At 62.9% G+C, this 56,460-nt stretch carries 54 protein-coding genes and 1 pseudogene (1 of these 55 only partly in view); 29 read left to right on the top strand and 26 right to left on the bottom strand.

Going from position 1 to position 56,460, the window contains the following annotated elements; genetic code table 11:
- Positions 1–132, top strand: the final stretch of a protein-coding gene (locus tag NKI29_RS14860; protein ID WP_352796599.1) for a hypothetical protein. Its footprint begins 249 nt before the window's first position; 132 of the gene's 381 nt are visible here — the last part of the coding sequence; its start codon lies beyond the left edge, outside the window; the stop codon is at positions 130–132.
- On the top strand, positions 129–833 hold the full coding sequence (locus NKI29_RS14855; protein WP_352577438.1) for a DUF4760 domain-containing protein: 705 nt from the start codon (positions 129–131) through the stop codon (positions 831–833). Before NKI29_RS14860 ends, NKI29_RS14855 begins: the two co-directional genes overlap by 4 nt.
- A gap of 84 nt (positions 834–917) precedes the next feature.
- Here the strand turns inward: NKI29_RS14855 and NKI29_RS14850 are convergent, their stop codons facing one another.
- Positions 918–2,000 carry a trypsin-like serine peptidase gene (locus NKI29_RS14850; protein ID WP_352568254.1) on the bottom strand — a complete coding sequence of 361 codons (1,083 nt, stop codon included), beginning with the start codon at positions 1,998–2,000 and terminating at the stop codon, positions 918–920.
- Between the two features lie 391 nt (positions 2,001–2,391).
- On the opposite strand from NKI29_RS14850, the gene NKI29_RS14845 reads away from it, so the two are divergent.
- Positions 2,392–3,480: a S1 family serine peptidase gene (locus NKI29_RS14845; protein WP_352568255.1), complete on the top strand. Its 1,089-nt coding sequence runs from the start codon at positions 2,392–2,394 to the stop codon at positions 3,478–3,480.
- Between the two features lie 67 nt (positions 3,481–3,547).
- On the opposite strand, the gene NKI29_RS14840 is transcribed toward NKI29_RS14845, so the two are convergent.
- Complete coding sequence (locus tag NKI29_RS14840; protein WP_023675228.1) at positions 3,548–3,898, bottom strand: hypothetical protein; 351 nt, start codon at positions 3,896–3,898, stop codon at positions 3,548–3,550.
- A 190-nt stretch (positions 3,899–4,088) separates the two neighbouring features.
- On the opposite strand from NKI29_RS14840, the gene NKI29_RS14835 reads away from it, so the two are divergent.
- Positions 4,089–4,418: a DUF2934 domain-containing protein gene (locus NKI29_RS14835; protein ID WP_352577436.1), complete on the top strand. Its 330-nt coding sequence runs from the start codon at positions 4,089–4,091 to the stop codon at positions 4,416–4,418.
- A 47-nt stretch (positions 4,419–4,465) separates the two neighbouring features.
- Here the strand turns inward: NKI29_RS14835 and NKI29_RS14830 are convergent, their stop codons facing one another.
- The 8 genes from NKI29_RS14830 to NKI29_RS14795 all read right to left on the bottom strand — a co-directional run bounded on the left by NKI29_RS14830 (position 4,466) and on the right by NKI29_RS14795 (position 12,723).
- Positions 4,466–5,158, bottom strand: coding sequence for a molybdate ABC transporter substrate-binding protein (locus tag NKI29_RS14830; protein ID WP_352568257.1), 693 nt, complete (start codon positions 5,156–5,158; stop codon positions 4,466–4,468).
- Positions 5,159–5,240: 82 nt separating this feature from the next.
- The gene (gene mgrA, locus NKI29_RS14825; protein ID WP_352644086.1) at positions 5,241–6,287 is read right to left on the bottom strand and encodes an L-glyceraldehyde 3-phosphate reductase; all 1,047 of its coding nucleotides are present in this window, start codon (positions 6,285–6,287) and stop codon (positions 5,241–5,243) included.
- Between the two features lie 138 nt (positions 6,288–6,425).
- Positions 6,426–7,574, bottom strand: coding sequence for a Gfo/Idh/MocA family protein (locus NKI29_RS14820; RefSeq protein ID WP_352633787.1), 1,149 nt, complete (start codon positions 7,572–7,574; stop codon positions 6,426–6,428).
- 12 nt (positions 7,575–7,586) lie between these two features.
- On the bottom strand, positions 7,587–8,333 hold the full coding sequence (locus NKI29_RS14815; RefSeq protein WP_352644085.1) for a sugar phosphate isomerase/epimerase family protein: 747 nt from the start codon (positions 8,331–8,333) through the stop codon (positions 7,587–7,589).
- A 104-nt stretch (positions 8,334–8,437) separates the two neighbouring features.
- Positions 8,438–9,550: an ABC transporter ATP-binding protein gene (locus tag NKI29_RS14810; RefSeq protein WP_352448362.1), complete on the bottom strand. Its 1,113-nt coding sequence runs from the start codon at positions 9,548–9,550 to the stop codon at positions 8,438–8,440.
- Positions 9,551–9,555: 5 nt separating this feature from the next.
- Positions 9,556–10,491, bottom strand: a complete 936-nt coding sequence (locus NKI29_RS14805; RefSeq protein WP_352588397.1) for a carbohydrate ABC transporter permease — start codon at positions 10,489–10,491, stop codon at positions 9,556–9,558.
- The gene (locus NKI29_RS14800; protein WP_352698469.1) at positions 10,484–11,377 is read right to left on the bottom strand and encodes a carbohydrate ABC transporter permease; all 894 of its coding nucleotides are present in this window, start codon (positions 11,375–11,377) and stop codon (positions 10,484–10,486) included. Before NKI29_RS14800 ends, NKI29_RS14805 begins: the two co-directional genes overlap by 8 nt.
- A gap of 107 nt (positions 11,378–11,484) precedes the next feature.
- The gene (locus NKI29_RS14795; protein ID WP_352456792.1) at positions 11,485–12,723 is read right to left on the bottom strand and encodes an ABC transporter substrate-binding protein; all 1,239 of its coding nucleotides are present in this window, start codon (positions 12,721–12,723) and stop codon (positions 11,485–11,487) included.
- Between the two features lie 393 nt (positions 12,724–13,116).
- Here NKI29_RS14795 and NKI29_RS14790 point away from each other — a divergent pair, with 393 nt between their 5' ends.
- Positions 13,117–14,166: a LacI family transcriptional regulator gene (locus NKI29_RS14790; protein WP_352644082.1), complete on the top strand. Its 1,050-nt coding sequence runs from the start codon at positions 13,117–13,119 to the stop codon at positions 14,164–14,166.
- A gap of 418 nt (positions 14,167–14,584) precedes the next feature.
- On the opposite strand, the gene NKI29_RS14785 is transcribed toward NKI29_RS14790, so the two are convergent.
- Both NKI29_RS14785 and NKI29_RS14780 read right to left on the bottom strand, forming a co-directional pair.
- Positions 14,585–16,363, bottom strand: coding sequence for an ATP-dependent helicase (locus NKI29_RS14785; protein WP_352796597.1), 1,779 nt, complete (start codon positions 16,361–16,363; stop codon positions 14,585–14,587).
- Entirely contained in the window at positions 16,360–18,162 is a 1,803-nt protein-coding gene (locus tag NKI29_RS14780) for an ATP-dependent nuclease (RefSeq protein ID WP_352796594.1), read from the bottom strand. Before NKI29_RS14780 ends, NKI29_RS14785 begins: the two co-directional genes overlap by 4 nt.
- 477 nt (positions 18,163–18,639) lie before the next feature.
- Between NKI29_RS14780 and NKI29_RS14770 the strand changes: the two genes are divergently transcribed.
- On the top strand, positions 18,640–19,305 hold the full coding sequence (locus NKI29_RS14770) for a hypothetical protein (RefSeq protein ID WP_352796591.1): 666 nt from the start codon (positions 18,640–18,642) through the stop codon (positions 19,303–19,305).
- Between the two features lie 228 nt (positions 19,306–19,533).
- Here the strand turns inward: NKI29_RS14770 and gnd are convergent, their stop codons facing one another.
- The 6 genes from gnd to NKI29_RS14740 form a co-directional block, all read right to left on the bottom strand.
- Positions 19,534–20,958 (bottom strand): NADP-dependent phosphogluconate dehydrogenase, encoded by a 1,425-nt coding sequence (gene gnd / locus NKI29_RS14765; protein WP_023675215.1) that lies wholly within the window; start codon positions 20,956–20,958, stop codon positions 19,534–19,536.
- 139 nt (positions 20,959–21,097) lie between these two features.
- Complete coding sequence (locus NKI29_RS14760) at positions 21,098–22,723, bottom strand: copper resistance CopC/CopD family protein (protein ID WP_352796589.1); 1,626 nt, start codon at positions 22,721–22,723, stop codon at positions 21,098–21,100.
- A 56-nt stretch (positions 22,724–22,779) separates the two neighbouring features.
- Positions 22,780–23,298: a YcnI family copper-binding membrane protein gene (locus NKI29_RS14755; protein WP_352746410.1), complete on the bottom strand. Its 519-nt coding sequence runs from the start codon at positions 23,296–23,298 to the stop codon at positions 22,780–22,782.
- A 25-nt stretch (positions 23,299–23,323) separates the two neighbouring features.
- On the bottom strand, positions 23,324–23,860 hold the full coding sequence (locus NKI29_RS14750) for a copper chaperone PCu(A)C (RefSeq protein WP_352456801.1): 537 nt from the start codon (positions 23,858–23,860) through the stop codon (positions 23,324–23,326).
- A 101-nt stretch (positions 23,861–23,961) separates the two neighbouring features.
- On the bottom strand, positions 23,962–24,318 hold the full coding sequence (locus NKI29_RS14745) for a DUF2946 family protein (protein WP_352588434.1): 357 nt from the start codon (positions 24,316–24,318) through the stop codon (positions 23,962–23,964).
- 119 nt (positions 24,319–24,437) lie between these two features.
- Positions 24,438–25,340 carry a GntR family transcriptional regulator gene (locus tag NKI29_RS14740; RefSeq protein ID WP_352448373.1) on the bottom strand — a complete coding sequence of 301 codons (903 nt, stop codon included), beginning with the start codon at positions 25,338–25,340 and terminating at the stop codon, positions 24,438–24,440.
- 256 nt (positions 25,341–25,596) lie between these two features.
- On the opposite strand from NKI29_RS14740, the gene NKI29_RS14735 reads away from it, so the two are divergent.
- The 5 genes from NKI29_RS14735 (at position 25,597) to NKI29_RS14715 (ending at position 32,133) form a co-directional block, all read left to right on the top strand.
- Positions 25,597–27,102, top strand: coding sequence for a UxaA family hydrolase (locus NKI29_RS14735; RefSeq protein WP_352568273.1), 1,506 nt, complete (start codon positions 25,597–25,599; stop codon positions 27,100–27,102).
- 329 nt (positions 27,103–27,431) lie between these two features.
- Positions 27,432–28,427: an ABC transporter substrate-binding protein gene (locus tag NKI29_RS14730; protein WP_352796585.1), complete on the top strand. Its 996-nt coding sequence runs from the start codon at positions 27,432–27,434 to the stop codon at positions 28,425–28,427.
- 103 nt (positions 28,428–28,530) lie between these two features.
- Positions 28,531–30,084, top strand: a complete 1,554-nt coding sequence (locus tag NKI29_RS14725; protein WP_023675207.1) for a sugar ABC transporter ATP-binding protein — start codon at positions 28,531–28,533, stop codon at positions 30,082–30,084.
- Positions 30,081–31,046, top strand: coding sequence for an ABC transporter permease (locus NKI29_RS14720; protein ID WP_352448376.1), 966 nt, complete (start codon positions 30,081–30,083; stop codon positions 31,044–31,046). Before NKI29_RS14725 ends, NKI29_RS14720 begins: the two co-directional genes overlap by 4 nt.
- 70 nt (positions 31,047–31,116) lie before the next feature.
- Positions 31,117–32,133, top strand: coding sequence for a zinc-binding alcohol dehydrogenase family protein (locus NKI29_RS14715; protein WP_352568274.1), 1,017 nt, complete (start codon positions 31,117–31,119; stop codon positions 32,131–32,133).
- Between the two features lie 18 nt (positions 32,134–32,151).
- Here NKI29_RS14715 and phnF read toward each other — a convergent pair whose 3' ends face one another.
- Complete coding sequence (gene phnF, locus NKI29_RS14710) at positions 32,152–32,895, bottom strand: phosphonate metabolism transcriptional regulator PhnF (RefSeq protein WP_023675205.1); 744 nt, start codon at positions 32,893–32,895, stop codon at positions 32,152–32,154.
- Positions 32,896–33,030: 135 nt separating this feature from the next.
- Between phnF and phnG the strand changes: the two genes are divergently transcribed.
- The 11 genes from phnG to phnE (NKI29_RS14655) all read left to right on the top strand — a co-directional run bounded on the left by phnG (position 33,031) and on the right by phnE (NKI29_RS14655) (position 43,407).
- Complete coding sequence (gene phnG, locus NKI29_RS14705; RefSeq protein ID WP_023675204.1) at positions 33,031–33,492, top strand: phosphonate C-P lyase system protein PhnG; 462 nt, start codon at positions 33,031–33,033, stop codon at positions 33,490–33,492.
- The gene (gene phnH, locus NKI29_RS14700) at positions 33,492–34,100 is read left to right on the top strand and encodes a phosphonate C-P lyase system protein PhnH (RefSeq protein ID WP_023675203.1); all 609 of its coding nucleotides are present in this window, start codon (positions 33,492–33,494) and stop codon (positions 34,098–34,100) included. Before phnG ends, phnH begins: the two co-directional genes overlap by 1 nt.
- Position 34,101: 1 nt before the next feature.
- Positions 34,102–35,214, top strand: a complete 1,113-nt coding sequence (locus tag NKI29_RS14695) for a carbon-phosphorus lyase complex subunit (RefSeq protein ID WP_352796582.1) — start codon at positions 34,102–34,104, stop codon at positions 35,212–35,214.
- A 265-nt stretch (positions 35,215–35,479) separates the two neighbouring features.
- The gene (locus NKI29_RS14690; RefSeq protein ID WP_502896699.1) at positions 35,480–36,439 is read left to right on the top strand and encodes an alpha-D-ribose 1-methylphosphonate 5-phosphate C-P-lyase PhnJ; all 960 of its coding nucleotides are present in this window, start codon (positions 35,480–35,482) and stop codon (positions 36,437–36,439) included.
- Positions 36,436–37,212, top strand: coding sequence for a phosphonate C-P lyase system protein PhnK (phnK, locus tag NKI29_RS14685; protein WP_023675200.1), 777 nt, complete (start codon positions 36,436–36,438; stop codon positions 37,210–37,212). Before NKI29_RS14690 ends, phnK begins: the two co-directional genes overlap by 4 nt.
- Before the next feature lie 211 nt (positions 37,213–37,423).
- Positions 37,424–38,131, top strand: coding sequence for a phosphonate C-P lyase system protein PhnL (gene phnL / locus NKI29_RS14680; RefSeq protein WP_023675199.1), 708 nt, complete (start codon positions 37,424–37,426; stop codon positions 38,129–38,131).
- Entirely contained in the window at positions 38,128–38,745 is a 618-nt protein-coding gene (locus tag NKI29_RS14675; RefSeq protein WP_352796579.1) for a DapH/DapD/GlmU-related protein, read from the top strand. The genes phnL and NKI29_RS14675 overlap by 4 nt, the downstream gene beginning before the upstream one ends.
- 263 nt (positions 38,746–39,008) lie before the next feature.
- Positions 39,009–39,857 carry a phosphonate ABC transporter ATP-binding protein gene (phnC, locus tag NKI29_RS14670; protein ID WP_023675197.1) on the top strand — a complete coding sequence of 283 codons (849 nt, stop codon included), beginning with the start codon at positions 39,009–39,011 and terminating at the stop codon, positions 39,855–39,857.
- 90 nt (positions 39,858–39,947) lie between these two features.
- Complete coding sequence (gene phnD / locus NKI29_RS14665) at positions 39,948–40,856, top strand: phosphonate ABC transporter substrate-binding protein (protein ID WP_023675196.1); 909 nt, start codon at positions 39,948–39,950, stop codon at positions 40,854–40,856.
- A gap of 159 nt (positions 40,857–41,015) precedes the next feature.
- Entirely contained in the window at positions 41,016–41,972 is a 957-nt protein-coding gene (phnE, locus tag NKI29_RS14660; RefSeq protein WP_023675195.1) for a phosphonate ABC transporter, permease protein PhnE, read from the top strand.
- A 67-nt stretch (positions 41,973–42,039) separates the two neighbouring features.
- Complete coding sequence (phnE, locus tag NKI29_RS14655; protein ID WP_352568279.1) at positions 42,040–43,407, top strand: phosphonate ABC transporter, permease protein PhnE; 1,368 nt, start codon at positions 42,040–42,042, stop codon at positions 43,405–43,407.
- 24 nt (positions 43,408–43,431) lie between these two features.
- On the opposite strand, the gene NKI29_RS14650 is transcribed toward phnE (NKI29_RS14655), so the two are convergent.
- From NKI29_RS14650 to NKI29_RS14640, 3 genes are all read right to left on the bottom strand, one after another.
- Positions 43,432–44,283, bottom strand: a complete 852-nt coding sequence (locus NKI29_RS14650; protein ID WP_352568281.1) for a sugar phosphate isomerase/epimerase family protein — start codon at positions 44,281–44,283, stop codon at positions 43,432–43,434.
- 176 nt (positions 44,284–44,459) lie between these two features.
- A complete protein-coding gene (locus tag NKI29_RS14645) occupies positions 44,460–45,647 on the bottom strand; it encodes a Gfo/Idh/MocA family protein (protein ID WP_352796575.1) in 1,188 nt (395 codons plus the stop codon).
- Between the two features lie 150 nt (positions 45,648–45,797).
- Entirely contained in the window at positions 45,798–46,853 is a 1,056-nt protein-coding gene (locus NKI29_RS14640) for a sugar phosphate isomerase/epimerase family protein (protein ID WP_023675191.1), read from the bottom strand.
- Positions 46,854–47,245: 392 nt separating this feature from the next.
- Here NKI29_RS14640 and NKI29_RS14635 point away from each other — a divergent pair, with 392 nt between their 5' ends.
- From NKI29_RS14635 to NKI29_RS14615, 5 genes are read left to right on the top strand one after another with little or no spacing between them, the layout of a single operon-like run.
- Positions 47,246–48,133: a sugar phosphate isomerase/epimerase family protein gene (locus tag NKI29_RS14635; RefSeq protein WP_352796572.1), complete on the top strand. Its 888-nt coding sequence runs from the start codon at positions 47,246–47,248 to the stop codon at positions 48,131–48,133.
- Between the two features lie 54 nt (positions 48,134–48,187).
- Positions 48,188–49,357, top strand: a complete 1,170-nt coding sequence (locus tag NKI29_RS14630) for a mandelate racemase/muconate lactonizing enzyme family protein (RefSeq protein ID WP_023675189.1) — start codon at positions 48,188–48,190, stop codon at positions 49,355–49,357.
- A 1-nt stretch (position 49,358) separates the two neighbouring features.
- Positions 49,359–50,075, top strand: coding sequence for a FadR/GntR family transcriptional regulator (locus NKI29_RS14625; protein ID WP_023675188.1), 717 nt, complete (start codon positions 49,359–49,361; stop codon positions 50,073–50,075).
- A gap of 1 nt (position 50,076) precedes the next feature.
- Positions 50,077–51,057 (top strand): hydroxyacid dehydrogenase, encoded by a 981-nt coding sequence (locus tag NKI29_RS14620; protein ID WP_352644064.1) that lies wholly within the window; start codon positions 50,077–50,079, stop codon positions 51,055–51,057.
- A gap of 42 nt (positions 51,058–51,099) precedes the next feature.
- Complete coding sequence (locus tag NKI29_RS14615; RefSeq protein WP_023675186.1) at positions 51,100–51,483, top strand: DUF6748 domain-containing protein; 384 nt, start codon at positions 51,100–51,102, stop codon at positions 51,481–51,483.
- Between the two features lie 14 nt (positions 51,484–51,497).
- On the opposite strand, the gene NKI29_RS14610 is transcribed toward NKI29_RS14615, so the two are convergent.
- Complete coding sequence (locus NKI29_RS14610; RefSeq protein ID WP_352448397.1) at positions 51,498–52,793, bottom strand: amidase; 1,296 nt, start codon at positions 52,791–52,793, stop codon at positions 51,498–51,500.
- A gap of 120 nt (positions 52,794–52,913) precedes the next feature.
- Between NKI29_RS14610 and NKI29_RS14605 the strand changes: the two genes are divergently transcribed.
- Positions 52,914–53,261, top strand: a complete 348-nt coding sequence (locus tag NKI29_RS14605) for a GFA family protein (protein WP_352568286.1) — start codon at positions 52,914–52,916, stop codon at positions 53,259–53,261.
- Here NKI29_RS14605 and NKI29_RS14600 read toward each other — a convergent pair.
- Positions 53,258–54,481 (bottom strand): MFS transporter, encoded by a 1,224-nt coding sequence (locus NKI29_RS14600; RefSeq protein ID WP_352568287.1) that lies wholly within the window; start codon positions 54,479–54,481, stop codon positions 53,258–53,260. The genes NKI29_RS14605 and NKI29_RS14600 overlap by 4 nt on opposite strands.
- A 94-nt stretch (positions 54,482–54,575) precedes the next feature.
- Here NKI29_RS14600 and NKI29_RS14595 point away from each other — a divergent pair, with 94 nt between their 5' ends.
- A complete protein-coding gene (locus NKI29_RS14595; protein WP_023675183.1) occupies positions 54,576–55,556 on the top strand; it encodes an AraC family transcriptional regulator in 981 nt (326 codons plus the stop codon).
- A gap of 12 nt (positions 55,557–55,568) precedes the next feature.
- Here NKI29_RS14595 and NKI29_RS14590 read toward each other — a convergent pair whose 3' ends face one another.
- Both NKI29_RS14590 and NKI29_RS14585 read right to left on the bottom strand, forming a co-directional pair.
- On the bottom strand, positions 55,569–55,850 hold the full coding sequence (locus NKI29_RS14590; RefSeq protein WP_352448400.1) for a hypothetical protein: 282 nt from the start codon (positions 55,848–55,850) through the stop codon (positions 55,569–55,571).
- 246 nt (positions 55,851–56,096) lie between these two features.
- Positions 56,097–56,372, bottom strand: a pseudogene (locus NKI29_RS14585) (TOBE domain-containing protein); the annotation flags it as partial.
- Positions 56,373–56,460: the final 88 nt, after the last annotated feature.

Below are 56,460 nucleotides of genomic sequence, written 5' to 3'. Positions count from 1 at the left end.
AAGGCGCAGGTGGCGCCTGACGTGCAGTTCATCGTTTCGCGGGCGCAGCTGGATTGCCTGAAGAAGAAGCTGGAGGCGCCGGGCATCGTGCTCGACCCGTCCGCCACCATAGAACTGGACAGCTGCGGATGACGAAAGCGGGGGGCAACGCAACGCAGCAGGTAGTGACGGCGCCGGTACCGCAAAAGAAGCCGGTGTCGCTGCCGGAAACCGTCGAAGGCCTGCCGTGGGTGAGCAATCACGAGGTCAAGAAGGAGGCGAACCCGTTCACCGATCGCGACTGGCGCATGCTCGTCTATGCCTGGTCCGGATTGCTGGTGCGCCTGGCGATCATCTTCACCTTGATCTTTTCGGTCTACCAGTTCCTAGCGAACCAGGAGCAGAAGCGCGTCGAGCAGACGATGTCGCTGGTCGAGCTCTGGGAAAGCAAGGACTACCAGCAGGCGCAACGGGCCCTCAAGCAACGCCTGGCGGCGCTCAACGCCAAATACGGCAATCTGCTCAGTGCCAATCCGACGCCGACCGAGGAACAGGTGTTCAGGCAGCGCATCGGCATCGAAGCGATGAGCGCAACCGGCGGCGACATGCCGCTTGCCGAGTTCAGCGACAATTTCGACCGCATCGTCTATTTCCTCAACCGCCTTTCCTTCTGCGTCGAAGGCAGGCTGTGCTCGCGTGAGGTCGCCGACTCCTATTTCCGCGACTATGCCGCTTCGTTCTGGAGCTATTTTGCCGGCTATATCGACAAGGAACGCAAGGCCGGTTCACCGACTTTCGCCCAGCCGATCGAGAACTATGTCCGCCAGGCGCCACCCTCGGCCCAGTCCAGATAATTCCCGAAAATGCGAAAGCCGGCGACGGAAATGCTCCGCCGCCGGCCGGTTTTCCGCGACGATCGCGGCGGAAACTCTGCAGGCCTATTTGTACAGGCTGTTGATCCACTGGACGTTGATGGCGTTCAGACGCACGGCTGTGTTGGCATCCGGGCTCTCGGCCACGTTCACGCCGGTGATGACGCGCTGCTTGGAGCCATTGTCGTAGGCATAGACCGAGCTGCCGCTCGATCCTGGATACGTGTCGCAGTCGTACTGGAAATACTCGGTGGCGATGTGTTCGGCGAGCACTTCGCAGGTCGCCTTCCACATCGTGCCCATCGGCTTGTCGCCGGGATAGCCGACGATGTTGGCGGTGAAATCGCCGAGATCCACATAATTGGCATAGCCCAGCCAGCCGAGGTTGGTGCCGACATCCTGCTTCAAGGTGACGATGCCGAGATCCCATGGCACGACCGAGCCGTAAAAGCCCTGGTAATTGTCGATGAAGCCCTGGATGATATAGGCGCTTTCATAGGTGAAGGCGCCGAACGGTGCGTCGTCGGCAGTCTTGCCGTTGAGAGCCGGCACGAACAGGATGTCGTCGAGCCAGGCCTTGTCCTCGTGGCTGTAGAGGCAGTGCGCCGCGGTGAGCACCGTGCGCGGGCCGATCAGTGTTGCCGAACAGCTGCCATAGCTGCCGCTTTTCGATTTGCCTTCGAGGTAGCCGATCGCGGTGAACGGGTAGGTTTTGGTATTCTTGATCTGCTCCCGGTCGTCCGTCCCGAACACCTGGCGGCCGGCCTCTTCGCCTCCGCTCAGCCCGGAATTCTCGGACTTCTGTCCCTCGGCGGGCGCGTTCATTTCCTTGATGACAAGGTCCTTCAGCGTCTCGTTCGGATCGATCTTGATGTCCTTGCCATCGGCGGAGCGGCCGACGATGCCATAGGATTTGACGGCCGTTGCTTCGTCGGTGAGCGGCGCGGCGCGGTTGGCCTCGTCCTCGGTCAGTTTCGGCGGGGCGATCGGTTTCGCCCGGCCGGGCTTGTAATCGCCCGATGTCACATCCCGCATGCTTTCGCCGTTGCCGGCATTGGCGGAACCTGGATCGGCTGCCAAGGCAGGAACCGCCCACATTGCGGTGGAAAGCAACGCGGACGCAATAATGCTATATGTCAGTTTTGTCATGGTGAGACTCTCCCAAAAGTCAGCAAGGACTGGATCAAGATACAGAAATATTGTCGAGATCGTGGTGGCGCAGAAAAATGAAATTGGTTACCGGTGCCTTTACCGGGCCATTATTCAGTGCAGCCAGTTTAGGTCCCCGCCAAAAATGCCTGCAACGGTATACTGCCTAAAATAATCCAACATTGGCAACGACAAATTGCTTCCACATAGCCCGTGGGGGGCTATAGGATTTTGGGCGGGTTTGGCTCGACAGCACGACTAGCAGAAATGGTGCTCGGCTTTGTGACGGATCATGCTTCGCCGTGGAGCATGATCTCACCGGCCGGTTCCATTTCAGTGGATCATGCGTCGGCGACTGACCTGTCGGGAACATCGTCTCAGGGGGTTCGAGGTGAAGATCATCCATAGGTTCAGACCGATTGCCGCCGCCGCACTGCTCGGCATCGCGGCGGCCTTGCCGGCCGTCAATTCCGTTCATGCCACGGACGCGGCCGCGCGGCCGGAGGCGGCGATCTCGCCGATGAAACGCGTGGCCGAGGCCAGGGCCAAGGCCAAGGCGGAGAACCCCGACGGCGCCGATCGCGTCTACGGCGGCAAAGAGGCCGAGAAGGGCGCTTACCCGTTCCAGGTGGCATTGTTGACCACCAACAGACTGGACAAAAGCCCGGCCTCGCAGGCGAATGCGCAGTTCTGCGGCGGCAGCCTGATCGCGCCGCAATGGGTGCTGACGGCGGCGCACTGCCTCAATGACGACGGCGAGCCGATTTCGCCTGATATGGTCACCGTGCTCACCGGCGCCACCGATCTCAGCGAGGGCAAGCGCTACAAGGCGGCGGAGATCATCGTCAACGAGGGCTATAGCGAGCAGACGCTGGACAACGATCTCGGCTTGATCCGGCTGGCCGAGCCGGCCGATGCTCCGACCATCAAAATTGCCCGTGAGCCGACACCGGACACCGGTAAGACGACGGTCACCGGTTGGGGCAAGATGCAGGACGGAGCGTTTCCCACCGCGCTGATGGTCGCCGACCTGGACCTCCAGCCGAACGCAACCTGCAACAGCGGCATCAAGGCGATTTATGCGCATGATTTGAAGGCAGCGCTCGGCGAGCTCGCCCGCCGCATGCGTTACTCGGAAAGGGGCATCGAGGCGGCCGCCAACGCGATTGCAGCTGACATGGCCGATCCGCTGACCGGCAACATGATCTGCGCCGGCACCGCAAGCGGCGAGCGCGACGCCTGCAACGGCGACAGCGGCGGACCGCTATTCATGACCGGCGCCGATGGCCCGGTGCAGGTCGGCGTCGTCAGCTGGGGCGAAGGTCCGGCCGACGGCAGCACCGCCTGCGGCCACAAGAACGCCTACGGCATCTACACGCGGCTGGCCAATTACACCGGCTGGATCGAAGAGAAGATGAAGACGGCAGCGCCGGCAGCGCCCAAAGCCCTCGGCACGGCGCAGAAGCCCGCCACGCCCTGACCGGTGTCATTTGCTGAATGACGGCGGGAGCAATCCCGCCGTTTCTGCCCGGAACCTTAGGTTGGGACTAGAACCAGCGATCGCGGCGCTGGTCTGTGGCGGCCAAGGCGAGGCCCAGTAGCGCCCCTACGGCCGCTCCGAGTATGAAGGCGGACGATATTGTGCCGGGATTCTCCTGGACAACCCCGGACACTGTCTGCGCCCTGTTGCGCAGGGCTTGTGCCGTCCGCGAGGCGCGCTCAGCAGCGTTGCCATACCAATCGCCGGCGTCCTCAATCGCCTCTTCCGCGCGTTCGGCCAAGGTTCGGTTGATCTTGTTGATCTCGCGCCTCAGCTGCGCGACCTGCTTCTCCAGGGCTTCCTGAGCTTCACGTTGAGTCATCTTCGGTGCTGCGGATTCGTTCGGTTCGTCGGCCATTGTAATCTCCTTTGCTCAGGCTCGGCTCAACGGCCGGCCCACTGTGCAGGTTCCTCCGCAAAACGCGTATGTCCGGTGTTTGTTCGGTGAGAAACCGGCTTTTGTCCGGCATGTCTGCGAATTCGGCATCAACATCGGATCGTTCCGGCGCTCCCCGCGTTGGTGAAAACGCCACAAGGGAGGAACCGCCATGGACGACGATCGGCATGAAAAAATTCGGCAGCGAGCCTATGAAATCTGGGTGCGCGAGGGCCGCCCGCACGGCGCACATGAGCGTCATTGGCAGCAGGCGAAACATGAGCTTGACCTCGACGACGCGACAACGGTGCCGGCAGATGATGGCGCGGCCGAGCACGGTCCCACTGGAACGATCGCCAGTTCCGACGTTCTGACGGTCGAGGCACTGGCGATGCGCACCGGGATAACCGGTGATCAGGCGCAAGAGCTGATCGACAGGCTTGGCAACGACAGAGCGACGCTCGAGGAAGCCGCGCGGAACCTCAAGGCAGCCGAAGGTTAGAGCGTGTTTGAGAAGGGGATTCCCAGCGCTGCTTATCAAGCACGCTTTTAGCGGCGCTCGACACCCTTTGCCGCCAGGATGTCATCAACGGCTGCCGACATCAGAAATTCCGACAGCTGCTTGGCAGCTTCTGCGTCCGTTGAATCGGCGCTGATGCCAATGGCGAAGTCAACGTAACTCTGGAGTTCTTCCGGAAACCGACCGACAAGCATGACCTCGGGAGCGGCCGCGAGAATCGAAGTCACGGGAACGACCCCCAACTCGGCTTCCCCACGTCCCACGGCCGGCGCTGTCTGCCCTCCTGGTATGGCCACCAGCTTGGGCTTCACCTCATCCGCTATCCCCAAACGTTCCAGCAAACCGGAGAAGTAGCCACCGCTGGTTCCTTCACTGGCGTAGGCGATCGATCTGGCGCTCTTCAACGCCTGTTCGAATGCTTCCACGGACCCGATGTCGAGCGGTCGACTGCCAGCCTTGGCCGCCACCCCCATTGCTATCCGGCCGAACGCTACCTGGCTCCCCGCCTTGACCTTTCCCAAGGCGGCCAGATCCTGAACCAGGTTCGGATTGGTGATGACGAGGTCAAAAGCTTCCCCAGCCTCAATCTGCTTCTTTACTGTCGGATTGAGCTCCCACTTGACCGCAACTGTGAATCCCGTGGCCGCTTCGAACCGAGGTATGAGCGCAACGACGGCGGGGCGGACCGCAATGGCGCCAAAAAGCCGGATTTCCTGATTCATGGCCTAACCCCGAATCGATCGTAACGACCTTCCTTGGAATGCGTATCTAAGCCTTCATTCGGCGACCAGATGCCGAAGTCGCCTACTTCCTTGACGGACCCTTGCGCTCGGCCGATGCCGCCCAGAGATTGATGTCCGACTCGCGGGCAAAGCTGTCGATCTCGGCGAGCTCTGCATCGCTGAAGTCGAGCGCCTCAAGCGCGCCGACGCAATCCTCGACCTGTTCCGGCCGGCTGGCGCCGATCAGCGCCGACGTCACCCTGCCCCTGCGCAGCACCCAGGCCAGCGCCATCTGCGCCAGCGTCTGGCCGCGGCGACGGGCGATGGCGTTCAGCGCCTCGATATTGGCGACGGACTTGTCGTTGATGAATGCCGGGCGCAGCGACTTGCCCTGGCTGGCGCGGCTGCCATCGGGGATGCCGCCGAGATATTTGTCGGTCAGCATGCCCTGCGCCAGCGGCGAGAACACGATGCAACCGACGCCAAGCCCCTCCAGCGTATCGAGCAGGCCGTCATCCTCGACCCAGCGGTTGAGCATCGAATAGCTCGGCTGATGGATCACGCAAGGCGTGCCGAGCTGCTTCAATATATCGGCGGCCTCGCGGGTGCGCTGCGAATTATAGGAGGAAATGCCGGCATAGAGCGCCTTGCCCGAGCGCACCGCGTGATCGAGCGCGCCCATCGTTTCCTCCAGCGGGGTGTCGGGGTCGAAGCGGTGCGAATAGAAGATGTCGACATAGTCGAGCCCCATCCGCTTCAGGCTCTGGTCGAGGCTGGCCAGCACATATTTGCGGCCGCCCCATTCGCCATAAGGCCCTGCCCACATTTCGTAGCCGGCCTTGGTCGAGATGATCAGCTCGTCGCGATAGCCGGCAAAGTCCTTCCGCAGGATCTCGCCGAACGCCCGCTCCGCCGAGCCGGGCTGCGGGCCGTAATTGTTGGCGAGGTCGAAATGCGTGATGCCGAGGTCGAAGGCCTTGCGCGTAATCGCCTGCTTGGTTCTATGCGGCGTGTCGTCGCCGAAATTGTGCCACAGCCCAAGCGAGATCGCCGGCAGCTTCAAGCCGGAGCGCCCGCAGCGATTGTAGATCATCTTTTTGTAGCGGTTCTCGGCGGGGACATAGGGCATGGGAAATCCTCATATCTCATATCGAAACGCGCCCGACGGCTGCCGACGCGATGACGGGCAAGTCGGCTCCAGCCTCACCCTTAGCCTCTCCCCGCGCAAACGGGGAGAGGCTGTTGCGGTCCTTGGGAGGTGCGCCGCCTACTTCGTTTTCTTCTTCGCCAGCAGCTCCTTCGCCGCCTTGACGCCGAGTGCCGCGGGCCGCTCGCAGCTGGTCTGCATGGCAACGAACTTTCCGGTCTCGCCCGAGCGCAACAGGCCGGTCATGACGTCGACGGCATGCAGCGCCAGTTCCATCGAGCAGCGGTGCGGCCTGCCTTCGGTAATCGCTATCGCCATATCGGCAAGGCCGGCGGTGCGGTAGTTGGCCATCATGCCTTGCGAATGCATCTCGTTGGGCACGCCGAACGGATGCGGCCATTTCGGCAGCTTCTTGACCGGCTTGGCGGCCTCGGTGAAACGCACGTCGCCGCCGAAGAAGTTCGGATCCGGCACGAACACCGTGCCGGCCTCGCCATAGAGTTCCATCGGCGCGTGGCCGTGGCTCCAGACATCCCAGCTGGTGTTGAGCGTCACCACGGCGCCGTTCTCGAACTCCAGCACGCCGTGGATCGTCGTCGGCGTGGAGACCGGGATCTTTTCGCCGGCGCGCGGCTTCGAGCTGATGATGCGTTCCGTCATCGGGATCGAAGCGAAGGCCGCGACCCGCTTCACCGGCCCGATCAGCTGGATCAGGTTGGTGATGTAATAGGGTCCGATATCGAGCACCGGCCCGGCGCCCGGCTGAAAGAAGAAGTCCGGATTGGGGTGCCAATGCTCCATGCCATGGCTCATCACATGACATGTGCCGCTGGTGACCTTGCCGAGCCTGCCGGTGTCGATGAGGTCGCGGACAAGCTGGTGCGCGCCGCCGAGGAAGGTGTCGGGGGCCGAACCGATGCGCAGCCCCTTGCTTTCCGCCCGTTTTTTCAGGTCGAGCCCTTCCTTGACCGACAGCACGAAGGGCTTCTCCGAATAGACGTGCTTGCCGGCATCGAGGATCTGCTTCGACACCTCGTAATGCACCGCCGGAATGGTCAGGTTGACGATGATGTCGATATCGTCGGCCTTGAGCAGCCCCTCGACGGTCTCGGCGCGCAGCTTGAACTCTTTTGCCCGCGCTTTCGCCGCTTCCATGTTGATGTCGGCGCAGGCGCGCATCTCGATGCCGCGAAACAGCGGCGCCAGCGAGAAATACGCCTTCGAGATGTTGCCGCAGCCGATGACGCCGATGCCAAGTTTTGTTGCCATGCTGGTGTGCTCCTAATAGGTCTTGGCGGCTGCGATCGAGCGGCGGGCGAAGCGCTCGATATCGTTGGGATTGTCCTGTTCCATGACGTAGTATTTTGCGGCGCTTTTGGCGTGTAGCGCCTTGATCAGGCCGGGCCAGTCGATGGTGCCGTGGCCGACGTCGGACCAGCCGTCCTCGTCGAGGCCCTCGCCCGGCTTGGCCAAGTCCTTGACATGGACGGCGACGATGCGCTTGCCGTGCTTCTCGATCCAGGGCAGCGGATCGACGCCGCCGCGCACCACCCAGGCGACGTCCATCTCCCAGCCGATGTCGGGCGCGGAGGACAGGATATGGTCCTGCGGCACCGAGCCGTCGGCAAGCGCCTTGAACTCGAAATCATGGTTGTGCCAGGCAAAGCCATAGCCGGCTTTCCTGGCCGTCTCGCCGACCTTGGCCAGGCGTTCGCCGAAGCCGCGCCAGCCGGCTGTATCGGCCGGCCTGAACTCGGCGTTCAGGAACGGGCAGATGAGCAGCGTGATGCCGAGCGCGTCGGCCGTCCTGCGCACGCCGTCGAAATCCTTCTCGAGCGCGTCGATCGAGAAATGCCCGGTCGGCATGGCGAGCCCGTTCTTGTCGAGCTCGGCACGGAACGCCTTGGGACCGTCATAGACGCCGCCGAACCCTTCGACTTGGCTGTAACCAAGCTCCCCCAGCATCTTGAGCACGCCCTCCCAGGGCTGGAAATTGCGGGCGCTGTAAAGTTGGAATGACCAGTTCATCGTCTCTGTCCGTTTTCTTGTGGATGGTTAGTTTTGGGGGGATGAGTCTTGGGGGAGTGGAAGAGTCTTGGGAGTGGAAGAGTCTTGGGAGGCTAAATCATGCTCTAGAGGCGGTTACCTGTGGCGGCGTCGAAAAGCGAGGCGCGCATCGGGTCGAAACCGATGCCGACCGCCTCGGCGTTGTTTGGCGTGCGCTCGGCTGTCACCCGCACCGTGAAATTCTGGCCGGCGAGCTTCAGCCAGACCAGCGTGTCGGAACCCATGGGCTCGACGACCTCGACATTTGCCGTGGCTGCGAACGGCCATCCCGTGCCGCTGTTGAACGCCACGTGCTCGGGGCGGATGCCGAACACGGCCGGCCCTGGCACCGGGTCCTTCTCGAAAGCATAGGTGGCAAGCGGTATCCGCACATCCTCGGCGACGAAGTGCCAGTCGCCTGCAGCTTGCTCCAGTCTGCCGTCGAGGAAGTTCATTGCCGGCGAGCCGAGGAAGCCGGCGACAAACCGGTTGACCGGCCGGTTATAGATGGTCTGCGGCGCATCGAGCTGCTGGATGACGCCGCCCTTCATCACCGCGATACGGTCGGCCAGCGTCATCGCCTCGATCTGGTCGTGGGTGACGTAGATCATGGTGTTCTCGAGCTTGCGATGCAGCAGCTTGATTTCGACGCGCAATTCCGCGCGCAGCTTGGCGTCGAGGTTGGAGAGCGGTTCGTCGAACAGAAAGACATCGACGTCACGCACAAGTGCGCGCCCGATCGCCACGCGCTGGCGCTGGCCGCCGGACAGCGCCGCCGGCTTGCGATGCAAAAGCGGTTCGATCTGCAGGATCTCGGCGGCCCGGGCGATGCGCTTGGCGATCTCGTCCTTGGCGAGGCCGGCAACGCGCAGCCCGAACGACAGGTTCTTCTCCACCGTCATCTGCGGATAGAGCGCGTAGGACTGGAACACCATGCCGATGCCGCGATCCTTGGGCTCTTCCCAGGTGACGTTCTTGCCCTTGATGAAGATGCGGCCTTCGGAAACGTCGAGCAGCCCGGCAATGCAGTTGAGCAAGGTCGACTTGCCGCAGCCGGACGGGCCGAGCAGCACGATGAATTCGCCTTCGGCAACATCGAGGTTGAGCGTCTGCAGCACCGATATCGCACCGAAATTCAGCGACAGGTTCTGGATCGAGACGCTGGTGCCGTTTGCCGCAATGCTGCCGTTTGCGTTCATCGCCATCATCCTTTCACCGCGCCGGCGGCGATGCCGCGCACAAACAATTTTCCGGACAGGAAATAGACGATCAGCGGCACCAGGCCGGTCAGGATGGTGGCTGCCATGTTGACGTTGTATTCCTTCACGCCTTGCACCGAGTTGACGATGTTGTTGAGCTGCACCGTCATCGGATAGGTGTCGGGGCGGGTGTAGACGACGCCGAACAGGAAGTCGTTCCAGATGCCGGTCACCTGCAGGATGATGGCGACGACAAAGATCGGCAGCGACATCGGCAGCATGATGCGGAAATAAATGCCCCAGAAGCCGGCGCCATCGACACGCGCTGCCCGGAACAGCTCCTCCGGCATGGAGGTAAAGTAGTTGCGGAACAACAGTGTGAGGATCGGCATGCCGAAGATGGAATGGACGATCACCAGGCCGCTGAGGCTGCCGTAAAGGCCGACTTCGCGCAGGATGATGACGATCGGATAGATCATCACCTGATAGGGGATGAAGGCGCCGACGATCAGGATGATGAAGAAGGTGTCGGCACCTTTGAAGCGCCAGTTGGCAAGCGCATAGCCGTTCACCGAGGCGAGCGCGATCGACAGGATCACCGACGGGATGGTGATGCGCACCGAATTCCAGAAGCCACGCGACAGCCCGTCGCAGTTGAGCCCGGTGCAGGCGCTCGACCAGGCCTTGACCCAGGGCTCGAAGGTGATCTCCATCGGCGGCGAAAAGATGTTGCCGAGGCGTATCTCGGGCATGCCTTTGAGCGACGTCACCACCATCACATAGAGCGGCAAAAGATAGTAGAGCGCCACCACGATCAGCGTGCCGTAGAGGAAGATGTTGCGGCGCGAGAACGTGTGGCGCGGCTTCGGTCCGCTCGGCCCGTAGGCTTCGAGCCCGCCGGCGCCGCCAATAGCGGGCAATGAAACGGTATGGTCAGACACGCTTCTTGCCTCCGAACTCAAGATAGGCCCACGGCACGATGACAATGATCACCGACACCAGCATCATCGTCGAAGCGGCGAACCCTTGGCCGAGGTTCTGGGCAAAGAACATGTAGTCATAGACATATTTGGCCGGGACTTCGGAGGCGATGCCGGGCCCGCCGCTGGTCTGGGCGACAACCAGGTCATAGATCTTGACGATACCGGCAGCGATGATGACGAGCGTGGTGATGAAGACCGGCCGCATCATCGGTATGATGATGAACAGATAGGTCTTCCAGGTTGGTATCCCGTCGACCCGCGCTGCCTTCCAGATATCCTCGTCGATGCCGCGCAGGCCGGCCAGCATCAGGCACATGATGAGCCCGGTGCCCTGCCAGAGAGCGGCGATCAATATGCCGTAGATGACGATGCTGGAATCATAGAGCGGATTGAAGCTGAAGCTCTCCCAGCCGAGGCTGCGCACCACTGCCTGGACACCGAACTCGGGGTTGAGCAGCCACTGCCAGACGAGGCCGGTGACGATGAAGGACAGGGCGAAGGGATAGAGGAAGATGGTCCGGAACGTGTCCTCGAACCGGATCTTCTGGTCGAGCAGGGCGGCAAGCAGGAAGCCGATCACCAGCGAGAACAGCAGCGACAGCACGCCGTAGATCAGCAGGTTCTCGATCGAGACCAGCCAGCGCGGCACCGACCACAGCCGGTAGTACTGGTCGAGCCCGACGAAATTCAGCCGTGGCAGGAGCTTCGAACTGGTGAAGGAATAAAGCACCGTCCACGCGCTGCCGCCGACAAAGATCACCAGCGCGGTGAGGATCATTGGGATCGAGGCGATCTTCGCATTGAGGTTGCGAAAGAGTTGGCTAGGGCGTTCGCTCTTGCTCATCTGCACAGCCGCGCTGGATCGGGTAAGGGCCGGAGGGTCAAGAGGCCTTGACCCGAGCTCCCGACCCTGCGTTTGCAGGGGCGGGAGTGAGGCGGTCGGTCGATCGCTCAATCGGCCGAACCGACAATGGCGGCGAAGCGCTTCTGCGCATCTTCCACGGTCATGTCCTGCTTGGCGAAGAACTCGGAGAAAAGATCCTCCTTCTGCTTCTGCGTATCCTGCGAAAGCAGCTGGTCGGTCCACGGCATGACATTGCCCTTGGCGAGAATTTCGAGCCCCTTCTTCATGCAGTCGTTCGCCGCCTTGAGGTCGACGTCGCCGCGAACCGGCAGCGAACCTTTCTTGAGATTGAAGGCGACCTGCGTCTTGGGATCGAGCAGCGTGTGGGCCAGCACTTCCTGTGCCTTCGATTTTTCGGGATCCTTCAGCAGCGGGAAGTAGAAAGCGTCGCCGCCGGTGGCGATGACCTCGTTGAGACCGAGGCCCGGAAGGCAAGTATAGTCCTTGCCGGCGGTCTGGCCGGCAACCTGGAACTCGCCCTGCGCCCAGTCACCCATGATCTGGCCGCCGGCCTTGCCGGTGATGACCAGATTGGTGGCCTGGTTCCAGTCCTGCACATTGGTGTTCTTGGCCATCTTGCGGGCGTCGTCCGCGGCCTTGAAGACCTTGGCGACCTCGGGCCCGGCGGCGAATTCCGCGTCCTTGTCCTTGTAGACCTTGAGGAAGGCGTCGGTGCCGCCGACCGCCGCAAGCAGCACGTCGAAAGCGCCGGAGGCCTGCCAGGGCTGGCCGCCGACCGCTAGCGGCTGGATGCCTGCCTTTTCAAGCGCGGGCGCCGCAGCGACATATTCATTCCAGTTCTTCGGCACCGGCACGCCGGCTTTTTCGAAGGCCGCGTTCGACAGCCACAGCCACTGCCAGGAGTGGATGTTGACCGGCACGCAATAGATCTTGCCGTCGAGGGTACAGCCGTCGAGCAGGCTCTTCGGCTGCACGATTTCCGTCCACTTTTCCTTGGTGGCGAGATCGGTGAGGTCGCGCATCAGCCCGGCCTGCACCAATTCTTCCGCCTGCCGGCCGTGATTGAACTGGGTCGCGCCCATCGGGTCGCCGCCGGTGATGCGGCTGATCATGATCGGCCGCGCCGTGCCGCCGGAGCCGGCGATGGCGCCGTCAACCCAGTGATTGCCGGTTGCGTCGAAAGCCTTGGCGAGTTCGGCGACCGCCGCCGCCTCGCCGCCGGAGGTCCACCAATGGGTGACTTCCAGATCCGTCGCGGCCGCCGGGCCGGCAAATTGCAGCGCGACCGTCGCAGCCAGCGCAGCAGTCATGAGTTGGTATCGCATTTCGTTCCTCCCAGAATCTGAAACGTTACAGATTTTCGATACGGCAATTGCTTGAGGCGCGCAACCCCTCAGGCGAAGGTGGCATCAAGTTTTTTCGAAGCGCGAATAAAATCGCACGGCTCGCCGGCCTACCGCATCGCAACAAGAGGGGTTGCACTGCAAAATGGAATGCTGCGACGCCAAAAAATCGGAAAAGCCCGTTCCAATCACGGTTTTGCACCGACTGCAGCACCGCTCGTTCTGCATCTGTCACCAGTGATATGGCGATGGTCGTGACAATCTGTAACGTTTCAGTATATAGCGGTTTCATTCGGTGAGGGTCCGCGGTGAACCCGCGGCCCGCCGATTGCCGGCCTGTCCGGCAACTGTTATGCGCCTGACGGGGCGGGATGAATGAACAGGCACCAAAAAGAGAAGGCCGACGAAGCGTCGGGCCAGGGCCGGCCGACACTGAAGACGCTCGCCTTCATGACCGGGCTGGGCGTCACCACCGTGTCGCGCGCGCTGAAGGATGCGCCCGAGATCGGCGCCGAGACCAGGCGGCGCGTCCAGCTTGTCGCCAAGCAGATTGGTTATCGGCCCAACCGTGCCGGCGTCCGCCTGCGCACCGGCAAGACCAATGTCATCAGCCTGGTGCTCAACACCGAGCACGAGATCATGAGCTTTGTCTCGGATATCATCTACGGCGTTTCCGAAGTCATTGCCGACACGCCCTACCATTTGATCGTGACACCCTACTCGCGCTCGCAGGATCCGCTCGACCCGATCCGCTACCTCGTGGAAACCGGTTCAGCCGACGGCGTCATCATTTCGCGCACGCAGCCGAACGATCCGAGGGCCCGTTATATGCTGGAGCGCGGCATCCCCTTTGCCACGCATGGCCGCACCGATATGGGGCTGATCCATCCCTACCATGATTTCGACAATTACGCTTTCGCAGCCGAGGCGGTGCGCCATCTGGCCGGCCTCGGCCGTCGCCGCCTGGCTCTGTTGGCGCCGCCGGTCGAGCTGACCTATCACGGCCACACGCTCGCAGGCTTTGCCGATGCGCTGAGCGAGGTCGGCGCCAGCGAGATTCCGTTCAACACCGTTTCGATCGATCATTCGATCGAGCAGATCAGAATGCGGACCGCGCAGCTGATGCGCCGCGAAAGCCGCCCGGACGGTTTCATCAGCAGCGCCGCCGCCGCGACGCTCGCCATCGTCGCCGGCATCGAAGACGCCGGCCTCAAGCTTGGCCGCGATGTCGATGTGGTGTCCAAACAATCGTCGGAGCTTCTGCACCTGTTTCGCAGCGAATTGCTGGTCGTCAACGAGAACTTCCGACTGGCCGGCGCCGAACTCGCCCGCTCGGTGCTGGGCTGGATCGGCGGCGCCGCACCCGGCACCCTGCAAAGCCTGAGCGAGCCGGGCGAAGTGCAGGCCTATCGCCGCCCGGCGTGAGCGGGATATGTTCAAATTGCATTTCTGCGACGCCAAGTGCTTCCACTTGGCTGCAAAATGCGCGCTGCTGACTGGCAATCTTGGGCCGGAAGCGGAAGGTCAGCTTTGGAGCTGCAGTCTCACGAACGGACGTACGGTTCTCTGCCAACTATGGCCACTCTTGGCCCGAGCGGACAGTGTGTTCCCATGCAATTCTGACGGCATGTACTGACAATCGCGTCTTGAGGGGTGTTGAGCTCAATGACTATCGGGTGGGACGCTCGCGCTCCAAACCGCCGATATTTGACGGCGAGGCGTCAGCGCATCCAGTGCGGCTTAGAAAGCGCTGTCACTCACTTCGCGATGAAGAGAGAAACAACGACTATTGGTACATTGCGCCAACCGGTTTGGCCGCAGGCTCAGCAGCTATCCCCCGAGTTCAGCCGCTCGCCTGTAGTCGTTGATAGACCTCAGCGACGAACGGCGAGTGGTTTCCTTCCTGATAAACGATGTGCAGAGCCTTACGCGGCCGCGTCACCCCGACGTAGAATTGGCGGCGCGCCTCGAGTTTCTGGCCCACAGTCTTGTCGTAGTAGTGCGGGATCACGTCCGCATTCATTGCGAACAGGATCACAACGTCCCACTCACGTCCCTTCGCGCTGTGCAGCGTGCTTAGCGTCAGACGACCTTCTCCTTCGACCCACCCGGCGAACGTTGAGAGCGGGATGTGGATGTCGCCGGTTTCAGGGTCAGTCCGCTCCCGCATACGGTCCAGGCCACTCCAATCCCCCATTGGATTTCGTGCGCGGGCACGCCAGGACGTTCCTACTTCATCCTCGAAATTCTGGAGCCATTTGTGCGCATCGGGGTCGGTCCCAATACCCTTATGGAGAAATCTCATCAGTTCGTCGCGGATATCGGCACGTTCCAGATTTGAAGCATCTGACCCGTAAACAAGGGAGCTGGCTTCGCGCGCGAGGTCAAGAAAAGGCGGATCAGCTGATTTCCAGCCCCCCGACTGCCATGCCGCAGCGCGCTCCAAAAATCGGCTGAGCCGCAGACTCCTTTTTACCAGAGCATTGTTGTCAGCCCTTACGATGGGAACTCCCCCTACTGCCGCTGCGAGGGCAAGCGAATTGGACTGCTTGACCGTTCGATAGAGTATTGCAATCTCGCTGAGCGGTGTCCCGGCTGCCATTATCGGGGGTAGAAGCTTCTTGAAAACGTAGTCAGCCTGAGTGTCGAGATCACCTGCCACGCCGTGGAAATCGACAGTGCCAATGCCGGCGTTCGGCCTGCCCTGATAGTCCCTGGCCTCTCCAAGTGCTGCAAGCGATGCCGCAATGATGCGGGTACCGGAGCGGTAGTTGAAGCGCAGTCGGATGGGGATCACATCGTCTCGTTCGCTTAGGCTCTTCAGAAGCTCCGGTGCCGCGCCCTGGAACCCGTACATGGATTGATCTGCGTCGCCGACGGCGAATAGGCGGATCCCCGCGCCAAAGCAGAGCAACAGCACCAGTTCGTGTAGCGCATGCCCGAGGTCTTGGTACTCGTCGACGAAGAGGACCGGGTACTTTGCGCGCACCGCATTGCGTATCCATTGGTGCTGCTTAACCAGGCGGTAGGCGAGGAGCGGCATATCGTCGAAATCGACGAGTCCCTGACCGTGTAGGTCAGCCTCATAGGCCTCGACGAACGCAACTAGCTCGGGATTGTTAGCCCATTCTGGCGCGTCGCGGTCGACCTGGTCGCGCCTCTTCTCGGCTGCGAACTTCCAGCGTTCGTGGGGATTGCCGGGTCCGCCGATCGTCTTGGCAAATGCACGTTCCACCGCACCCCGGCGCTCAGCGTCGGTCGCCGGCCGGGCATCGGTGAGCTCCGGCATGGCACAACGCGCATATGGCAAGAGGATCTGGGTAAACGCGAAGCTATGCACCGTGCCGATAAACACATACCGGTTCTCTTCGATTCCGAGCTTCGCCAAGCGCTCCTGCAGCTCAAGCACACACTCGTTGTTGTAGGTGATGCAGGCAATCCCGCGGGGCTCAAGCACGTCCTCGATGAGTGTCCGTACCATCGCCGTCGTCAGTGTTTTGGTTTTCCCGCTACCGGGGCCAGCCAACACCACACAGTGGCCCTTTGCATTGACGGCGCCGAGTTGTTCCTGATTGTCGCCCAGGGCGGCGATCGCTTCCTCCAAAAGCCGAGTGTCGGTCATTCCAGCTTGCCCAGCAGATCCTTGATCGCGTCGGTAATGTACGCCGGAGGTGCCAGCCCCTTCAGAGCCTCTCCCAATTGTGTCGCGAATCGGCCCTTGCTGACGTACCCAATCATCAGCATTAACTGGTGCGGATCGAGATTGGCGGGTGTCTGCTGCCAGTCTGTCACTCGGGCAGTGAGGACAAGACCGAAGTCCTGCTTGGCCAGGACACCTAGCAGCGGCTGCAAGAGGTTGGGAGTGTTCGCGATCTCTGTCTCGAGCGTCGAACCATTAAGGTAGATCCCGTGTTCCTTTGCCCTCTTATGCAGCTCACCCACATCCTTGGTCATCTGCTCGATGACCGGCGGTTCAAGCGGAGCACGACCGTCGGCCGAACGGATAAGAGGCACAAGCGTGAGGGCACGCCGCCAGCCTACGGACATGCCCTCCTTGTTCATATCCCAGTCGGTGATGATGACGAACGGGATGTGCAGCGCCGCGGCGAGTTTGGCGTAGGGCGCGAAGTTCGTCCCTCCCACCGAACACACCGACACCCCAAGCTCGTCGAGATGATGGCCCATGGTCTCGGCGAAGATCGGGATCAGCTCGCTCTCGGCATCGCCTTCCACGAAGATGATCCCGCGAGCGAAAAGCATGTCTGCGCGGGTGGCGTCGAGATATCGCTCCAGATCGTCCAGATCTTCCTTCGACAACGGAAGCTTTGCAACCGAGTATGCGCCGGCAGATGACTCGCCCGTGTCGCGCAGATGAACGAGGGACCGTATCGGCGCTACGCTCGCGATGCTTGGAGAATGCGTGGTCAGGATGAGGCTTCGCGTGATCTCCTCGCCTTCGGCCTGCTGCTCGGCAAACAGAGCGCTGAAGACCTTTCGTTGCAGATGAGGGTGTAGATGCGCCTCGGGCTCCTCGACAGCGACGATTGTGAAATTGCGTTCGTTCTTCGTCCGGCGCCACTCGAACTCAGCGAGGCGCAGGGTCAGAAGTGCGAGATTGGCTGATCCTAAGCTCGCTTCGCCTATCGTCCTCAGCCCTTCGTCGATGAGCAACTTTATGCTGCGAAATAGGCGCAGCGGGTCGGTCGAGGCAAACCCGAACTTGGCCTTGATGTCGTGATGGTCGCCAGCCAGCGCCACCATCTGCGCCCGCAGGTTCCTCTCTAGGTCCTCAATGGGCTTGAGACCGGTGAGCGAGGCTGTTGCGGCGTTGATCTGCGTGCTGACCTTGTTGAGGTTCGCGGTATCGACTTTGGAGATTGCATCATCGATCAGGGGCCTCAGTGGAGAACCGCGCCAAGTCGCAAGTTCGCTCTCAGCATCGCGAAGTGCCGGGAGCACGTCGAGACAGATGCGCCTTCGCAAGTCGGGGCTTAGCCCGCGAGTTTCGACGCCGCCGCCGAAGATCTTGAACTCGTAGTCGCTTTCGGTGGGGCTTTTCCCGGCGCCATGCTTTTTGCGGAACACGTAGCTCAGTCGAGCGACCGTATGGTCAGCAGCGAGGCGATAGTCGGTCAGTAAGGCGGCAACCGCCGGGGAACCGTCGAAGTCCCCGAAATCGATATGCACTTCGATGGTTGGCCCCGCTTCACGTTCCCCGGCCGACAAGCCGTCCCAGAAGTCGCTGAGCTTGAGGTACCGCGCACTGTCGGGCAGGCTCGCGTCGAGCACTAGCCGCATCGCATGGAGAAGGTTGCTCTTACCTACGCGGTTCTCGCCTAGAATGACCACGTTGCGGTCTAACGGGACATCGACATTCGGAAGATTGCGGAAGTTCCGTATCTGAAGCCGGGCTATGTGCATGACGGTCCACCCAATATATATGCGGCATACTGTTCCACTGTATCGCCCGATTCAACGCTCCGCGCAGTCGGTCCCTCGGATCTTTTAAGGATCGACGCTGCGCGACTATCGAGATGTTATTATTCTGGAGCAAAAACCTCGGTGTACTTTGACCTGGACGGTGTGGTGCGTCTGACGTTGTGCCCCTCAGTGTGAAGAAACACAGGGTATAAATCTCACTTCTGGATTCGAAAGGGACGTATCCATTGGTGCTGATGAAGCCGCCACTTCAAGTGGCTAGGAAGAAGTAGGTTTGGGCGAACTGACGGGGTCGCGAAACGACATCCGCCAGCATTGGAGAGCAAACCGTTGGAAACAGGGTTTTCATTTCTGTGCACCTGCCAGCCTAATTATCGAGTGAAGAAACCGGTTTATCCCTTGTGTCGACAGAAAATTTGAAGTGATGCTTGGCTGCAATCTACACTAAGCGGGGCACATATGTCTGTTCTGGATATTCCTCTGCGAAAGGCGCTGCAATTGTTCTATGCGCCGCAGTCGTTGCGGCGGACAATTTTGAAGGAGGATATTCGGCTTGACCGCATAAAAGAAGCCGGCGGCACTAGAAGCCGAGGCGGCGATTTCTATTTGCCTTTTTGGTCAGACGTCAAACGGCATATATCGGGCGACGGTGATCTAACACAACTGACTGACGACCGTATAAAGTCAAACAGGAGTTTTAGGCGACTATACCCGCTGCTGAAAGACGGCGTCCTCGAATTGCTCAGTGCGAAGTTGCGTTGGTCAAACGAACCAGTTGAAATCGTCCCCCAAAGCGTGCACGGTCACCTGCGAATTGAGTATCTAGGTGGCACAATTCGCATAAGGGATGCGCTTCACGCGCGCGTCAGGAGTGAATATACCCGCGTCGTGTACCCCTATTTCAGCGAAGAACCGGCGCTCCCCGAAGAGGGCGGAAGGTTGGGCCTATGGGTGATGCAACAAGCGCTGACGGAACTTGATCCAGGTGACATGCGTATTATCGACGCTCTTCGTCGGACATTCTACTCGCCGCAAACGACGCCGCTGCAAGGTAACGAAGAGGCGGTTTTCCGTGAAAATTACAGGTCGCTGATCGGCGAGTGGGAGCGCCTAAAGCATGAATGAGAGTTGCGGACTTCCTTCCACGAAGGAACCCATGAGAGCCTAGCAAGCGCCCGTAAGCAGGATCTGCACATTAGCTGGCGGCAAAACGGCATTCCCGCGCTACCATTCCGTGGGGAGTCTTGATAAGAAGCCAGCAGTTCGTTTGCCATCAGGTCATGTTTGATCGTTACGATCAGCGGCAGCTCCTAGATTTGTCGACGAGACGGCGGAGCGGCCGATAATGCGGCGCTAACCCGCCGCGCCGCTTCCCCATGGGCCATGGAAAGCGCCCTGCCCATCGATGCGCTCGAAGCCGTGCGCGCCGAAGAAATCGCGCTGCGCCTGGATCAGGTTCGAGGTGCCGCGGCCCTGCCGGTAACTGTCGAAATAGGCAAGTGCAGATGACAGGGCCGGCACCGGCGAGCCGGCTTCGGCCGCCCTTGCGACGACACGGCGAAGCGACGGATGTGCCTCCTGCATCAATGAGACGAAAGCCGGCGCCATCAACAGGTTGGTGGCTGCGCCGCCGCCGCCGAAGGCCTCCGCCATCGTATCCAGCAATTGCGAGCGGATGATGCAGCCGGCCCGCCAGATCTTGGCGATGACCGGCATCGGCAGGTTCCAGTTGAATTCCTTCGACGCGCCGCTCATCACCGCGAATCCTTGCGCGTAGGCGGCGATCTTGCCGGCAAACAGAGCCAGCTCGAGATCGGCGAGCAGGGCGTCCCTGTCTCCGGAAATCTTGCTCACGCCGCCGCCATAGACCTTTTCGGCGGCAAGCCGCTCGTCCTTGATCGACGACAGTACGCGTGCCGCCACAGCCGCTTCGATCGCGGTGGCCGGGATACCGAGCTGCTGCGCCTCGATCACCGACCATTTGCCGGTGCCTTTCTGGCCGGCGCGGTCGAGGATGATGTCGACCACCGGTTTGCCGGTCTTGGGATCGTCGGCGGCCAGCACCTTGGCGGTGATCTCGATCAGGTACGAATTGAGCCTGCCCGTGTTCCACTGGGAAAACACCTCAGCGATCTCTTTCGGCCCCATGCCGAGCCCGTCGCGCAAGATGCCGTAGATCTCGGCGATCATCTGCATGTCGGCATATTCGATGCCGTTGTGGATGGTCTTGACGAAATGGCCGGCGCCGTCGGTGCCAAGCCACGCCGCGCAAGGCTCGCCCTTGAACTTGGCCGAGATCGCGGTCAGCACCTTTTCGACGCGCTTCCAGGACTCTTCGGTGCCGCCGACCATGATAGAGGGACCGTGGCGTGCGCCCTCCTCGCCGCCGGACACGCCCATGCCGATGAAGGTCAGGCCCGAATCGGTAAGCTCGGAGAAGCGCCGCATCGTATCGCGGAAATTGGCATTGCCGGCGTCGATGACGATATCGTTGGCCGACAGCACACCGCGCAATGCCGCGATCTGCTCGTCGACCGGCTTGCCGGCCAGCACCATGATGATGATCGGCCGCGGCGGCCGGATCGCGGCGGCCAGTTCTTCGAGGCTGTAGCAGGGCACCACCCTATCCCGAAGCGCGCCGGCATTTTCGACAAAGGCATCGGTGCGCGCCGCGGTGCGATTGAAGACGGCGATGCGGTGCCCCTTCTCGGCGATATTGAGCGCCAGGTTGGAGCCCATCGTGCCAAGGCCGATCAGGCCTATTTCGGCTTTTTCCATCGTTTCTTCCCTGCTTTCGGATCTTGTTGCTTTGAGCCGCGATTGGGTTGGATGCCCATTCTTGATGACGATGATTGACGGGGGTTCGCGGCCGCGTCAACCGTCTCGCCGAATTGTGTTGCGCGGACCAGCGCTGTCTTCATGGCCGGATATCGATCGGCGCTTCGATCTTCACCATCTCGAAATCCGAGACCAGGATATCGAGCCGCGCCGTCCAGCGGCCGGCGACCGGAATGACGAGTTGGTCGACCCGCCAGGTGCCGTCGCCAAGCTTCGTCGCCGGGCGTTTTATCGGCTCGACACCGGAATCGGGCTTTGACAGGACCAGCGTCACCTGCTTGGCGTCGAGCGGGCCGAAATCGCCGGTCATGATGAAGATCGAAGCGGCAACAGGCCCGGTATGGCCGGGCACAATGCTGAGATCGGCCATCGCTTGCAGCGTGTGGATATGCACCGATGCCGGCTGTGCGGCGGCGATCGCCAGCGCGCGCGGTGGCGGCGTGAAGCGCCAACCGGCGGCGATGCCGAAGATCGCGACCACGATCAGCACCTCGATGCCGATCGAGCGGGCCAGTCGCCTCTGGACTACCGTCTTTCCCGCCTCGGCGGGGACCGTAAGCTTGAAGCGGTTGACGGCGGCGAGCGTGAACAGAAAGACGAGCAGCACCAGCTTGAGCAGCAGCAGCCGGCCATAAGCGGTATGGACCAGCGCCGACGGCGTTTTCACCTGGATGACGGCGAGCACGATGCCGGCTGCCGCAAGCCCGACCACGACGGGCAGGATCGCTTGCGAAAACCGGCGCAGCAACGGCCCGGCTTCGGCCGGCTGCCGTTTCAAGGCTAGACCGAGCGGCGTCAGCGCTCCGGCCCAGACAGCAATGCCGACGCCGTGCAGAAACACCATCGGCCTTGTCAGCCATTGCGGCTCGGCGGCACTGGCATGCCCGCTGGCGGCAAGTGCAGCGCCGACGCCGACCAGTCCGGCCAAGGCGAGCGGCCTTGCGTCGGCGGGCGGCACGACCAGCGATAGCAGGCCAAGGGCGAGCGCCATCAGCGCGATCAGCACCGTCCAGCCGAAGCTGGTACCGAGCGCGGTCTGCCAGATGACCGGCTGCGCCAGCAGGGCAAGCGGCGCGCCGAGTGCATCCAGCCCCTGGAAACCGAGCGACAAGAGTGCGGCGGCCAGCCCGCACAGGATCGCGGCGACGATCATGTTCTGGCCGGATCGGCCGCCTTGCGCCAGCCAGCCTAGCGCAAAGGCACCGCCGACACCGAAAAACAGGCCGATGTATAGAAAAACCTTGCCGATCCAGATCGCCGTTCGAAGCTCCCGGTCGACAGCTTCGGAGGCGGCCGGCGCAGCACTCGGCGCACCGACCGAGAACAGCACCGAGCCGCCGACCGGATGCCCGTCGGCGGAGATTACCCGCCAGCTCAGCACATGCGTGCCCGACGTCAGCGCCTGCGGATTGTCGATCTCGACGGTCTGGCCGCTGAGCCGGAAAGAGCTCAGCGGGATCGACGTACCGTCGGGCCGCACCAGCGTCAGCACCAGCGGCGAAACCGGCTCGCTGAAGGTCAGCGACATCTGCGACGGGCTCTGCGCCAGCACCGCACCGTCAGCCGGCTCGGCCTTGATCAGCGCCGCATGGGCGAAGGCTGCGTTTGGCGCGGCAATGGTGGCAAGCAGCACAATCGCAGCCAGCAGGCCGATGGCAAGCCGGCCGGTTGTGCAGGCCGTTCGCAGGATGGATGTCGCGCTCATGTCACCGCCACAAAGACAGCGGCGCGCTCTTTCGGATAGAGCGCGCCGCGTAAGGATCACGTCTTCGGCAGCAGCTTGAGGCCGGGCGCCGGAAATTCCAGCGCGTCCTCAGCCTGCCCGGCCGCCGGAATCTCGATCCAGCGATCTGCAATGCCGTCACATTCCTGCACCACCGGGAAATGCAGCATCTGGCCTGCCGGCAGGTCGGACGCCAGCGTCGCGCGAAAGACGAATTCGTCATAGAACTCGTCCGGCAGGCTGCCGGCGCTCCAGTCGATCTCCTTGACGCCGCTGGTCACTGCCTGGCCGTAGAGCTGGTAGGACTTTTCGTATTTGCCGTTCTTGACCTGCAGTGTCCAACCCGGCTTCGGCATCGGTTTGACCGAGAGCACCCCTTCCGGGATCTGCACGCGCAGCGCGGTCGTCGCCTTGCCCTCGCAGCCATGCGGCACCCGAAGAACCGCCTTGTAGGTCGAGCCCACCGCCGCCTCCGGCGTTTCGAGCGTGATGTGGGCAAAGGCCGCGCTGGTCCCGAGGACAAGAAGCACGCAGCCGGGCAAAAGAGATTTCTTCATGAGGCTACCTCTCGAAGCGGCCAAGTCAGTCGTCGTCCTGGGGCGCCGCGCTGCCGATGCCTTGCACGGCGAATTCAATCTGCACGGGCCCGGCTTTCTCGAAGGTCAGCGTGGCGGAGAACGTTTCGCCCTCCTTGGGCTGCCGCTTCAAATCCATGAACATCAAATGATAGCCGTTGGGCGCCAGCGCGACCTTGCCGCCAGCCGGGATTTCGAGGCCGCCGGTGACCGGCCGCATGGTCATCACGCCATTGCTGACGCCCATCTCGTGCAGTTCGGCCTTGGCCGAAATGTCGGAGGTGATCGACAGCAGGCGATCCGCCGCACTGCCTGTGTTGGTGATGGTGAAGTAGCCGCCGGCCACCTTGGCGCCGGCTGGCGTGGCGCGCGACCAGGGGTGCCCGATCTCGAGATCGCCAAGCTTGAACTCGTGTGCCAACACCGTCTGGGCGCTGGCGAACAGGAGGGCAAGAACGCAAAGGGCGACGCCGAGACGCTGCTCGAAACTACCCAGTGCGAAGCGCCTGCGGCTGGATGCGGCAGCGCGAAAAGAGTGAGACATGATTGCTCCGTGGACTTTAAGGGGGATCGCGCCGATGGCCGGTCGCGAACGATGTCGATAAACGCGCCGGCAAAGCGTTGCGCGGCGCGAACCAGAACGGATCAGGCCGTCGCCGGTGGTGCACGCGGATTGGACGGAGTGCGGGCGCGGGCGAAATCGCGATGCCGGAAGGCCGGCAGGAAAAAGGCGATGGTTTCGATGGAAAGGCTGCGAGCCAGGCTCCCGGCTGCATCCAGCGGCGCGTAGACCGCCGAAACGAGATTGCAGCCAAGCATGCAGCAAGCCGGCATGTGCTGCTGATGCGGATCGCCGGCGGGGAGTTGCGCCGCACCGTCATGGGTGCAGATCGTGTTGCCGAAAGCATCGAATTGCGAGGCTTTCGGCTCGACGCCGGACGCAAACGCGCCGAACATCGACTGGAGCATGAAAAGCCACGCCGCGGCGAACGCGACCGGCATGCTCCATCGTCTCCGGCGTATGGTCAAGAACCAGCCTCTTCACGCAGCAACGTCAGCTCTCTAGCACGGAGCCGGCGGCCGAAAAATCGCCAAAACGTTGCTGCGGCAACGCAACACAATCACGCGCGTTGCGGCTGCCTGCCCTCGGGAATGGACGTCAGCAGCGTGTGGCGGGCCGATTTCAGGTGCTTGCGGCAGGCGGCGTCGACCTTGGCGAGATCGCGCGATTTGAGCGCGGCGATATAGGCGAGATGCTCCTGGACCGCGACTTCGTTGCGCTCGCGCTCCTGCGCCTTGTTCCACTGGTAGTGGTAGTGGAAGATCATGGCGATGACGTCGTAGAAATCGACGATGAAGCGGTTGTGCGACGCCCGATGGATCAGCCGGTGAAAGCGCTCGTCAAGCTCGGAGAATTCGTTGAAGCGCACGGCGATCTCGCGCTCCAGCCGGTGATGCTCGTCTTCCAGGCGGTCGAGGTCGGCCCACACCGGGCTGTCCTCGGGCAGAGCGGCAAAGGCTGCGGCCGAGCGCAGTTCGAACATCTCGCGGATTTCGGTCAGCTCCAGCGCGAAGGCGCGGGTAAAGCCTTTCAGCACCCAGTGGCTGTTGCGGCGCTTCTCGATCAGCCCAAAGCGCGAGAAGCGGATCAGGAATTCGCGCACGCTGGTGGTGCCGACGCCGATCTCGCGCGCCAGTTCGAGCTCGTTGATCTGCATGCCGGCTTCGGCACCGCTGGCAAGCAGCCGCCGCATGAAGGAGCGCTCGATGATCTCGGCCAGCGTGTCGGTTTCTTCCTCGGGGAAGAAATCGTCCGGTCGCGGTTCGCGCAGGACCGTCTTGCTGCGCTTGTTCCAGTCGATCAGCCCGGTTTCTTCCATGCGCGCAAGGATAGTGCGGACCGTCGTGCGGCTGACGCCGAGCAGCGTACCCAGCTCCGGCTCCGAAGGCAGGCTCCTGGTTTCGTCGAGCAGCCTCAGACCGCGATTATAGGCGTCCTTGTAAACGTTGTTGCTCTTCGACATCCCCTGCCCCGTGGCGCATCTGCGTTTGCGGCCAGTGTGAAGCGTTTCTCGCGCATGAAACCGGTACCTTTTCGGAAAACATCATGCGCAACGCTAGTTTTGGTTGTAGAGCCTGCTTCTCGCATCCAAAAGACGCGTCGCGCTCTGGCGAAAAAACAATTGACGCAAAAATGTTTTTTCACGATAAAAGACATTATATGTTAAGAGCCGCGTGTCAATCCGCTCGCGCACCCAGGAACACACCCAGGAAGCTCCCGTGAACGCCGCAAACAGCATTCTTCTGTCTCCCGCCGACAATGTCGCGGTCGCCAATGGCCGCATCGAGATCGGCACCGTGCTGCCGGGCGGCGCCGTCGCCGCCGCAGTGATCGAGCCGGGCCACAAAGTGGCGATCAAGCCGATTGCGGCCGGCGAAGCCGTGGTCAAATACGCCCAGGCGATCGGCCGCGCCACGCAAGACATCGCGCCCGGCGAGCATGTCCATTCGCACAATCTGGTCTTCGAAAGCGGGCGTTTGCCGGTGGTGCCGCCGAGCGAGGCAGTGCATGCGACCGAGGCCGACCGCGCCCGCACCTTCATGGGCTACCGCCGCGCCGACGGCCGCGCCGGCACGCGCAACTTCATCGGCATTCTCGCCAGCGTCAATTGCTCGGCCACCGTCTGCCACGCCATCGCTGACGCGGCGAACCGCACGCTTCTGCCGCAATATCCCGGCATCGACGGCTTCGTCCCGATCGTCCACGGCCAGGGCTGCGGCATGAGCGCCACCGGCGACGGCATGATGGTGCTACACCGCACGCTGGCCGGCTACGCCCGTCATCCGAATTTTGGTGGTGTGCTGATGGTCGGGCTCGGCTGCGAGGTCAACCAGCTCACCCTCTACGGCCAGAAGGGCGTTGCCGCGGGAAAACGCCATTTCAACATCCAGGAAGCCGGCGGCTCGCGCAAATCGGTCGAGAAGGCGCTGATCGTGCTGGCCGAGATCGCCGAGGAGGTCGGCAAGCTTCAGCGTGAGCCGATCCCGGTCAGCGAGATCGTCGTCGGCCTGCAATGCGGCGGCTCCGACGGCATGTCCGGCATCACCGCCAATCCGGCGCTGGGTGCCGCGGTCGACATTTTGGCCGGCGTCGGCGGTGTCGGCATCCTCTCCGAGACGACGGAGATCTACGGCGCCGAGCACCTGCTTGCCTATCGCGCCGCCACCCCCGAGATCGCCGCCAAGCTCGACGGCTACGTGAAATGGTGGGAAGACCATGTCGCCAAGCATGGCGCTTCCATCGACAACAACCCATCGCCGGGCAATAAGCGTGGCGGCCTGACCACCATCCTGGAAAAGTCGCTCGGCGCGGTCGCCAAGGGCGGCCAGACGCCGCTCAACGGCGTCTTCGGCTATGCCGAAAAGGTCATCGGGCACGGGCTGGTGTTCATGGACACGCCCGGCTACGACCCGGTCTCGGCCACCGGCCAGGTGGCGGGCGGCGCCAACGTCATCGTCTTCACCACAGGCCGCGGCTCCTGCTTCGGCTGCCGGCCGACGCCGTCGATTAAGGTCGCCAGCAACTCGACCATGTATCACACGATGGAAGAGGACATGGACGTGAATTGCGGCGTCATCGCCTCGGGCGAAAAGACCATCGCCGGCATGGGCCGCGAGATCTTCGAACTGATCGTCGAGACGGCTTCGGGCCGCAAGACCAAGAGCGAAGAGTTCGGCTACGGCGACAACGAGTTCGTGCCTTGGCATCTCGGAGCGACGCTCTAAGCCGGACATGCGCAATAGTCGCGAACACCGGACGTGATCGCCAGGCGTCACAGTTCCAACGCTCCCGAAAAAGAATGAACATTCCATATTGACTGGATGATGGAATTAATATTCCATGCGACATATTGGAGGAGATTGGCAGCGGAGTTCCGAGGGAGCAAGCTTTCCCGCCCAGCCATTCGAGCGGCCATCAAACATCGCTTGCGCCGACCGAGGTGATGCACTATCAAAATGCGGTAAATGTTTTTTATTGATAAAGTTCCGTTTGGGCCGCGCCATCCGAATGGAGCTTCCGTAACATTCACCGGGCGACTTAGGGAGGACTCCTAATGAAATTCGTGACCAGCATTCTCAATCGCCGCGCCTTCGTGGCTCTCGCAGCCTCCTCGATGCTTGCCGGCGTGATGCATTCGGCGCCGGCATCCGCGGCCGACGCGACCATTCCGATCATCGTCAAGGACACCACGTCCTTCTACTGGCAGATCGTTCTGGCCGGCGCCCGCAAGGCCGGCAAGGATCTCGGCGTCAACGTGCCGGAGCTCGGCGCCCAGGCCGAGACCGACGTCAACGGCCAGATCTCGATCCTCGAAAATGCCGTCGCCGGCAACCCGGCGGCCGTCGTCATTGCGCCGACCGAAGCCAAGGCGCTCGGCAAGCCGATCGACGAGGCCGCCACCAAGGTCAAGATCATCGGCATCGACTCCGGCGCCGACTCCAAGGCCTTCACCTCGTTCCTGACCACCGACAACATCCAGGGCGGCCGCGTCGCCGCTGACGGCCTTGCCGCAGCCATCGGCGAAGCCAATGGCGGCAAGGTCGAGGGCGACGTCGCCCTGATCACCGCGCTTCCGGGTGCCGGCTCGCTCGAACAGCGCGCCCAGGGTTTCAAGGAACAGCTCGCCGCCAAATATCCCGGCCTCAAGCTGGTCGCCGACAAATACGCCGACGGCCAGGCCACCACCGGCCTCAACATCGCCACCGACCTGATCACCGCCAACCCCAACCTCAAGGGCATCTTCGCCTCCAACCTGATCATGGCGCAGGGCGTCGGTCAGGCGATCGCCGAGAACAGTCTTGCCGGCAAGGTCGGGCTGGTCGGTTTCGACAGCGACGAGAAGCTGATCAAGTTCCTCAATGACGGCGTCATTTCGGCTCTCGTCGTTCAGGATCCGTACCGGATGGGCTATGACGGCATCAAGACGGCGCTCGCCGCCTCGAAGGGCGAGAAGGTCGAGGCCAATGTCGATACCGGCGCCAATTTGGTTACCAAGGCCAACATGAAGGATCCGAAGATCGACGCGCTGCTCAACCCGAAGCTCGACTGAGCATAGCCGCAAGTGAACTGTTTCCGGGGCCTTTCGCCCCGGAAACATCCCACTCGTGCCAATCGCGAGGCCAATCTTTGGGGGCCAATCTGGGAGGATTGTCATGATGTCGACGGCGCAGGAACTCCATCCGGCCCCAACGCTGGAACCGGGCAGGACCATCCTCGAACTCCGCGGGCTGGAAAAGCGCTATCCCGGCACCCATGCGCTGAAGCCGGTCGATCTCGCCTTCAAGGCCGGCGAGATCCACGCCATCGTTGGCGAGAACGGCGCCGGCAAATCCACCCTGATCAAGCTTCTTACCGGCGTCATGCCGCGCACCTCCGGCGACGTCATCTGGGAGGGCAAGCCTGCCGCATTGGCAACGCCGCATGAGGCGATGGCGCTCGGCATCAATGCCGTGCATCAGGAAGTCGTCCTGTGCCGCCATCTCACCGTCGCCGCCAACATGTTCCTCGGCGAAGAGGATTCCCGCTTCGGCATCCTGCAGCAGCGGGCGATGATCAGGCAGGCGCAGAAGATCATCGACGATCTCGGCTTCGACCTGCCGGCGCATGTCATGCTGGGTGACCTGACCATCGGCCAGCAGCAGTTGATCGCCGCCGCCCGCGCCACCGTGCGCGGCACCAAATTCCTGATCTTCGACGAGCCGACCGCCTATCTTACCCGCAAGGAGGCCGACCAGCTGTTCACGCTGATCCGCCGGCTGAAGGGCGAAGGCGTCACCATCATCTACATCAGCCATCGCATGGAAGAAGTGTTCGAGCTCGCCGACCGCGTCTCGGTGCTGCGCGACGGCACGCTGGTCGGCACCAGGAACATTGCCGAGACCAATGACGCCGAGCTGGTCAAGATGATGATCAACCGCTCGATCGAGCAGGTCTACCACAAGGAGCATTTCACCCCCGGCGCGACCATCGTCGAAACCAGGAACCTGTCCGGCAAGGGTTTCGAAAATGTCTCGATGTCCGTCCGTGCCGGCGAGATCGTCGGCCTCTATGGCCTGATCGGCGCCGGGCGCAGCGAGTTCGTCACCACGCTCTATGGCCGGCACCGCAAATCGGCCGGCCAGATCCTGTGGGAGGGCAAGGAGGTCAAGGTCAATTCCGAACATGACGCGATCAGGCTCGGCATGGCGCTGGCCCCGGAAAGCCGCCGCGACCAGGGCCTCTGCCTCAACCTGCCGGTCGGACTCAACCTCAATCTGCCGATCTACAAGCGCATCTCGAGCAATCTGCTGATCTCCCGCGCGCAGGAAAAGGCGCAAGCCGATCGCCAGATCGCCGACCTGCGCATCAAGACGCCGACGCGCGGCGCGCTGGCCTCCAGCCTGTCCGGCGGCAACCAGCAGAAGATCGTCATCGGCAAATGGCTCGCCCACGGCGCCAAGCTATTCATCTTCGATGAGCCGACTGTCGGCGTCGATGTCGGCACCAAGGCCGAGATCTACCGCCTGTTCGGCGCGCTGTTGTCCAAGGGAGCCGGCATCATCCTGATCTCGTCCTACCTGCCCGAGGTCTATGAGCTCGCCGACACGCTGCACGTGTTCCGGCGCGGCAAGCTGGTGGCCACGCATGGGTTTCGTACCGCTGATCACGAGGAGATCCTCACCCAGGCGCTGGCCGAGAAACAAGAAAGACCGGGAGGGAAGATATGAGCACCGAGGCGATCGCTGCCGAAAGGCCGAAACGCAACTACAACGCCCTGTTCGGGCTGACACTGCTGGCGCTGCTGGTTCTTTTATGGATCATCCTGTCGGTGGCGACGCCGAGCTTCGCCTCCGCCAACAACATCTCCAACCTGTTACGGCAAGGGTCGATGATCGCCATCCTGGCGGTCGGCCAGACCTTCGTCATCATCACCGGCGGCATCGACCTTTCCGTCGGCGCCGTGGTCGGCTTCGCCACCGTCATCGTCGCGATGCTGATCAACGCCGGCACACCGGTTTTCCTCGCCATCCTGATCACCTTGCTGGTCGGCGTCGCCATCGGCATGTTCCATGGGTTCGGCATCGTCAAGATGGGCCTGCCGCCCTTCATCATCACCCTGGCAACGCTGACCTCGCTGCGCGGCATCGGTCTGTTGATGACCAATGGCAACTCGATCTCGATCAACAACGACGCCTTCCAGACGTTCTCGCGCAGTTCCTTCGCCGGCGTCCCCAATCTGTTCTGGATGGTGATCCTGGTCGGCATCCCAGCCTACATCTTCCTGCACCACAGCCGCTGGGGCCGCTATCTGTTCTCGGTCGGCTCCAACGCCGAGGCGTCGCGCCTGTCAGGCGTCAACGTCCAGCGCACCATCTACATGGCCTACACGCTGTCGGGCCTGTGTGCGGCCTTCGTCGGCGTGCTGCTTGCCTCGCGCATCGGCATCGGCAATCCGACACAGGCCGAGGGCTGGGAATTGCAGGCGATCGCCTCCTCGGTGATCGGCGGCACCTCGCTGTTCGGCGCTGTCGGCTCCGTGCACGGACCGCTGCTCGGCGCCTTCATCCTTGCCACCATCAACAACGGCGCCAATCTGCTCAACGTCAACGCCTTCTGGCAGCGCATCATCACCGGCGTGCTGATCATCGTCATCGTCTATTTCGACGGGCTGCGCCGCCGCGGCAAATAGACTGCCTCCCAATAACCGCCGGCCTCGCGACAGCAGGGCCGGCGGTGCCATGAACCGACTGGATTGAAGCATGAAAGCCGTCGTCTGCCGCTCGCCCGGCGAACTTGTCCTCGAAGACCGTCCGGCGCCTGGCGCGCCCCCCGCCGGCTGGGCGCTGGTCGCCGTCAGCCATGTCGGCATCTGCGGCACCGACTATCACATCTTCGAAGGCAAGCACCCGTTCCTCGCCTATCCCCGCATCATGGGCCACGAGGTTTCCGGCACCGTGACCGAGGTTAGTGAGGACGTCGATCTCGCCGTCGGCGAAGCGGTGATCGTCAATCCCTATCTCGCCTGCGGCAAATGCATCGCCTGCCGGCAAGGCAAGCCGAATTGCTGCGTCAGGATCGAGGTGCTCGGCGTCCACCGCGACGGCGCCATGTGCGAGCAGATCCTGGTGCCGGCGCAAAATCTTTATCCGGCAAACGGCCTGTCGCTGGCCGATGCCGCCGCCGTCGAATTCCTGGCGATCGGCGCCCATGCCGTGCGGCGCTCGCTCGCTGATCCAGGTGCGCGCACACTGGTCATTGGTGCCGGCCCGATCGGGCTCGGCACGGCGCTGTTCGCCCGCATCGCCGGGCTCGACGTGACGCTGCTCGACATGAGTGCGGAGAGGTTGGGTTTCGCCGAAAGCGAACTCGGCTTCGCGACCCTCGACGGCTCGCGGGGCGCTGCTGCCGACCTGGTGCGGGAAGCAACCGGCGGCGACGGCTTCGACGTGGTTTTCGATGCCACCGGCAACACCCGGTCGGTGCAGTCGGCCTTCGCCCATGTCGCGCACGGCGGGGCGCTGGTCCTGGTTAGCGTCGTCAAGGACGACATCGCCTTTTCCGATCCCGAATTCCACAAGCGCGAGATGATGCTGATCGGCAGCCGCAACGCCCTGCGTGCCGATTTCGACCATGTCGCCGCCTCGATCCGCAACGGCGCGCTGCCGCTGACAAAGCTGGTCACCCACCGCACCACGCTTGGCGAGACGCCGCACGACCTCGCCCGCTGGGCGCATGAGAAGTCCGGCCTGATCAAGGCCGTCATTCAAGTCGGATGATGCCAGGGCTGCCGCATCTCAGAGCGCCGACAATTTGAGCTCGATCCGCTCGGCCGGGAAGCGCGACTCCGAAAACTGTATCGGCTGACCGTCGGGCGTGACGTTGACGGCGACCGTCACCAGCACGATGGCGCCGGGCTGCAGCTCGAGGTCCGCAAGGTCGGCGGCATCGGCATGGCGCGCCGACAGCACAGTCGATTGCCTGAGATAGTCGTCGATGCCGAAACGTGCCAGCGATGCGGTGATCGAACCGGTTTCCGCCATGGCGGCATCGATGCCGGCAAAGCGCCTGGCATCGAACCAGCCGGCCGCACGAGACACCGGCATTCCATCGGCTTCGCCGCGCGTTTCCAGGCGTATCACATCGGCCCCCGTCGCAAGGCCTAAGCCCTCTGCGACACGACGGTTGGCCGGCTCGATCGATGACGCGAGCAAGGTGATATGCCGCTCGGACGCCTGTCCTTGCAATCCCTCGGAAAAGCGGGTGCGGGCGCCGATCGGATAAGACAGCCGCTTGCGCGACAGCACGAAGGTGCCGCGCCCTTGCTCCGCCCTGAGCACGCCCTCCTGCACCAGCGCTGCGATAGCGCTGCGCACCGTGTGGCGGTTGACGCCATAGCGTCCGGCCAACGCGATCTCCGGCGGCAGCGCCGCATTTTCGGGAAAATCGCCGACGGCAATCGAATGCAGGATCTGATCGGCGATCTGCCGCCACAGCGCGACACCGCTGCGCCGCTCGATGCTGTTGGCTTGTCCGATCATCTCCCGCCCCAATTCCTCGCGCCGATCTTTTGGCCCGTGTCACGTGCCCGTCATGGACACGCGCTAGATAATGGATATAATTTGTATAGTTGTCTATATCAATAGACAAAATGAACGCAGACGAGGAGCACCGCCATGCGAGGACGGGAAGCGCGAGAGCAGGCCGAGCGCAAGGCCGTGATGGCGACGCTGGCGCAATCGGCCGGCGACGACATCGTCCGCCTCTGGGACGAAGCCGGCCTGCCTTGCGAAGCGGAACTTCTGCGTGGCCCCGAAACCGGCCTGGTTACGGTACGCGGCCGCATCGGCGGCGGTGGTGCCCCTTTCAATGTCGGCGAGGCGACGGTCACCCGTGCCACGGTGCGGCTTGCGTCCGGCCATGTCGGCCACTGCTACGCGCTCGGCCGCGACAAGCAGAAGGCAAGGCTGGCGGCAATCGCCGATGCGCTGTGGCAGGACCCGGCCCACCGCAATGAGGTCGAGATCAGGATCGTTGCGCCATTGCAGGCGGCACTGGCCAAGGCGCGTGAACAGCGCCGCGCCGAGACGGCGGCGACCAAGGTCGATTTCTTCACCATGGTGCGCGGAGAAGACTGATGGATATCGCCGCTCAATCCATTGAAGGCGGCTTCGCCGATCCGGTATTCAATGCCCAGACCGTATTCCGTGCCGTGATGGACGCGATGGCGCGGCCGGGCAGCGTCCAGCCCTTGCCGGCCCTTGCCCACCCACCGGCGCCGCTGTCGGCCACCGCCGGCGCCGTTGCGCTGGCGCTGTGCGACAACGACACGCCGCTCTGGCTCGACCCGGCTTTGCAGGTGTCGGCGGTGAAATCCTGGCTTGGCTTCCATACCGGCGCGCCGCTGGCCAACACCCCGGCCGACGCGCATTTCGCGCTGATCGCCACGCCGGCCGAGATGATGGCGCTCGACGGGTTTTCGCAAGGCACCCAGGATTATCCCGATCGCTCCACGACGCTGATCCTCGAGGTCGGCGATCTCATCTCCGGCGCTGCGCTGCTGCTCGAAGGCCCGGGCATCGAGAAGACGGCGACGATCGCGCCGGCGCAAATGCCGCGCCATTTCGTCGAGCAATGGAAGCAGAACAACCAGCGTTTTCCGCGTGGCGTCGATATCATCCTCGCCACGTTCGACGCAATTGCCTGCCTGCCGCGCACGACGCGCATCAAGATGATGGAGGCGTAGCATGTATGTTGCGGTAAAGGGTGGCGAGACGGCCATTCGCAATGCTCACAAACTGCTCGCCGACCGCCGGCGCGGCGACCGTTCGGTGCCCGCACTTCGTCTAGACCAGATCGTCGAGCAGCTGGCGCTCGGCGTCGACCGGGTGATGAGCGAAGGTTCGCTCTACGACAGGGAACTGGCGGCATTGGCGATCGTCCAGGCGCGCGGCGACATGATCGAGGCGATCTTCCTGGTTCGCGCCTATCGCACCACGCTGCCGCGTTTCGGCTACACCAGGGCGATCGACACCGGCACGATGCTGGTCGAGCGGCGGGTGTCGGCGACCTACAAGGATCTGCCCGGCGGCCAGTTGCTCGGCCCGACTTTCGACTACACCCACCGGCTGCTCGATCCCGAACTTGCTGCCGACGGCGATGTCGCCGAGCCGGAACAGCGTGCAGGCGAGGCGGAGGCGATGCCGCGCGTCTCGGCCATCCTCGCCCGCGAAGGCCTGATCGAGCCCGACGGCGACATGCCCGGCGATCATGTCCCCGGCGACATCACCCGTGAGCCGCTCGAATTCCCGATGGCGCGTGACATCCGCCTGCAGGCGCTGTCGCGCGGCGACGAGGGGTTTCTGCTGGCGCTCGGCTATTCCACCCAGCGCGGCTACGCGCGCAACCATCCCTTCGTCGGCGAGGTTCGCATCGGCGAGGTCGAACTGGAACTGGACGTGCCGGAACTGCCCTTTGCCGTGCCGCTCGGCAGCATCCGCGTCACCGAATGCCAGATGGTCAACCAGTTCAAGGGCTCGGCCAAGGCGCCGCCGCAATTCACCCGCGGCTACGGCCTCGTCTTCGGCCAGAGCGAGCGCAAGGCGATGGCCATGGCACTATGCGACCGCGCGCTGCGCGCCTCGGAGTTGGGTGAGGATGTCATCGCCGCCGCGCAGGACGAGGAGTTCGTCATCTCGCATTCCGACAATGTCCAGGCGACCGGCTTCGTCGAGCATCTGAAGCTGCCGCATTATGTCGACTTCCAGGCCGAGCTCGACCTCGTGCGCCGCATACGCACCGAGCACGACGCCCGCGAAAATGCCGGCAAGGACGAAGAGAAGAGGCAGGCAGCGGAATGACTTCAGTTAGCTCCACCACCGTGACCTCCCCCGTCTGGGGAATGGCCTCCGGATCCGCCGTAACCGCTACTGCCGCCAATGGTCTCGCCTTGCGCGCCTTCCCTCGGCTCAGGAAGAACTATTCTTCGAAGCACAAAGGCAACCACCCCGACGAACACCAGCAACAGGATCCCGAGGCGCATCCATCCGGTCGGGGTCATCGGAGCCCAGCCCCTTTTCCGTGTCTTGGAACTCAATTCGGTAGCACAGAGCGGAAGCGATCGCCATGACCGACATCGCCACCTACAACTTCGCCTATCTTGACGAACAGACCAAGCGGATGATCCGTCGGGCGATCCTCAAGGGCATCGCCATTCCTGGCTATCAGGTGCCGTTCGCCTCGCGCGAAATGCCGATGCCCTATGGTTGGGGCACCGGCGGCGTCCAGGTCACCGCTTCGATCATTGGCCCGGACGATGTGCTCAAGGTCATTGACCAGGGCGCCGACGACACCACCAATGCCGTCTCGATCCGCGCCTTCTTCAAGAAGGTCGCCAATGTCGCGGTCACCACCGAGACGGCCAAGGCGACCATCATCCAGACCCGCCACCGCATCCCTGAATATCCGCTGAGTGCCGGTCAGGTGCTGGTCTACCAGGTGCCGATCCCCGAGCCGCTGCGCTTCCTCGAGCCGCGGGAAACGGAGACGCGCAAAATGCATGCGCTGGAGGAATACGGCCTTATGCATGTGAAGCTCTACGAGGACATCGCCAGGCACGGCCGCATCGCCACCACCTACGCCTACCCGGTCAAGGTTGAGGGCCGCTATGTGATGGATCCCTCGCCGACGCCGAAATTCGACAATCCGAAGATGCACCGTTCGCCGGCTTTGCAATTGTTCGGCGCCGGCCGCGAAAAGCGCATCTACGCGCTGCCGCCCTTCACCGATGTGGTCAGCCTCGATTTCGAGGACCATCCGTTCGAGGTGCAGACCTTCGACCAGCCCTGCGCTCTGTGCGCGGCCGAGAACGTCTATCTCGACGAGGTCATCCTCGACGATCATGGCGGCCACATGTTCGTCTGCTCCGATACCGATCATTGCGAGAAGCGGCGCAACGCCCCTACCTCCCCCTTGTGGGGAGGTCGCGCCGAAGGCGCGGGTGGGGGTACTGCCACCGCCTTACCCCCCACCCCGGCGCTACGCGCCGACCCTCCCCACGAGGGGGAGGGTAAGGAGAAGCAATGACCGACGAACCTTTGCTGCGCGTTTCGGCGCTGTCCAAATCCTACGGCTCGCGCGTCGGTTGCGAGAACGTCACTTTTGACCTCTGGCCGGGCGAAGTGCTGGCGGTGGTCGGCGAATCCGGTTCCGGCAAGACGACTTTGCTCAACTGCCTGTCAACTCGACTGCTGCCCAGCTCCGGCACCGCCAGCTACCGGATGCGCGACGGCCAGTTTCGCGAACTCTACCGCATGAGCGAGGCCGAGCGCCGCTTCCTGATGCGCACCGATTGGGGTTTTGTCCATCAGAACCCGGCCGACGGGCTGCGCATGACGGTGTCGGCCGGCGCCAATGTCGGCGAGCGGCTGATGGCGGTCGGCGACCGTCACTATGGCAGGATCCGCGCAACGGCGGTCGACTGGTTGTCTCGTGTCGAGATCGACGAAGACCGCATCGACGACGAGCCGCGCGCCTTTTCCGGAGGCATGCGCCAGCGCCTGCAGATCGCCCGCAACCTCGTCACCGGGCCGAGGCTGGTGTTCATGGACGAGCCAACCGGCGGCCTCGACGTCTCGGTGCAGGCGCGCCTGCTCGATCTGTTGCGCGGCCTGGTCACCGATCTCGGCCTGGCCGCCATCGTCGTCACCCACGATCTCGCCGTGGCGCGGCTGTTGTCGCAGCGCATGATGGTGATGAAGGACGGCCGCGTCGTCGAAAGCGGCCTCACCGACCGCGTCCTCGACGATCCGCGCGCGCCTTATACCCAGTTGCTTGTCTCCTCGATTCTGCAGGTGTGACGATGATTGCTCCGGCGTACCCCCCTCTGGCCTTCCGGCCATCTCCCCCTCAAGGGGGGAGATCAGCAGCTTTTATGTCCCGCCCGTTCTGCGACACAGGAGAATGGCGAAACCGAATGCGACAGCCAATCTCCCCCCCTGAGGGGGAGATGGCCGGCAGGCCAGAGGGGGGTGTTGGCCCGCAGACGAATGACGATTGGAGAACCCTCTGATGGCAACCCCGCTCGTTGTCTCCGATGTCGCGAAGAGCTTCACCATGCATCTGCGCGACGGCATCAAACTGCCGGTGGTCGCCGGTGTCTCGTTCGCGATCAGGGCCGGCGAATGCGCCGTGCTCGGCGGCCCGTCCGGCGCCGGCAAGAGCTCGATCCTGAAAATGCTCTACGGAAATTATGCCACCGATGAAGGCCAGATCATCGTCCAGCACGAGGGCGGGCTCATCGATCTCGCCTCGGCCAGCCCGCGCACCGTGCTTGCCGTGCGCCGGCTTACCATCGGCTATGTCAGCCAGTTCCTGCGCACCGTGCCGCGTGTCTCTGCGCTCGACGTCGTGGCCGAACCGCTGGTCGAGCGCGGCGAGGAGCGCGAGGTCGCGCACGGCAAGGCACGCGCCTTGCTGGCGCAGCTCAACCTGCCGGAGAAGCTCTGGGCGCTGCCGCCGGCGACGTTCTCCGGCGGTGAACAGCAGCGCGTCAACATCGCGCGCGGCTTCATCACCGAGCACCCGATCCTGCTGCTCGACGAGCCGACCGCTTCGCTCGATGCCAGGAACCGCGATGTGGTGATTTCCCTGATCGTCGCCAAGAAGGCAGCGGGCGTCGCTTTGCTCGGCATCTTCCACGATCACGACGTGCGTGAGGCGGTCGCCGACCGCGTCATCGACGTGACCGCCTTCGCCGCCGGGAAAATCGCCGCATGACCAGGAAACTGTCGGAGGCGCCGCTGATCCACGAGACGGCGGAAGTCGAGAACTCGACGCTTGGCCGCTGGACCGAGATCGCCGAGCGCTGCCGGGTTTCCGAAAGCACGCTCGGCGACTATTCCTACATGATGCAGGACTGCGGCGTCTGGTGCGCAACGATCGGCAAATTCGCCAACATCGCCGCAAGCGTGCGCATCAACGCTACCAACCATCCGACCTGGCGGCCGACGCTGCACCATTTCACCTATCGCGCCTCGGATTATTGGGACGACGCCGAGCACGAGAGCGAATTCTTCGCCAAGCGCCGCGCCAAACGCGTCACCATCGGCCACGACACCTGGCTCGGCCACGGCTCGACCATCCTGCCGGGCGTCACCGTCGGCGATGGCGCGGCGGTCGGTGCCGGTGCGGTGGTGTCGAAGGACGTCGCGCCCTACACCATCGTCGCCGGCGTACCGGCCAAGCCGATCCGCGAACGCTTCGACCGCCGCACCGCGGAGCGCTACCAGGCGCTCGCCTGGTGGGACTGGGACCATGCAAGGCTGCGCGCCGCGCTCGACGATTTTCGGGAATTGTCGGCGGAGACGTTTCCGGAGAAATATGGCGGCTAAGGGATCGTGAATGGTGAATGGTGAATAGTGAATGGCGGGACGGATAGGTTTCGAGGCTTAGGGAAGCCTCTCTTGCCACCATTCACCATTCACCATTCGCTATTCACCATTCACCATTCGAGCTTCTCGCGCCGAGTTGATCCCGCCCCGCTCCAGGCTGTGGGCAGTAACAAAACTGACATCGTTCCGACACCGCAGGTTCATGCGGCTGCGCTAGCCAGGGTAAACAGACCTTCAATTGCGATTGGACTGGAGCCTGCACCATGTCAGCTACGCTCGAAATCCGCGGCGTCACCCGCCGGTTCGGCAAGAACACCGCCGTCAGCAATGTTCACATCGCGATTCCGCAAGGCCAGATGGTCGGCATCATTGGCCGCTCCGGCGCCGGCAAATCGACGCTGCTGCGCATGATTAACCGCCTCATCGATCCCAGCCAGGGATCCATCCTGTTCAACGGCGTCGAGGTCTCCGGGTTGCGCGGCTCGCCGCTCCGGCGATGGCAGCGCGACTGCGCCATGATCTTCCAGCAGTTCAATCTCGTGCCGCGCCTCGACGTGCTGACCAATGTGCTGCTCGGCCGGCTCAACCACCGCTCGACCCTGTCCAACCTGTTCGGCATGTTCTCCCGCGGCGAATGCGCCGAGGCGGTTGCAGCCCTCGAGCGCCTCGACATCGCCCGCACCGCCCTGCAGCCGGCCGGCACGCTTTCCGGCGGCCAGCAGCAGCGCGTTGCGATTGCGCGCGCCATGATGCAGCAGCCGAAGGTGTTGCTGGCGGATGAGCCGATTGCCTCGCTCGATCCGCTCAACGCCAAGGTGGTGATGGATTCGCTGCAGGACATCAATTTGCGCGAGGGCATCACCGTCATCACAAATCTGCATACGCTGGATACGGCCCGCACCTACTGCAACCGCATCATCGGCATGGCCGCCGGCAAGGTCGTCTTCGACGGCCCGCCCGAAGCCCTCAACCGCGAGGCCGTGCGCATGGTCTACGGCGCCGACAGCAATGGCGGCGAAATCTCCGAGGCCATCACCTCCACCAGTGTCGCCATCAAACAGAAAATCGCTGCATCCGCCGGACCGCTCGAGCCCGCATTCCCGGGATATTGAGAACGGCCTGATCGCCCGCCCGCGTCAAAGGCACCTGTCAAAAAATTCGTACGCTACCGGCGCGAGGCCGGGACCAACAGGAGAGAGATAATGTTCAGGAAGATGGTTTTTGGCGCCGTTTCATTGCTCGCTATCGCGGCAAGCGCCGCTCACGCCCAGGATATCAAGGAATTCCGCATCGGCATCCTTGGCGGTGAAAACGAAGCGGACCGGCTGCGCAACTTTCAGTGCCTCGCCGATCACATGAAGTCCGAATTCGGCTTCGAGAAGGTCTCGCTGTTCCCGGCCGCCGACTATGACGGCGTTATCCAGGGCCTGCTCGGCGGCACGCTCGATTTCGCAGAGCTTGGCGCGTCGGGCTATGCCAGCGTCTACCTCAAGGATCCGAACGCCGTGACCCCGATCCTCACCACCCAGCAGACCGACGGCGCGACCGGCTATTATTCGATCGGCCTTGCGCTGAAGTCGTCCGGCATCACCGACATCAAGTCGGCCAAGGGCAAGAAACTCGGCTATGCCGACCCGGATTCGACCTCCGGCTACCTGATCCCGCTGACCCAGATCCCGAAGGACACTGGCGCTTCGAACGAAACCTTCTTCGCCTCGACCCAGTTCAATGGCGGCCACGAGAACAACCTTCTCGCGGTTCGCGACGGCAAGGTCGATGTTGCGGTTGACGATTCCTCGGGCATCGGCGACTTCAAGAACGGCTACACCTCCGGCACCTTCCACAAGGAAGTCGCCAAGGGCGCCGTGGACCCCAACGATTTCGTCGAAGTCTGGCGCTCCGGCTCGATCCCGAACGGCCCGCTGGTCGTGCGCACCGCACTCGGCGGCGATATGAGCGCCAAGCTCGCCAACTTCTTCACCAGCCTGCCGGCCAAGGACAAGCCTTGCTTCGAGGCCATCGAAGGCGGCGATTTCACCGGCTACGTTCCGGTGAAGCCGGACTTCTACAGCGTCATCGTCGAAGCCCGCAAAGCCGCGATCGGCGGCTGACGACAATTGCGGAAAGGGCGGCGTCCATTAGAGCGACGTGCGTCCACTTGGACGCACAAAGTACGCTCTAACACTTAGATGCCGCATCGTGCTTTCCGAAAGTCAACTTTCGGGCCGATGCGGTCGCCGCCCTTTTTGCGTGTCCGCTCGTGACCCCGTATGACCTTCGCCGCTACAATTCGTTCAGACGCGGTCCGGCAGGCAGCAGACGCCTGGCGACGCCAGACGTCCTTGCGCCGGTTCTACACGGCGCTCGGCATCGGCTCACTGCTTGTCGCCATGTGCACAGCCATGTGGTTCGCCGACGAGGCCAATGCCGGACATTTCTTCGATCGGCTGCCGCACATACTGGATTTCCTTAGTTGGCTTGTTCCCAAGGACTGGAACGACGTCTGGCGGGCGCTGTTCGACATCGCATCGCCGCACGACAAGGGCAGCCAAGAGTTCAACTTCCCGCTTGGCCGCGTCTATCTCTGGGGCGGCTTTTATCTACCCGAATATTTCGAGCTGATGCTCACCACGCTTAACGTGGCGCTGGTTTCCACTTTCATCGGCTTTGTCTTTGCGGTGCCCTTTTCCTTCATCGCCGCGCGCAACTTGACGCCCAGTCCGGTGCTCAGGCTCGTCGTCAAGCGCTTCATGGAACTGCTTCGCGCCTTCCCCGAGATCGTCATTGCCGGCCTGTTCGCAGCCATCCTCTCGACCGGCCCGGTCGCAGCCATCATCGCCATCGGCCTGCATTCCATCGGCGCTCTCGGCAAGCTCTTCTACGAGATCAACGAAAACATCGACATGCGCGCCGAAGAAGGCCTGCGCGCGGTCGGCGCCAACTGGTTCGAGCGCGTGCGCTTTGCCGGCCTGCCGCAAGTGCTGCCCAATTTCATGTCCTACACGCTGCTCAGGATCGAGATCAATGTGCGTATCTCGACCATTATCGGTGCGGTCGGCGGTGGCGGCATCGGCGAGGAACTGAAGCTCTCCATCTCGCGCGGCTTCGGCGCCAAGACGCTGGCATTGGTGCTGCTGCTGTTCACGACGATCTTCCTCGTCGACCAGTTTTCCGCCTGGCTACGCCGCAAGCTCGTCGGCGAGCAGGCATTCATGATGGGTGCCTGACCATGATCCCAAAAAGTGGATTCCGGTTTTTGGAAAAGATCATGGCAAATCAACAAGAAGACTGCCCATGGCCGCAATGACCGCCGATCAGATGCGGTCGATCGAGGAGCGCTTTCCCCAAGTGTTCCGGCGGCCCTTGTACAAACGCTTCGGCCCGCTGGTCCTGTTCACCGGCATCCTGCTCTATCTCCTCTACGCCTTGTGGTTCTTCAGCCTGCCGCAAGTGCTGAGGGAATCGCACTGGGAGCGCCTGCCGCTCTTCCTGACGCAATGGATCAGCTACGATCTGCAGCCGGAATTCCGTCTCGACCAGCCTCAGATCACACCCAGATATCCGCGTTTTTCGGCGCTCGGCGAAGACCCGCATCCCGATTGGGTCATCACCAACGCCAACGGCTCCTACACCATCCTGATCGACGGCCGGGCCAAATCGGTCACCTTCGACAAGACCGAGGCGACGCTGGTCGCCAATGGCCAGACGGTGCCGGTGTCCTTGGCCAGCGGCAAACCGGTAATATCCGGCCCGGTGCCGGAGTGGATCACCGCGCATGACGATGAGATCGTCGCCAGGATGGGCTTTGCCGGCGAGGTCCGTATAACCGTCGATCGCGTCAAGGTCCGCAAACGCTTCCTCGGCTGGGCGAATTTCGTCTTCGACACACGCTCGCCCTTCTTCGGCAAGTCGCCCGGCGAGGTGGTCTCGTTGCTGATGTCCGGACCCCAGCTCAAGCCGGGCACATCAAACATTGCGCTGGCCGCCGACAATATCTGGAACAACGCCCAATGGCAGCATGGCGACGTCTGGACGAAGCTGTTCCAGACCATCGTCATGGCGTTTCTCGGCACCTTGCTCGGCGGCATCGTTGCCTTCCCGCTCGCCTTCTTCGCCGCCCGCAACATCACCCCGAGCGGCCTGCTTAGCCAGGTGCTAAAGCGGTTCTTCGATTTCATGCGTTCGGTCGACATGCTGATCTGGGCGCTGTTCTTCACCCGCGCCTTCGGCCCGGGCCCGCTTGCCGGCAGCGCCGCGATTTTCTTCACCGAGATCGGCACGCTCGGCAAAGTCTATTCGGAAGGCCTCGAGAACATCGACGACAAGCCACGCGAGGGCATCCAGTCGACCGGCGCCAATGGCTTGCTGGTGCAGCGCTATGGCGTGCTGCCGGAAGTGATCCCGGTCTTCATCAGCCAGACACTCTATCAGTGGGAATCCAACACCAGGGGCGCGACGATCATCGGCGCCGTCGGTGCCGGTGGCATCGGCCTGAAGCTCTGGGAGGCGATGCGCACCAATTCCAACTGGGCCAATGTCTTCTACATGGTGCTCTTGGTCCTGCTCGTCGTTTTCATCTTCGACAGCATTTCCAATTTCCTGCGCCGCCGCTTGAGCAGGACGATCCACGACTACAACCGGATCCAGGCCGGCCAGGGCTGACGGGGGCGTTACGCAGACGTGCGGTTAGGGCGCCTTCCTCCATCCATTCCTGATATGCCTGTAGCCGTCGCGGTAAACAGCTTCCGGGCCTTCGGAAAAGTCGCGCCACACCTTGGTGGCCGCGGCCAAATCCTTCAGCGAACGCCCGAACGCCTCGATCGTCAGCCAATCGTCGTAGCCGCTCTTGCGAATGGCGGAGAAAGTCTCCTTCCAGGGGACGTGGCCGCGGCCCGGCACGCCGCGATCGTTCTCCGAAATATGGATATGGACGATGTTCTTGCGGTTGCGCGTATAGGCCCCGATCGGGTCAGCTTCTTCGATATTGGCATGGAAGGTATCGTACATCGCCTTGACGTGCGGCCGGTCGATCGCGTCGATATGCTCCGACAGATCGTCCATCGTGTTGAGCAGATAACATTCGAAGCGATTGAGCGCCTCCAGCCCGATAGTGACGTTTCTGTTGCCGGCATGATCGCCGATGGCGCGTTGCGAGGCGACCGAGCGCTTTTTCTCGGCCGCCGTCGGCCCGCTGCCGGAAAAGGCGCCAAGCGTCGAATGCAGCGGACCGCTCAAAGTGTTCGCGCCCAGCGCTTGAGCGCAATCAATCGTCGATTTCATGTAGTCGATACCGGCCTTGCGCGTCGAGCCATCCGGCGAGATCAAATTCATCGCCGGATCGCCCATCGCCGAGACGGCGGTGCGTTCCAGCCCGATACGATCGAGCAGCTCGCCGAGCTTCTTGTAGTCGTCCGGCGTGCCGGAGAAGATCGGTATCTCGACGCCGTCGAAGCCGGTCGCCTTGATATCCCTCAACAACGGCTCGTGTTTTTTCGTGACACTGGTCGTCCACAACAACATGCACATGCCGATTTTCATCGACGCCCCTCCCCTTCATTCGCTCGATCGCCGGAGGGGTGGTGAGATTCAGGTCAGGCCGAGCCGAAAATGGTGGGTTCCGAGAACCGGAGCGGAGCGTACTTTTGGTACATGAGCACCGGAAGCGCAGGAAACTGCCATTTGCAGGCCGGTCTCACCTGAATATCACCACCCCTTCAGAGCTTCGTCCACGCTCCATTCTTCTTCGCCGATTTCACGCAGGCCTCGATGAAGGCCATGCCTTCGACGCCGTCTTGCACAGTCGGGAAAACGACATCCTTAGCCGGCTTGCCGCCCTTCCCGCGCGCCGCACGAATGGCCCGCGCGGCTTCCTGGTAGATGTTGGCGAAACCTTCGAGATAGCCTTCCGGATGGCCTGGCGGAACGCGGCTGACGCGCCCGGCGACGGGCAACGCTCCCGCGCCGTTTCGGGTGATCAACTGCTTCGGCTGGCCGAACGGCGTGTACCAGAGATAGTTCGGATCGGCCTGCACCCATTCGAGCCCGCCCTTCGAGCCGTAGATGCGCAATTTCAGGCCGTTCTCGTGGCCGGGCGCCACCTGGCTTGCCCAGATCATGCCCTTGGCGGAGTGCGACCCGCCGACCGGCTTGAAGCGCAGCAGCACATTGATGTTGTCGTCGAGCAGCCGCCCCGGTACGAAGGCATCGAGATCGGCCGACAACGAATCGAGCTCCAGCCCGGAGACGAAACGGGCGAGGTTGTAGGCGTGCGTGCCGATATCGCCCAGCGCACCGCCGGCACCGGCCTGCTTGGGGTCTGAGCGCCACGCAGCCTGCTTCTGGCCGGTGGCGGCCAGATCTTCGGTCAGCCAGTCCTGCGGATATTCCGACTGCACGATGCGGATATCGCCGAGCTGTCCTTTGGCCACCATCTCGCGTGCCTGCCGCACCATCGGATAGGCGGTGTAGTTATGCGTCAGCACAAACACCTTGCCGGTCTTTTCGACCAGCGCGGCCAGCTTCTTTGCCTCGGCCAGCGTCGTCGCCAGCGGCTTGTCGCAGATGACGTGGATGCCGGCCTCTAGAAAAGCCTTGGCGGCCGGCACGTGCACATTGTTCGGCGTGACGATGGCCACCACCTCGATGCCGTCCGGCCGCTTGGCCTCGGCCTGGGCCATCTCGGCATAGGAGCCGTAGCTGCGTGCCGGATCGAGCCCAAGCTCGGCCGCCGAGGCCTTGGCGCGCTCCGGATTCGACGACAAGGCGCCGGCAACCAGCACGAACTCGTTATCAATGCGCGCCGCGATGCGGTGCACCGCGCCGATAAAGGCGCCTTGTCCGCCGCCAACCATGCCGTAGCGGATCGGACCGCCTCCCGTTTCCGTCTTCGATGCGCCAACCATGATTTTCTCCCTCGTTATCTGAGATACCCCTCCCCCCTTGAGGGGGAGGGTCGACGCGTAGCGCGGGTGGGGTCGCCGGGCATGAAGCTCGGCATGGACCGACCCCACCCGGCCCTCCGGGCCACCCTCCCCTCGGGAGGGATATCTGTGCTAGATCCCCATCATGCCGCGCAGCACCTTTTTATCGGTCGTGCCGCCGGCGAAATCGTCGAATGCTTTTTCCGTCACCCTGATGATGTGGTGCTGGATGAAGGGGGCGCCTTCGGCAGCACCATCCTCCGGGTGCTTGAGGCAGCATTCCCATTCCAGCACCGCCCATGAATCGTAATTGTATTGGGTGAGCTTGGAGAAGATGCCGCCGAAATCCACCTGCCCGTCGCCGAGCGAGCGGAAACGCCCGGCGCGGTTGGTCCAGCTCTGGTAGCCGGAATAGACGCCTTGCCGCCCGGTCGGATTGAATTCAGCGTCCTTGACGTGGAACGCCTTGATCCGCTCGTGGTAGATGTCGATGAATTCGAGATAATCGAGCTGCTGCAGCAGGAAGTGCGACGGGTCGTAGTTGATGTTGCAGCGCTTGTGGCCGCCGACCGCATCGAGGAACATCTCGAATGTCGCGCCGTCGAACACGTCCTCGCCCGGATGGATTTCGTAGCCGATATCGACGCCGTTCTCGTCATAGACGTCGAGGATTGGCTTCCAGCGCTTGCCCAGCTCGGCAAATGCTTCCTCGATCAGTCCCGCCGGCCGCTGCGGCCATGGGTAGAGGTATGGGAAGGCCAACGCGCCGCAAAACGACACCGACGCCTTGAGCCCGAGATTCTTCGACGCCTTGGCGGCGAACTTCATCTGTTCGACCGCCCATTGCTGCCTGGCTTTTGGATTGTTGTGCACCGCAGCCGGCGCAAAGCCGTCGAACTGCGCGTCATAGGCGGGATGCACCGCCACCAGTTGCCCCTGCAGATGCGTCGACAGTTCGGTGATTTCGACGCCGGCATCGGCGCAGATGCCCTTCACCTCGTCGCAATAGGCCTTGGAGGAGGCTGCCTTCTCGAGATCGAACAGTCGAGCGTCCCATGTCGGGATCTGCACGCCCTTGTAGCCCAGACCAGCCGCCCATTTGGTGATCGAGGCCAGCGAATTGAACGGCGCGGCGTCGCCCGCAAACTGCGCCAAGAACAGACCAGGCCCCTTCATCGTCGTCGGCATCGGCATCTCCCTATGTTTCACGACCAAGCATAGCGCCGATTGAAAACAGGGCCAGCGTCTTTGGTCTCTTTGCACAGCGCACTCAGCGCTGCTATTCTGGTATTACCAAATGCCGAAATCTGGTCAAGCCATTTGACGCGCTGCGACGGTCCTGCAACCATGCCGAGTTAAGCCACATGTTTAAGTATAATCAATAGCATAGACAGGAGCCAACGCTTGATGGCAGCAGTTCTTGCCGTCCAGATGAAATTACTGTAGACCTCCCTTCAAGCCCAATTGGTCGAACCAGTTTGCAAAAAATGCTGGGACGCCTTGGGGAGGAATCATGCGGCACGCTTCGGCAGAGTGCGCCGCAGGCGAACTGGTACAGGCGATTCTGGGAAGGATAGACCATGCATCTTTCGACGCACAATTGGATGCGGGCGGAGCCGCTGGAAACGACGCTCAAGCGCATCAAGAAATTCGGCTACGAGTCGATCGAGATCTCCGGCGAACCCGAACAGTACAAGCCCAAGGAGACGCGCGCACTGTTGAACGAGTACGGCATTCGCTGCTGGGGAGCGGTGACGCTGATGCTGGGCGAGCGCAATCTCGCCGCCAAGGACCAGGGCCAGCGCGAGCGCTCGGTGCAGTATGTCAAGGACGTGCTGACCATGGTCAGCGAACTTGATGGCGAGATCATCACGCTGGTTCCGGCCACCGTCGGCAAGGTGGTGCCGGACGGCACCGAGGAAGAGGAGTGGAAATGGGTGGTCGACGCCACCCGGGAATGCTTCACCCACGCCAAGAAGGTCGGCGTCAAGATCGCGGTCGAGCCGCTCAACCGCTTCGAGACCTATCTGTTCAACCGCGGCGCCCAGGCACTGGCGCTGGCCGATGCGGTCAGTCCCGAATGCGGCGTCTGCCTCGACGCCTACCACATCCACATGGAAGAATTTAACGTCTACGACGCCATCCGGCAGGTCGGCAAGCGCCTGTACGACTTCCATGTCGCCGACAACAACCGCTTCGCCGCCGGCCTCGGGCAGATCGACTGGCTGAAGATCGTCGGCACGCTGAAGGAGATCGGCTATGACGGCGCGCTGACCAATGAATTCGTCGCCCCCGTCGACCGCACGCCGGCTGCCCCCTATCCCGACATGGTCGAACGCAACCCCGTCGACATCTCGCCGGAGCAGCTGAAATTCATTCAGGACCACGGCTCCAGCGTGCTCACGGAGAAATTCTACACCGACCAGATGCGCATCAACGCGGAAACGCTGCTGCCGCTGATCAAGTAGCCGAGCCGTTTGGAAAAGCCCTTCCGCCTCACCGCGGCCGGGCCGAGGATTAACATGCGCATCAAGACGGTCCAAGCCTGGTGGGTCCGCATACCGATCGAAGCCGCGAAGCAGCACCGCAGCGACTTCGGTCAGGTGGCGACGTTCGACGCCGCCATCCTGCGCATCGAGACGGACGACGGGCTGGTCGGCTGGGGCGAGGGCAAGAATGCCGCCGGCAGCGCCGGCAGCTACGGCGCCCTTGTCCATTTGCTGAACTACGAGGTCGGCCCGCAGCTGGTCGGCCGCGACCCGGCTGACATCGGCGTCATATGGGAGATGCTCTATAATGGCACGCGCCACGACAGCGCCGCTCGCGCCGGCCACGCCATGCCGCAATTGGCGCGACGCGGCATGAGCATCGCCGCTATCAGCGCCGTCGACATCGCATTGTGGGACATTCTTGGCAAATCGCTCGGCGTTCCGGTCTGGCGGCTGCTCGGCGGCCGCAAGCTGGACCGCATGCCGGCCTATGCTTCCGGCGGCTGGGCTACTGCGGAAGCCATCGGCGACCAGCTGCAGTCCTACATCACCAAGGGCGGTTTCAAGGCGCTGAAGATGCGCGTCGGCGCCATGGACGGCGCCCCACATATCTCGGCCGCTCGCGTCAGAGCCGCCAGACAGGCGCTCGGTCCCGATATCGACCTGATGGTCGACGCGCACGGCACCTACACGGTGGCCGAAGCCAAGCGCTTTATCCATCTCGCCGGCGACCTCGATCTCGCCTGGTTCGAGGAGCCGGTGATCGCCGACGACAAGCCCGGCATGGCCGAGGTGCGCGCCTGCGGTTCGATTCCGATCGCCACCGGCGAAAGCGAGGCGACGCGCTATGCCTTCCGCGACCTCGCCGTGCTCAAATCCGCCGATATATTCCAGCCGGATCCGGCCTTTTGCGGTGGCATCAGCGAGGCGATGAAGATCGGCACCATCGCCAGCGCCTTCAATCTGCGCTTTGCGCCGCATCTTTGGGCCGGCGCGCCCTGCTTCTTTGCCGGGCTGCATGTCTGCGCTGCGTCGCCGGCGAGCTTCACCGTCGAATATTCGCTCGGCGCCAACCCGATGATCCACGATCTGATCGAAGAGACTGTCGAAGCAAAGGACGGTATGGTAGCGATCCCTGATAGACCCGGGCTGGGATTCACCATTTCGGAGCGGTTCCTGGAGGCGCACGCCCAACACGGCTGACATGAAAGAAAAGAACCTTCTCGCGGAACTCGCCGCCTATCTGTTCTCCCATTCGGACAAGGAGACGGGCCGCACGCCGTCGGAGCGCGAACTGGCAGAGCATTTCAGCGTCAGCCGCGGCCAGATCCGCGAGGCGCTGGCCATTCTCGAGGCCATGCGCATCGTCGAGCGACGGGCGAAATCCGGCATCTACATCGATACGAAGCAGGCGAGCGTCGAGGCGATGGCGCTGTTCGCCCGCGCCGGCCTGCCGCTCGATCCCGTCCAGATCTACGAGACGGTCGAGTTGCGCAAGATCCACGAGATCAAGGCCGCCGAACTTGCCTGTTCACGCGCCACCGAGGAGAATTTCGAGCGGCTGCGCGAGATCCTGAAGGCCTCCGAGGATCGCATCGCCGCCGGTGAAGGGCTTGCCCGGGAAGACCGCGAGTTCCACCTCGAGATCGTGCGGGCGACCAAGAACAGCGTCTTCCACAATATCTGCAGCGTCTACTACATGATGGGTGAACTGCGCCTGCCGATCTATTTCAACGATCCCGAACGCAGCGTGCGCTCCCATGCCGAGCATATCCAGATCTACGAGGCGCTGCTGCGCCGCGATGGCAATCTCGCCCAGGCGCTGATGAGCGCCCACCTGCAAGGCGCGGAAAGCTACTGGAAGGGGCTGATCGAGGGGCGTGGGACGGAACCGGAAAGCCCTGCGCTCGAAAAGGCCTGAAATGCCCAAGATCCTGTCAACACACAGACTGCACCCTCGTGCCGCTTCCATGCTGACCGGGGCCGGCGAACTCGTCGTTGCTTCCGCCCTCGATGCGGCCACGCTGGCCGCCGAGGCGAGGAACGCCGATGTCATCATCGTTCGCGCTCCCTTGCCTGCGGCGCTTTTCGAAGGCGCGAAGAAGCTCAGGGCCGCGATCCGCCACGGCGCCGGGCTGGACATGGTACCGATGGAAGCGGCCAATGCGGCCGGCGTGCTGGTGGCGAACGTGCCGGGGGTGAACGCGCGATCTGTCGCCGAATATGTGATGTTCGCGGCGCTGGCGCTGCTTAGGCGCTTCCGTGTGTTGGACCGCGACTTGCGTGCGAAGGGCTGGCTGGCGGGCCGCGAACACACGGTGGTGGCCAGCGAGCTAGCGGGCAAGACGATCGGCATTGTCGGCCTCGGCGCGATCGGTCAGGCGGTTGGCCACATCGCCGCCCATGGGTTCGATCTGAATGTGGTGGCGACGACGCGCAGCATGCGGCCGGCGCCGGACAGGGTCGGCTTCCTGTCGATCGATGCACTCATCGAGCAGAGCGACATCATCGTTCTGTGCTGCCCGCTGACGCCCGAAACACGGGGGCTGATCAGCCGCGAGCGCATTGAGCGGATGAAGCCGGATGCGCTGCTGATCAATGTTTCGCGCGGGCCGGTGATCGATGACAACGCGCTGATCGAGGCCTTGCAGAAGGGCCGCATCGGCGGCGCTGCGCTCGATGTTTTTGCTACACAACCGCTACCGCCCAACCATCCTTATTTCGGCTTCGACAACGTCATCGTCACCCCGCACATGGCTGGGATTACCGAGCAGTCGATGATGCGCATGGGCGTCGGCGCGGCTGGCGAAGCCTTGCTGGTGCTGGCCAACAGATTGCCGGTCAATCTGCGCAACCCCGAAGTGGTCGAGCACTACCGGCGGCGGTTCCCTGCCGATTTCTGAAAGCGCCCTAATTTTCCCGAATTCGCCGGCGATGGTGCCGGCATGGCAAGCGTCACAAAATTCCTGCTGACCGCCGGCTTCTGTGTGGCGACGGCGCAAGCCTTCGCCAACGGACAGGGTAGCTACGTGTTCTGCGACAACGGCATACGCTGCGTGGCGGCACCCTGTCCATCGAACAGCGCACTCGACCTCGCTGCTGGGAAGCTCATCAAAGGCGTTTCAATCGACATCGATCGCCTGCCGCAGCAAGACAAGGCGCTCGATCTTTCAGACAAGCTCTATGCCGGCAAGGTCGTTGTTGTCGGCTCGATCGAGAACCGCACCCGGACCTTCAACGGCAAGCGGTACACCCTGCCTTGGCTGGTCGCCACCAGCATCGAACGCGCCGCCAAGGACAGCGAACGCGGCCACTGCTCGTCGCGCTGACACGCGCTATCCGATCAATTTGCAAGCAGCCCCTCCACGCCCGCTGCGATGCGCAGCAGGTGGTGGTCATGGCCATTGCGCGCCACCAGCATCAGCCCGGCCGGACGCGTCATTCCCGGCATCGGCAGCGAGATGGCTGATAGATCGAACTGGTTGGCGACCTGCGTGTTGCGCAGCAGAAGGCCTTCCGTCCTGTTGCACAGAGCCTCGTCGCTGGTCATCGACACGATCGTCGGCGCCGTCACCGGTGTGGTCGGCAGGGCCAGCACGTCGACCGACGCCAGCCGGTCATCCATCGCGGCGGCCAGCGCCGTGCGGCGGCGCATTGCCCTGATATAGACCGTGGCCGGAATGGCGGCGGCGCGCGACAATGGCCCGCTTACCCGCGGGTCGACCGGCCTCGTCGCTCCCGTCGCCAGCCAGTCGGCATGGATCTCCGCCCCTTCCATCGCCGCGATCGACGCGCGTTGGGTTGCCACGCGCAGATCGGCAAGCAGGTCGTCGATCGACAGCTCCACAAGCCGTGCGCCGCTAAGCTCTATCTTGCGCAGACACCGGTCGAACGTCGTCGCGACCTCTTCCTGCGTATCATCGAACAGCACGCCGCGCGCAATACCGATGCGCAGGCCGTCCAGCGGCAGCGGCAACAGTGCCGCCAGGTTTTCGCCCGACATCACTGCATCGGCCGCCGCACATTCGGCGACGGTGCGGGCCAGCGGACCGATCGAGTCCAGCGTGGCTGATAGCGGAAACGCACCCGCAAGCGGCACGCGCCGCGCAGTCGGCTTGAAACCGACGACGCCATTCAGCGATGCCGGAATGCGCACCGAACCACCGGTATCGGAACCGATGGAGATTTCGCTGGTGCCTTCGCCCACCGAAACGCCGGCGCCTGAGGAGGAGCCGCCCGGAATACGGCTGGCATCGCTAGCATTGCCGGGCGTGCCATAATGTGGATTGACGCCGATCGCAGTAAAGGCGAACTCGGTCATGTTGGTCTTGCCGAGGATGATTGCACCGGCCTGGCGCAACTGTTGCACGACAATGGCATCCCGCAGCGCCGGCGCTGCGTTGGCGAGCAGCAGAGAGCCAGCCGTGGTCGGCTCGCCGGCGACATCGAACAGATCCTTGATCGAGACGATCGCCCCATCGAGCGGCCCGAGCGTGACGCCGGCTTTTCGCCGCGCATCGGTGGCGTCCGCCGCCGCCCGTGCGGCTTCCGGGTAGAGCTTTACGAAAACCCTCTCATCGTCGACGCGAGCGGCAAGAGGCGAAAGAATTGCTTCGAGGTGATCGCGGGCTGATTGCATTTTTCGGTGTCGGACTCCGCGCGCTTGCAACGTCTTAAGGTAGCAGCCAGAAACTGGCCGCAGGAGACATAGCCCGGCACGGTCGGATTTGCACCTGTCGAACCGAAGGAGGAAGGCCCGATGCTCTACCAAGGCAGCTGCCACTGCGGCAAGGTCGCGTTCGAGGTCGAAGGCGAGCTGACCGGAGCCGTTCGGTGCAATTGCTCGATCTGCTCGCGCAAGGGTGCACTGTTATGGGCAGTTCCGCATGAGAGCATACGGGTGCTTGCCTGGGGCGATGATCTCGGCCGCTACAGCTTCGGCAACCATGTCATCGCCCACCGCTTCTGCCGCAGCTGCGGCATTCACCCCTTCGCCGAGGATGTCGGCGAAGGGAGCGGGCGAAGTGCCTATATCAATATCAATTGCATCGAGGCGTTGGACGTCGCCGCCGTGCCGGTCTTCGACTTCGACGGCCGTTCCGTTTAGGCCTTGGGGTCGTCGATCGGCTTGGGGCCAAGGAAGAACGCCGCCAGTGCCGCAAGCAACGTCGCCGCCGCGCAATAGGCGAAGGCGGTGGCAACGCCGGTATTGTCGACCAGCAGGCCGCCGAAGACGGCGCCCAACGCGATGGCGACCTGGAACGTCATAACCATGAGCCCACCGGCGCTTTCCGCCTGATCGGGGGCGGCCCGCACCAGCCAGGTCTGCAGCCCGACTGGGACGGCGCCGAAGGCAAAGCCCCAGCTGGCCACTGCTATTGCAGCCACGACGGGTGAACCTCCGACCACCAGCAGCAGGAGCGCCGAAAACGCGATCAGCAGGGGCGCCAGGCTGACGGCTGCCTTGAGGCTGCGTTCGGCAATGAAGCCGCCGGCAAAATTGCCGAAGAAGCCACCAATGCCGTAGGCGAGCAGCACAAGCGAGATCGTCTCGATGTCCAGCGCGGGCACCTTCTCGAGAAACGGGCGGACATAGGTGAAGCCGGCAAAATGTCCCGAGGCGACCAGCAGCACCACCAGCAGTGCCACCCTGATCATCGGCCGCTTCATCACCTCCAGCAGCGTGCGAAAACCTGCCGTACCTGCAGGCGGCAGCTTCGGAATGGTAGCCACCTGCACCAGCAGCGCCAGCGCACCGACCACGGCGGCGATCATGAACGCCGTCCGCCAGCCCCAGATGTCGCCGACATAGGCGCCGACCGGAGCCGCGCAGACCGTCGCCACCGAAACGCCGGTGAGAATGATCGACATGGCGCGCGACATCAACCGCATCGGAACGAGCCGCATCGCCATGGCTGCCGACATCGACCAGAAGCCGCCAAGACTGATCCCGAGCATGATGCGGGCAATCAGAAGAACGGGAAGCGAGGACGCAAACGCGGCCACCAGGTTTGACAGCACAAGCAGCACCGTCAGCGCCCACATGACCAGCCTGCGGTCCAGCCGCTTGGTGACAATAGCCATGGTCGGCGCCGCAATCGCGCCAATGACGGCGGTGGCCGTTACCGCCTGCCCGGCGGCGCCTTCGGTGATGCCGAGATCCTGCGCAAGCGGCGTCAGCAGGCTGGCAGGCAGAAATTCCGCGGTCACCAGGCCAAAGACTCCGAGCGCCAGGGAGACCACCGCCCCCCATGCGGGCTCGGATCGTTCGCCGGTTTCCGATGGGTCGAGAACGGCGTCCATGACGCCTGTCGCGGGTTCGGTCATGAGGGATCTCCGGTCTGTTGCAGCGCAGCATTTGGCGGCAATGCAAGCAACATAGGGAGTGACTAGCTGGAGTTTCCATGCTAGAAACACCATTATGTTTGACCGTTCGTCCAAAATTCCAATCACCGGCGATCCGCTGACAGACATATTGCGCGGATTGCGTCTCGAAGGCGTCGATTACGGCCGTTGCGAGATGAAGGAACCCTGGGGCATCCATTTTCCGGCTCAGGCGGCGGCACGGTTTCATTTCATCGGCCGCAAAGGCTGCTGGTTGCTGCAGCCGTCCGGTGAATGGGTCGAGCTCAAGGCGGGCGACGCGGTATTGTTGCCGCGCGGCTCAGCCCACACGCTGGCGAGCGAGCCGGGTATCGAGGCGGCGCCGATCCACGGCTATGAGGTCGAGGAAATCTGCAAGGGTGTCTATTGCATGTCGAATGACGGCATGCCCGGCTGCCGTCCGGGGACCTTGCTGTTTTTCGGCAGCATGTATTTCAATCTCGATGGCTTGCACCCCTTGCTCGGCATGATGCCGGACGTGATGCGCGCACATGAGTTGGAGGCCTATGAGCCAGGTATCCCGCATTTGCTGGAAGCGATGGCCCGCGAGGTGACGATGGAGCGCGTCGGCTCCGGCGGCATCCTGGCGCGGCTGGCCGATGTGCTCGCCGCGACCGTCATCCGCTCATGGGTCGAGCGCGGCTGCGGCGACTCTTCCGGTTGGATTGCGGCGGTCAGGGACCGCGAGATCGGCCGGGTGCTGGCCGCGATCCATCTGGAACCGAACCGCGACTGGACGGTGGAGGCTCTGGCGAAGATGATGGGTGCCTCGCGATCAGGTTTCGCCGAGCGCTTCGCAACCATTGTCGGCGAAACACCGGCAAAGTACGTCACGCAGGTGCGGATGCACCAGGCGAGGCAATGGCTGGTCCGCGACCGGCTCAAGATTTCCGTCGTCGCGGCGCGCCTCGGCTACGAATCCGACGCCTCCTTCAGCCGCGCCTTCAAACGGGTCATCGGATCGCCGCCCAGCCATTTCCGGGCCGAGGAACAGGCGGAGATCCGCCAGGCCGGCTAAACGTTGGCCGGCTTATTGCTCGGTGATGCAGGCCGAGCCGGCGCTGCTCTTGCAATATTTGCCGGAGGCCCCGCACCTGCCATCCGAGACTTCCACGACGGTGCCGCTCAACAACAGCTTGCAGTCGCTGGTGGACAGATTGACCGTGCCGTTGAGGTCCTTGATCTTCTTGGCGTCGACCTTCGCGCCGGCGACAACTTTCTTGGCTGCCTGCGCCTCGCCCAGATGCGCCGCCGACAATCCCATACCGGCGACGAGCAGGATCGTCGCAAAACTGCGGAACAGATTTCCCATAGCCAACCCTCCGTTTTGGGCCTCCAAATTGGGCTTGCAAAGCCCGTTTGGGACCAAAGGATCAGCCTATTCGACAAATCGGAGCATCCGCATCCCCCGTACGGGGGATGACGGGAAGACTCGAGCATTTCGCAGCCAAGTGGAATCAAGTGGCGTCGCACAAATGCGGCTAAAACACATGGATAGAGCGGGATGCACGGTTCACTTTGAACGCATCCCGCTCTAGCGCAGTAAAGACGCTTGTACTTAGCCGGCGTGACGCAGGCTTATTCCGCTGCCCTTGTCGAACAGCACCACCTTGTCCGGGTTCCAGGCAAAGCGCACCGGCTGCTCTATCTGGACGTCGGTCCTGGCAGGCACGGTGGCGCGCAGCATGGCGTCGCCGACCCGCAGCGTCAGGATCTTCTCGACGCCATGGTTCTCGACGTCATGGACCCGCGCCTCGACCGGCGCGCCGGTCTCGAGATAGACGTCCTCGGGACGAATACCGAAGACGAGCGGGCGACCGTCGGTCGCCGCGCCCGTCTTTAGCCCCCCCGCCGTCGGGGGGGGGGGGGGGGGGGGGGGGGGGGGGGGGGGGGGGGGGGGGGGGGGGGGGGGGGGGGGGGGG

The organism is Mesorhizobium sp. M0678 (assembly GCF_040320505.1).
GTDB lineage: Bacteria > Pseudomonadota > Alphaproteobacteria > Rhizobiales > Rhizobiaceae > Mesorhizobium.
Note: the sequence above shows the minus strand (reverse complement) of the source record. Positions and strands in the feature narration are given on the sequence as shown.

Coding starts and splice junctions, on each gene's coding strand:
- NKI29_RS14780 (WP_352796594.1), bottom strand. CDS start 18,162: ATGCACATAGCCCGGCTTCAGATACGGAACTTCCGCAATCTTCCGAAT.
- NKI29_RS14605 (WP_352568286.1), top strand. CDS start 52,914: ATGCTCTACCAAGGCAGCTGCCACTGCGGCAAGGTCGCGTTCGAGGTC.
- NKI29_RS14610 (WP_352448397.1), bottom strand. CDS start 52,793: ATGCAATCAGCCCGCGATCACCTCGAAGCAATTCTTTCGCCTCTTGCC.
- NKI29_RS14795 (WP_352456792.1), bottom strand. CDS start 12,723: ATGCGATACCAACTCATGACTGCTGCGCTGGCTGCGACGGTCGCGCTG.
- NKI29_RS14695 (WP_352796582.1), top strand. CDS start 34,102: ATGTATGTTGCGGTAAAGGGTGGCGAGACGGCCATTCGCAATGCTCAC.
- NKI29_RS14835 (WP_352577436.1), top strand. CDS start 4,089: ATGGACGACGATCGGCATGAAAAAATTCGGCAGCGAGCCTATGAAATC.
- NKI29_RS14595 (WP_023675183.1), top strand. CDS start 54,576: ATGTTTGACCGTTCGTCCAAAATTCCAATCACCGGCGATCCGCTGACA.
- phnL (WP_023675199.1), top strand. CDS start 37,424: ATGGCAACCCCGCTCGTTGTCTCCGATGTCGCGAAGAGCTTCACCATG.
- NKI29_RS14640 (WP_023675191.1), bottom strand. CDS start 46,853: ATGCCGACGACGATGAAGGGGCCTGGTCTGTTCTTGGCGCAGTTTGCG.
- phnK (WP_023675200.1), top strand. CDS start 36,436: ATGACCGACGAACCTTTGCTGCGCGTTTCGGCGCTGTCCAAATCCTAC.
- NKI29_RS14790 (WP_352644082.1), top strand. CDS start 13,117: ATGAACAGGCACCAAAAAGAGAAGGCCGACGAAGCGTCGGGCCAGGGC.
- NKI29_RS14730 (WP_352796585.1), top strand. CDS start 27,432: ATGAAATTCGTGACCAGCATTCTCAATCGCCGCGCCTTCGTGGCTCTC.
- NKI29_RS14785 (WP_352796597.1), bottom strand. CDS start 16,363: ATGACCGACACTCGGCTTTTGGAGGAAGCGATCGCCGCCCTGGGCGAC.
- NKI29_RS14740 (WP_352448373.1), bottom strand. CDS start 25,340: ATGTCGAAGAGCAACAACGTTTACAAGGACGCCTATAATCGCGGTCTG.
- NKI29_RS14630 (WP_023675189.1), top strand. CDS start 48,188: ATGCGCATCAAGACGGTCCAAGCCTGGTGGGTCCGCATACCGATCGAA.
- NKI29_RS14850 (WP_352568254.1), bottom strand. CDS start 2,000: ATGACAAAACTGACATATAGCATTATTGCGTCCGCGTTGCTTTCCACC.
- NKI29_RS14800 (WP_352698469.1), bottom strand. CDS start 11,377: ATGAGCAAGAGCGAACGCCCTAGCCAACTCTTTCGCAACCTCAATGCG.
- NKI29_RS14600 (WP_352568287.1), bottom strand. CDS start 54,481: ATGACCGAACCCGCGACAGGCGTCATGGACGCCGTTCTCGACCCATCG.
- NKI29_RS14770 (WP_352796591.1), top strand. CDS start 18,640: ATGTCTGTTCTGGATATTCCTCTGCGAAAGGCGCTGCAATTGTTCTAT.
- NKI29_RS14635 (WP_352796572.1), top strand. CDS start 47,246: ATGCATCTTTCGACGCACAATTGGATGCGGGCGGAGCCGCTGGAAACG.
- NKI29_RS14820 (WP_352633787.1), bottom strand. CDS start 7,574: ATGGCAACAAAACTTGGCATCGGCGTCATCGGCTGCGGCAACATCTCG.
- NKI29_RS14650 (WP_352568281.1), bottom strand. CDS start 44,283: ATGAAAATCGGCATGTGCATGTTGTTGTGGACGACCAGTGTCACGAAA.
- NKI29_RS14715 (WP_352568274.1), top strand. CDS start 31,117: ATGAAAGCCGTCGTCTGCCGCTCGCCCGGCGAACTTGTCCTCGAAGAC.
- NKI29_RS14840 (WP_023675228.1), bottom strand. CDS start 3,898: ATGGCCGACGAACCGAACGAATCCGCAGCACCGAAGATGACTCAACGT.
- phnF (WP_023675205.1), bottom strand. CDS start 32,895: ATGATCGGACAAGCCAACAGCATCGAGCGGCGCAGCGGTGTCGCGCTG.
- gnd (WP_023675215.1), bottom strand. CDS start 20,958: ATGGAAAAAGCCGAAATAGGCCTGATCGGCCTTGGCACGATGGGCTCC.
- NKI29_RS14625 (WP_023675188.1), top strand. CDS start 49,359: ATGAAAGAAAAGAACCTTCTCGCGGAACTCGCCGCCTATCTGTTCTCC.
- NKI29_RS14725 (WP_023675207.1), top strand. CDS start 28,531: ATGATGTCGACGGCGCAGGAACTCCATCCGGCCCCAACGCTGGAACCG.
- NKI29_RS14645 (WP_352796575.1), bottom strand. CDS start 45,647: ATGGTTGGCGCATCGAAGACGGAAACGGGAGGCGGTCCGATCCGCTAC.
- phnE (WP_352568279.1), top strand. CDS start 42,040: ATGGCCGCAATGACCGCCGATCAGATGCGGTCGATCGAGGAGCGCTTT.
- NKI29_RS14720 (WP_352448376.1), top strand. CDS start 30,081: ATGAGCACCGAGGCGATCGCTGCCGAAAGGCCGAAACGCAACTACAAC.
- NKI29_RS14815 (WP_352644085.1), bottom strand. CDS start 8,333: ATGAACTGGTCATTCCAACTTTACAGCGCCCGCAATTTCCAGCCCTGG.
- NKI29_RS14615 (WP_023675186.1), top strand. CDS start 51,100: ATGGCAAGCGTCACAAAATTCCTGCTGACCGCCGGCTTCTGTGTGGCG.
- phnD (WP_023675196.1), top strand. CDS start 39,948: ATGTTCAGGAAGATGGTTTTTGGCGCCGTTTCATTGCTCGCTATCGCG.
- phnC (WP_023675197.1), top strand. CDS start 39,009: ATGTCAGCTACGCTCGAAATCCGCGGCGTCACCCGCCGGTTCGGCAAG.
- mgrA (WP_352644086.1), bottom strand. CDS start 6,287: ATGCCCTATGTCCCCGCCGAGAACCGCTACAAAAAGATGATCTACAAT.
- NKI29_RS14855 (WP_352577438.1), top strand. CDS start 129: ATGACGAAAGCGGGGGGCAACGCAACGCAGCAGGTAGTGACGGCGCCG.
- NKI29_RS14760 (WP_352796589.1), bottom strand. CDS start 22,723: ATGAGCGCGACATCCATCCTGCGAACGGCCTGCACAACCGGCCGGCTT.
- NKI29_RS14755 (WP_352746410.1), bottom strand. CDS start 23,298: ATGAAGAAATCTCTTTTGCCCGGCTGCGTGCTTCTTGTCCTCGGGACC.
- NKI29_RS14690 (WP_502896699.1), top strand. CDS start 35,480: ATGACCGACATCGCCACCTACAACTTCGCCTATCTTGACGAACAGACC.
- phnG (WP_023675204.1), top strand. CDS start 33,031: ATGCGAGGACGGGAAGCGCGAGAGCAGGCCGAGCGCAAGGCCGTGATG.
- NKI29_RS14750 (WP_352456801.1), bottom strand. CDS start 23,860: ATGTCTCACTCTTTTCGCGCTGCCGCATCCAGCCGCAGGCGCTTCGCA.
- NKI29_RS14810 (WP_352448362.1), bottom strand. CDS start 9,550: ATGAACGCAAACGGCAGCATTGCGGCAAACGGCACCAGCGTCTCGATC.
- NKI29_RS14590 (WP_352448400.1), bottom strand. CDS start 55,850: ATGGGAAATCTGTTCCGCAGTTTTGCGACGATCCTGCTCGTCGCCGGT.
- phnH (WP_023675203.1), top strand. CDS start 33,492: ATGGATATCGCCGCTCAATCCATTGAAGGCGGCTTCGCCGATCCGGTA.
- NKI29_RS14620 (WP_352644064.1), top strand. CDS start 50,077: ATGCCCAAGATCCTGTCAACACACAGACTGCACCCTCGTGCCGCTTCC.
- NKI29_RS14830 (WP_352568257.1), bottom strand. CDS start 5,158: ATGAATCAGGAAATCCGGCTTTTTGGCGCCATTGCGGTCCGCCCCGCC.
- NKI29_RS14675 (WP_352796579.1), top strand. CDS start 38,128: ATGACCAGGAAACTGTCGGAGGCGCCGCTGATCCACGAGACGGCGGAA.
- NKI29_RS14745 (WP_352588434.1), bottom strand. CDS start 24,318: ATGCCGGTCGCGTTCGCCGCGGCGTGGCTTTTCATGCTCCAGTCGATG.
- phnE (WP_023675195.1), top strand. CDS start 41,016: ATGACCTTCGCCGCTACAATTCGTTCAGACGCGGTCCGGCAGGCAGCA.